This window comes from Shimia thalassica (assembly GCF_001458215.1).
Lineage (GTDB): Bacteria > Pseudomonadota > Alphaproteobacteria > Rhodobacterales > Rhodobacteraceae > Shimia > Shimia thalassica.
The window spans coordinates 164,777-220,436 of record NZ_CYTW01000003.1; the positions used below are offsets into that span (position 1 = coordinate 164,777).

A 55,660-nucleotide genomic window follows, 5' to 3' on the forward strand; every position below is an offset into this window, starting at 1 on the left:
AGATGCGCAGATTGGTTATATGCCTGCGCGGGTTTGGGGATCTCCTACAACGCAGATGTGGGTGTACCGGCTGGGCATGGAAAAGGCCAAACGGATGTTGCTGACAGGTGACAAGATTTCGGGCCGCGAAGCCGCCGACATGGGCCTCGTTCTCAAGGCTGTTCCCGCCGAAACTCTGGAAGATGAGGTCGAAGCGTTGGCCGCTCGGATGGCATCGGTTCCTGTGAATCAGCTTGCGATGCAAAAGATGGTCGTCAATCAGGCCATCGAGGCGATGGGCCTCAATGAAACCCAGCGGTTGGCAACGGTATTCGACGGAATCACCCGCCATTCCCCAGAGGGCATGAACTTCAAAGCGCGCTCTGAAGCCGTCGGATGGAAACAGGCCGTGCGTGAACGCGATGAAGGGACATTTGATTGGACAAGAAACATAGAAATTCCCAAGCCCAACCGCTAGGGTTGTCTGAACATGAAGGAGGACGCCCGAAATGCATATGAGTGACCAGCGCGAGATCGCCGCAACAGTAACCGAAGTTTGGGATGCTCTTTTGAGCGCCGAAACGCTGATTCAATGTGTGCCCGGCGCCAAAGAGCTTACCGGTAATGCCGATGATGGATTCGATGCAACGGTTGTTCAAAAGGTTGGCCCCGTTAAAGCGACCTTCAAGGGACATGTGACCCTGTCCGATCTGGTGGAACATAAGAGCCTGACCTTGACCGGAGAAGGCAAGGGAGGCGCTGCCGGTTTTGCCAAAGGCGGCGCAGACGTCAAATTGACGGAAACCGAAAACGGCACTTTGCTCGAATATGAAGTCGACGCCAAGGTTGGTGGCAAACTCGCACAGCTTGGCAGCCGGTTGATTGACGGCTTTGCCAAAAAGATGGCCGACCAGTTCTTTCAGAATTTGCAAAATGCGCTGGAAGGTCCGGGAGAAGGCGACGCCGATGCGTCCGCAGAAGACGGTGACGAACCCAAGAAAAAAGGCTGGGTCAAACGCTTGACGGGCGGGTAATTCAGGCGCGAAATACGCCAGAACGCGATCGGGTTTGGCGCGCGCAACGATCATTGCGCGCGCAATCGGGCGAGCCCTGCAGAACTGCACACCAAGACCTATTGAAATCGCGGTTTGAACTTTTGGCGGCAATGGTATGTTGTCCATCGAACAGGAGGGGCAGCATGGCAGCCATCGTAGAAATCGAAAACCTGCGCAAAGTTTATGACGGCGGGTTCGAAGCGCTGAAAGGCGTGACACTTTCGATAGAAGAAGGTGAGATTTTGGCGCTGCTTGGCCCCAACGGCGCAGGCAAGACGACGCTCATTTCTACGATTTGTGGCATTACCAACCCCGGATCAGGCGCGGTGCGCGTGGCCGGCCATGATGTTGTGGCTGATTATCGCCAAGCCCGCCGTATGATCGGATTGGTCCCGCAGGAAATCAATCTGGAGCCCTTTACCAAGGTGATCGATACGGTTCGGTTTTCGCGCGGGCTGTTTGGCAAACCGCGCAATGACGCCTTTCTAAAAGATCTTTTAACCCGCTTGTCACTTTGGGACAAAAAGGACAGCCGCACGCGAGAGCTCTCTGGTGGGATGAAGCGCCGCGTTCTGATCGCAAAAGCACTGGCACATGAACCACGGGTTCTGTTTCTCGACGAACCCACGGCTGGCGTTGATGTCGAGTTGCGCAAAGACATGTGGGATATCGTGGCAGACCTCAAGGCGCAGGGCGTGACCATCATTCTAACCACACACTATATCGAAGAAGCCGAGGCCATCGCCGACCGCGTTGGGGTGATCAGCAAGGGAGAGCTGTTGTTGATCGAGGAAAAAGCCTCGTTGATGCAGCGGTTTGGGCAAAAGCACCTGCAGATCGATTTGCAAGAACCGGTTTCGGACATTCCCGAAACACTCGCGAGTTATGGGCTCATCCTTCAAGAAGGAGGGGCGTCTGTTCAGTACAGTTATGACACACGTGGCGAACGCACCGGTATCACGGCCTTGCTAAACGACATCGCCGCTGCAGGTCTGGTTCTGAAGGACATAAAAACCGAAGAAAGCAGCCTTGAAGAAATCTTTGTATCACTGGTCAGCGAGGGCGCAGCATGAACTGGGCAGCAATTTGGGCCATCTACAAGGTTGAAATGATGCGGTTTTTCCGCACATTGGCGCAAAGCTTTATCTCACCTGTGTTGTCGACCTCGCTTTACTTTGTGGTCTTTGGTGCCGCCATCGGAAGCCGTATCGATCAGGTGGACGGGGTAAGTTACGGCGCCTTTATCGTGCCCGGTTTGGTGATGCTTTCTGTTATCACACAGTCAATCTCGAACGCGTCATTCGGGATCTACTTCCCGAAATTCATTGGCACGATCTATGAGCTGTTATCTGCACCAATCAATTTCCTCGAGGTTGTTCTGGGGTTTGTGGGGGCCGCTGCAACCAAGGCGCTTTTCATCGGATTGGTGATCCTTGGAACGTCATCGTTCTTTGTCGATCTCGAAATTCAACACCCCGTTGCGATGATAAGCTTTCTTGTGCTGACATGTTTAAGCTTTGCCCTGTTTGGATTTATCATCGGGATTTGGGCGCAGAACTTTGAACAGTTGCAATTGGTGCCTTTGCTGGTTGTGACCCCGTTGGTGTTTTTGGGCGGATCGTTCTATTCGATTTCAATGTTGCCTGCCGTCTGGCAAAAGATCACCCTTTTCAATCCGGTGGTGTATCTTATTTCCGGATTTCGGTGGTCGTTCTTTGGAACGGCGGACGTGCCTATCGGCCTGAGCCTGTTGGCGATTGCCACGTTTACCTGCCTTTGTCTGGCGGCGATTTGGTGGATTTTCCGGACCGGTTGGCGCATTCGAAACTGACGCGAAAAAAGTCGGGCATTTCTGCCACGCCTACGTGCTTAAATATCGCAAACCTTGTTTGTCCGGCGGCGCGGTTCTAAATCCAAATTCATGAAACGCTGGATACCTTTTACCAAGACCCCGCCAATGGTTGCTGTTGTCCGTCTTTCGGGCATGATCGGTGCAGGCAATCGCGGGGCATTGAATGACCGCGCGCTCGCGCCTCTTTTGGAAAAAGCTTTCAAAAAGGGCAAACCTGCCGCGATCGCTTTGGAAATCAGTTCACCAGGCGGAAGCCCGGTACAATCTTCGTTGATCGGTGCACGTATTCGACGGCTGGCCGAAGAAAAAGAAGTACCGGTTTTCGCCTTTGTCGAAGATGTTGCGGCGTCTGGTGGGTATTGGCTCGCGGCAGCAGCTGACGAGATTTATGCCGATGAAAGTTCGGTTGTCGGATCAATCGGCGTCATTTCGGCCGGTTTCGGGGCGCATGTTTTCCTGTCGAGGCAGGGGCTGGAGCGCCGTGTTCATACCGCCGGAAAATCAAAATCCATGCTGGACCCGTTTCAGCCGGAAAATCCTGCTGACGTAAAACGTCTGAAAGGGATGCTGGAACAAATCCATGCCAACTTTATCAACCACGTCAAAACACGCCGTGGTGACAAGCTGGAGAACCTACCGGATTTGTTCACCGGCGAGGTTTGGGTCGGCAAAGGCGCACAAGAGATGGGACTGATCGACGGGATCGCGCATCTTGTTCCGTTCATGAAAGAAAAGTTCGGCAAGGAAGTGACCTTCCGACGATACGGGATGCGTCGTCCGATGTGGCAACGATTTGGCGCAACTTTTGCGCAAGATGCCGTTGCGGGTATAGAGGAACGCGCCGAATACGCGCGGTTTGGCCTCTAGGTGATATTCAAGATCGTCACACTGTTTTTGGTCGCGATGGGTGTCTTGGCCATGTTTGGCAAGTTGACCTATCCGGGGAAAAAGCGTTTGGACGCGGCCAAGTGTTCCAAGTGTGGCCGTTACAGGATCGGCAAGGGGCCTTGTCCCTGCCAAAAGAAGGGATAAGCGATGGAATGGGCCTTTGCCTGTTTGGGGTTAGGCATTCTGCTTCTGGCAGGTGACTCGCTTGTGCGTGGTGCTGTGAACCTGGCCCTGCGTCTGGGAATTCCCGCCTTGATCGTCAGCTTGACGATTGTGGCATTTGGAACCTCTGCGCCTGAACTGCTGATTTCGATCCAGGCGGTTTTCAAGGGTGTCCCCGGGATCGCCATGGGGAACGTGATTGGCTCGAATACGGCCAATATCCTCCTGGTACTGGGCTTCCCGGCCATTCTGGCGGTCTTGCACACCAGCGGGTGCGAAACCCGAAAATCCTACGTTCAGATGATTGTGGCCACGCTCGCCTTTATTGCGCTGGCCTTCCGTGGGACGTTTGATCTGATCAGCGGCGTCATTTTACTGTCCATGCTTGTCTATATGCTGGTCGATGCGGTCAGAGATGCGCGCGCCCACCGCAAGGAAGGTCGCGATTCCGAGTTGGAAGAACCGGAAGGTGCCGACCCCGACATGCCGTGGTGGAAGATTTGTGTTTTTCTTGTGCTGGGTCTGATTGGTTTGCCACTTGGTGCCGATCTTCTGATCGACGCGGCAGAAGTGATCGCGCGTGATTTCGGGGTCAGTGAAACCGCGATTGGTTTGACACTTGTGGCTTTGGGTACGTCTTTGCCGGAACTTGCGACAACCACAATGGCGGCCCTGCGCCGTCAGGCTGATGTGGCACTTGGCAACGTTATCGGGTCGAACATGTTCAACTTGTTGGCCATCATTGGTGTGACGTCGATTTTGCACCCGATCCCCGTCGCGACCGAGTTCCTTACAATGGACCTCTGGGTCATGTTGGGGGCGTCTTTGCTTCTGGTTCCGTTTGTCTTTTTCAAGCAGGATATCAACCGGGTTTGGGGCGCAGCCTTGACCTTGCTCTATGTGCTCTATGTAGTTGGTGTATTCATCTTCTAGGGGGCATTGGTAATGCGGGCTTTGGTGACAGGTGCTGGCAAACGACTGGGACGCGCAATGGCGCTCTATCTTGCGCAGCGCGGCTATGATGTGGCCGTGCACTATGCGAGTTCCGCAGATGCGGCAGACCAAACCGTAAGCGACATTCAGGCCCTTGGGCGCAACGCCGTCGCGCTTCAGGCGGATTTGCTGGTCGAAGAGGAAACACAGGCATTGTTGCCGGCCGCTGCGCAGGCGCTGGGTGGCCCAATCACCTGTTTGATCAACAATGCATCGATCTTTGAATATGATCGCGTCGAGACCGCGACGCGAACCAGTTGGGACCGTCACATCGAAAGCAATCTGCGGGCTCCTTTTGTGCTGATCCAGAATATGGCCGCGCAGGGGCTGACCGCCACACAAGACGAGAACAACGAACCGCGATCAGTTGGGGTGGTGATTAACATGTTGGACCAGCGTGTTCGCAAACTTACACCCGAGTTCTCAACCTATACCATCGCCAAGATGGGATTGTGGGCGCTGACGCAAACAGCGGCGCAGGGATTGGCACCGCACCTTCGGGTCAATGCGATTGGGCCAGGCCCCACATTGATCGGCGAACGTCAAAGCGAAGCGCATTTTACTGCACAGCGGGCCAATACCGTTCTGAACCGCGGCTCAAATGCTGACGAAATTGTTGCGGCCTTGGGGTACTTTCTGGATGCGCCCGGAGTGACCGGACAACTGCTTTGTGTGGATGGCGGGCAGCACCTTGGATGGCAGACTCCGGACGTGCGTGGCGTCGAATAATCGACCCTGGTCGCGAAAGTTGTGCACCTTTCATGGTTCGGTTACAAAAGCGTTACAAATTTCCTAATGTTATCAATAATTTGGCGGGCGTAAAAAAATTTTCCATTTAAAATCAATACATTAGATAAGCGCCTAAAAATTAGGCAAATTGCCGAAAGGGGCTAGAAACAAGGGGAATTTCCCGATCTGGGAAAGATATCTCCAGACTTATCCACAGAAACGGTGGACATGTTTTGTCTTGCACAGAGGGGGGGAAGATTGCAGCGGCGGCCAAAGAATCATATTCCCTAAAGGGATGACAGATTCTGTAGATACCCCCTCCGACCCCTTGACGGGCTATGCCTGTATTCAGGCCTATCTAAAAACATTGGACGGCTCGCCCGGCGTCTACAGAATGCTGGACGCGCAGGCCCGAGTTTTATACGTCGGCAAGGCGCGCAATCTGCGGGCACGCGTGTCCAACTATGCGCGACCTTCGGGGCATTCCGGGCGGATTGTCCGAATGATTTCGGAAACCGCGTCGATGATGTTTCTCACGACCCAGACCGAAACCGAAGCGTTGCTGCTTGAGCAAAACCTGATCAAACAGCTGAAGCCCAAGTATAACGTTCTGCTGCGTGACGATAAGAGCTTTCCAAATATCCTTGTCAGCCATACCCATGATTTTCCGCAGATCAAAAAGCATCGGGGCAGCAAGAAAGAGAAGGGAAACTACTACGGCCCTTTTGCCAGTGCGGGCGCCGTTAACAGAACGTTGAGCCAGTTACAGCGCGTTTTCTTGCTTCGAAATTGCTCGGACTCTCAGTTCGAGAGCCGCACACGACCCTGCCTTCTTTATCAAATCAAACGGTGTTCTGGCCCCTGTGTCGGCAAGATCAGCGGTGAGGATTACGCCCAAAGCGTCAAGGATGCCGAAAAGTTTCTGTCGGGACGTTCCACCCAGATACAGGAAACACTGGCGGAACAGATGATGGCGGCGTCTGAAGCCATGGAGTTTGAACGGGCCGCAGCCCTCAGAGACCGCATTCGCGCGCTGACACAGGTTCAGACCGCGCAAGGCATCAACCCGCGCGGTGTCGCCGATGCAGATGTGATTGCCCTGCATCTGGAGAATGGGCAGGCCTGTGTGCAGGTCTTCTTTATTCGCGCCAATCAGAACTGGGGGAACAAGGATTTCTATCCAAGGGTAGGGGCAGAGATCGACGAAGCCGAAGTTCTTGAAGCCTTCATGGGGCAGTTTTACGATACAAAGGACCCGCCAAGGCAATTGATCCTGTCCCACGAGATTGAAAACACGGACCTCATGGAAGAGGCCCTGTCGCAAAAGCTGGGTCGAAAAGTTGAAATCCTCGTACCGCAACGAGGAGAGAAAGCCGAACTGGTGGCTGGAGCGTCTCGAAATGCACGCGAGAGTCTTGCGCGCAAGATGAGCGAAACGGCAACGCAAGCCAAGCTGCTCAAAGGCGTTGCCGAAGCGTTTGATCTGGAAGCTCCCCCGCAGCGCATCGAGGTCTACGACAACTCGCACATTCAAGGCACAAACGCTGTGGGTGCCATGATCGTGTCCGGCCCCGAAGGGTTCATGAAAAACAGCTATCGCAAGTTCAACATCAAAGGTGATGACCTCACCCCCGGGGATGACTTTGGTATGATGAAAGAGGTGCTGACGCGTCGCTTCAAACGATTGCTGAAAGAAGATCCAGAGCGCGCACAAGGCATGTGGCCGGATCTGTTGCTGATCGATGGGGGCGCTGGCCAGGTCTCGGCAGTTGCCGAGATCATGCGCGAATACGGTGTTCAGGATATCCCGATGGTAGGGGTGGCCAAAGGTGTGGACCGTGACCACGGCAAGGAAGAGTTCCACCGCATCGGCGAACGCCCTTTTGCGTTACGGCGCAATGATCCGGTTTTGTATTTTGTGCAGCGGATGCGGGATGAGGCGCACCGCTTTGCCATTGGCACTCACCGTGCAAAACGGGCCAAGGCCGTGGGGGCCACACCGCTTGATGATGTACCGGGTGTTGGCGCAACTCGGAAACGCGCTCTGTTGGCGCATTTCGGCTCTGCAAAAGCCGTCGGGCGTGCAAACCTTGCTGACCTGAAAGCGGTTGATGGCATTTCGGGCGCATTGGCCGAAACGATTTACGACTATTTCCATGAAAAAGGGTAGGGACCTGCGCCCCTACCCCTAGTGTTGGTTTGAAACCATCAATGCGCGCAACCTGTTAAGGTTTGCGCCGCTTGGGCGCGCCACCGCCACCCTTGGCTGCGTTCGCGGCGCGTGCCTTGTTTTTCTTGCTGTTGGCCTTGCCTTTGGGGGGGGGCGGGCCTTTGGGCTTGGAGCCGGATTTGTTACGCGGCTTCGCGGCGCTCACGACGCCATCGGGGCGCGTGGTTTCTGGTTTGTGTGAACGCTTCTCACGTGGCCCGTCCGACGATCCGGAGTTGGACGACTTGCGATGCGGGGGCTTGTCGCGCGACCCTGTGAACTGGCGCGGTTTCGGCCTGCCACCACCACGGGGACCACGGTCATCCGGAAGGTCAGGCGCCTTGTCGAGGCGCGTCAGTTTGGCGTTATTCTCAACCGTCATGCCCGGGCCGACCTGGGCCAGAAAACCATCAACGCTGGTTTTCAAAATCTGAACATAGCTCAGATCCTGACGCACGCGAATGGCGCCAATGTCGTCTTTAGAAAGGCCGCCAGCCTTACACAACATCGGTAAAATGCGACGGGGTTCAGCACCGGCATCACGTCCACCTTCGATTGAGAACCAAACGCTTTCGCCAAATTCGGCTTTGGGGCGTGGTTTGTTGCGTTCCTGATTGGCAGGAGACAACTCCTCAGGTGCAGAGTGACGTGTTTTGTAAAACCGCAGATAGGCCGCAGCGATTTGTTCCGGTGCAAAGCTTTCCAGCAGACGAGCCACTGTGGCGGATTCACCTTCGGTGATTGCATCACTCCAGACGCTATCGGCCATCATGCGCTCTTCATCGCGCTGGTTGACGGCATCTGCAGAAGGCGCCTCACACCATTCCGGTGTCAGTTTGGCACTCTTCAACAGGCGCTCGGCCTTGCGGGTGAACTTTGGTGGCACGATCAGGGCACTGACACCCTTGCGTCCGGCACGACCCGTCCGGCCCGAACGGTGCAGCAGCGTTTCATGGCTGTTTGGCAATTCGGCGTGGATCACAAGATCAAGATTTGGCAAGTCGATGCCGCGCGCAGCAACATCTGTGGCCACGCAAACGCGCGCACGACCATCCCGCATCGCCTGAAGCGCATGGGTGCGTTCGGCTTGGGACAGTTCGCCGGACAGGGCAACCACGGGGAAGCCGCGGTTGGAAAGACGTGTTGTCAGGCGGTTGACCATCGCACGGGTGTTGGCAAATACGATGGCATTGGGGGCCTCGTAGTACCGCAGAACGTTGATGATCGCGTTCTCACCGTCACGCGGGGACACTTGCATGGCACGATAGGAAATATCGGCGTGTTGTGTCGTCGTTGACGTCGTCTGGATGCGCAGGGCATCGCGCTGATAGCTTTTGGCAAGCGTGGCAATGTCTTTGGGAACGGTCGCCGAAAACAGCAGTGTTTGGCGATCATCAGGTGCTTCGCCCAGAATAAACTCGAGATCTTCGCGGAAACCGAGATCAAGCATTTCATCAGCTTCATCAAGGACAACGGCGCGAATGGCACTCAGATCGATCGAGCCGCGCATGATGTGGTCACGCAAACGGCCGGGCGTTGCCACGACAAAATGGGCACCACGTTCAAGGGCGCGGCGCTCATCGCGCATGTCCATACCACCGACGCAGGATGCGACGACAGATCCGGCACGGGCATAAAGCCAAGCAAATTCACGTTTGACCTGAAGGGCAAGTTCGCGGGTTGGGGCGATGATCAGGGCAAGAGGGGCAGAGGCGCGTTCAAGCTGGTCAGCGTCGCCAAGTACGGTCGGAGCAATGGCGAGGCCGAAGCCTACTGTTTTACCCGAACCGGTTTGGGCGGAGACAAGCAGATCGCGACCTGCGAGTTCTGGGTCGGAGACGGCTTCCTGAACCGGAGTTAGGGCGTCATATCCACGATGCGCGAGGGCATCGGCAAGAGGTTGTTTCACGGAGGCGGCTTTCGTTTCTAAGAGATCGAGGGCAGATGCGGTTCACCAGCACCAAGTGCCCCAAGCTTCTTAGGCGGGGCCAAGGCATCCGTCTAACCTCTTTACCCTTGAATGTATAGGGGTTGGCGCAGATGGATACTTCCCCCTGCGGGACAGACAGGTTAGGTAGACATCATGACCTGGACGATACCGAATATTCTTTCGCTGCTTCGCCTGATCGCAGCCCCTATGGTGGCCGTGATGTTCCTGTATTTCACACGGCCTTATGCGGACTGGTTCGCATTGTGTTTATTCGTCGTTGCCTCCGTAACGGATTGGTTTGACGGATATCTTGCGCGCTCTTGGGGGCAGGAAACCAAAATGGGCGCGATGATAGATCCTATCGCGGACAAGGCGATGGTCTTGATTGCCCTGATGGTGATTGTGGGCTTTTCAAACGAGCACTGGACACCGTGGCTTGTTTTGCCTGCGACAGTGATTTTGTTCCGCGAAGTGTTCGTATCCGGTTTGCGCGAATTTCTGGGCGATGTGGCCGGAACCCTCAAGGTGACCAAGCTTGCCAAGTGGAAAACCGCGACCCAGATGGTGGCGATTGCATTCCTCTTTGGGCAGGGCGTGTTCGAGCATTACCTCGGCATGTCATCGTGGGGCATGGATCAGGCGCTGGTTGACCAGATCATGCTCGGCGAAGTCGAGGACACACAAGGTCTTTTGTGGAAATTCAACGGTATGATCTGGACGGGCTGGATTGGTATCGTGCTGTTGTGGATCGCCGCAATCCTGACCGGTGTCACCGGAGTGGATTATTATCTCAAAGCGCGACGACACCTGAAGGATTAAGACCGTGACGATAACTGTTCTTTATTTTGCATGGGTGCGGGAACGCATTGGTCTTCCGAAAGAAACGGTCGAGACCACCGCCGCAACCGTTATGGATCTGGTTGAGGAATTGCGCGCACGCGAAGAGCGTTATGCGATGGCCTTTTCAGATCTCTCGGCCTTGCGCGTCGCTGTGGATCAGGACCTGACCGAGTTTGACGCAACTCTCGACGGGGTGCGTGAGGTTGCCTTCTTCCCGCCCATGACCGGAGGCTAAGGCGGATGCGTATCGTTGTTCAATCTGCTCCGTTTGATTTTGGTGCGGAGGCTCAAGGCTTTGCCAGCGGCCATAAAGACATGGGCGCGATCGTAACATTCACGGGCGTTGTGCGGGATCTGGAAGGCGATACACTGGACCGGATGGTGATCGAGCACTATCCGGGCATGACGGAAAAGGCTTTGGAAAAAATCGCGACCGAAGCCATGTCGCGCTGGGGACTGGGCGATGCCTTGGTAATCCATCGCTTTGGAGAGCTTCGCCCCGGTGACATGATCATGATGGTTGCGACGGCCGCACCGCATCGCGTTGATGCTTTTGATGCCGCAGAATACCTGATGGACTATCTCAAATCCCGCGCGCCTTTCTGGAAGCAGGAATTTACCTCCGATGGCGGGGCTTGGGTGGCTGCCAAGGACGAAGACGAAGACGCGCTCAAACGCTGGTAAACGACGGCGAACGCTATCTGGCCCCATCCTACAGCGTTCAGATCAGAATATCCCGAACGTGCTCAGGAACTCATAAGCAAGCTGTTTGCGCAGTTTCGCGTCCGAGCGGGAATGTATGTCGATGTTAAGCGCGAACACGTAGAATTCGTCCGACCGTTCGACCCACCCGACGTACCAACCCAAATCCGGTGAAGGCGTGTTGGTCCAGCCCGACTTGGCATAGAGTGTCGACCGGCCTGAGTGGTCCGTTCTGAGAATATCCCGCACAGCCTTTTGTGTTTTGGACGAGATGGGCAAGGTTTCCTGCGCCAAAGAGGTAAGGAAACGGACCTGTTCAAGTGCGCTGATCTCGAGCGGACCTTTGAGCCAGAAATGCTCGACATCCGTGCCGGTCTGTTGGTTACCGTATGCGAGAACCTCCAGATACCTTTGGTACTGGCCAAGACCAACGCGGCGCGCCACTTCTTGAAATACTGGAACATTGGACACGCGGATTGCCTCGCGCAGAGACATATCTTTCTCCCACGCCTTAAAGGGCTGGGGTTTGCCGCCGTAAGGCACGACTTCGTTCTCATCCGCCACAACCCCGAGATCAAGCGCGATCAGGCTGTTGGCGACTTTGAAGGTGGATGCGGGGATGAAACGGGTGCTGGCCCGGTTTGCACCCACAACTGTCAGGGTGTCTGCGGACACATCATAAAGAACAAAGGTGCCATCCGTGGTGTGGTTGCGAAAAACCTCTTCGAGATCGTCGCGATAAATCGTGTCCTCCGCAAAAAGCGGAAAGGACCACATCCAGAAAAGAACAAACAAACCGGCCAGCTGAAGCCGTTCAATAATAACGTTCATGGCTGGAAAAGTAGCAGAGGGCACCCGCACGGGCCAGATCAGCCCGCACAAACAGAGAAATCAGTTCTCGATTTGGCTGCGCAACTCTTCGGCTTCATGGCGCGCGTCGCGCAGGCCTTCCATTGCGGCGGCCAGTTCTGCCTCTGTCTGTGCCAACTGATTGGTCAACTCTGCTTCGCGCTGTTGAAGATAGGTGATCGCCTGATCCCGTGTTTCTTCGGCTTCGTGCAATTCCTGTCCCATCTGCTCAAGCTGATCTACATCCGCCTGCGACACGCGCGTAAAGCGATGGATGAGCCAGTTCGCGAACCAACCCAGGCAAAAGGCCACGAACAAGATGGCTGCGGTCACAAAGATAAAGTTAATTCGCGTCATCTTGAGGGGTCTCCTGCTGCGTCTCGCCGGCAGATTGCGTGCTTGAAGCTTCGTTTTGTGGATCTGCCGCACCGGAACGGGCGTCCACTTGAGGGTCGGCACTGGTCGTATCGCCAGTTTCGGCAGGGGGTTCTGGCGACGCCTCTGTCTCTGGCGATGCCTCCTGCGTTTCCGGAGTCGCCGCATTTTCCGCAGCAGCAGCGGCGGCCGCCGCGGCCTCTTGCGCTTCAAGAGTTGTCGGCTCTTCCTCGACCGGCTTTGGGCGGATCAGGACAAATTCAATACGACGGTTTGCTTCACGACCTTCTTCGGTGTCGTTGTCGTCAATAGGCTGGCTTTCACCATACCCTTTTGCCGTGAAGGTCGAGGTCAGCAAACGCCGTTCGGCCAATGCGTTCAGAACCGATTGTGCCCGTGTTTGCGACAGGGCCTGATTCATTTCTTCGCGACCTTGGCTGTCGGTGTGTCCCTGAATCTCGAGCCGGATTTGAGAACAGTCTTTCAAAACGGTCGCGATCTTGTCGATCACCGGAGCAGCACTGGCATCTAGTGTGCCGGAACCGGGTTCAAATACGATCTTGTCGGACTGAAGGATCGTTTTGATCATGCTTTCGCATTCATCCGGTGTTGGCAGCTGAGCCACAGGATCGAGCGCTTCGACATATTTCACGTCAATGCTGAAATGATCCGTTTGGGACAGCTTTTCCGCAAGGGCGCGAGCAATATCTGCATTTGCGTCGGGTTCACCTGTTGTACCGCTCACCGCGACAGAGTCGGGCGTTACACGCAAGACCCCGTTATGGAGATGCGACAGGGCGTCCAGACCCGCCATGACGCGCACGGACCAAGTCATTGGCAGCGTTTCATCAAGGCGTGCTGCCATATGAACGGTGCCACTGCCAAATCGTGCGTGGGCATAGCTTTCAGCAGTGTTGCGGGCGATCTCGTTTTGCAAACGGCCTCGCAACTGGAGCAGCCCTTCGGGGCTTAACGTTGCTGTAAATTCAGGTGTCGTATCGTCGGCTTCGACAATCACCGGCAAGGTAGAATGCAGTGCAAAAACGTCAGGCAAAGAGGTTTCCATCTCGCCGACCACACGATCAAACAATCCTTGCTCTGTGCCAGTGCGCGCTACAAGAGTGACGTCGGCATCTGAAAAGGTAACCGATCCACCACCAAGGGTTTTGAGGCCCCCAATCGCGATCTCGGCTGCCTGAGACCAAGTTGGTGTCGGCACGCCCAGACCGATGGTACAGGTCGCCGGACCTTCGAGGCCGGCATCGGCTGCCGCCTTGAGAATACGCTGGCGTGATTCTTCGCTTTCGGCAGAACAGGCGTCAAATCGCGTGCCTTCATCATCAATCAAAAACCGCAGCGTAAAGGGCGTGATAACCGGACGCGGCGCCGAGATGTTCAGGACGATATCAATGGATGCCGGGGCACGGCGGCGCAGGTCGTTTTCAAGTTCCTGACGCTGTGCGGCGCTGTCGCTTGTGGCTGTCACAGCGACGCGGCCAGCTTCGACCGAAATCTTGGCGCGGGGAAGCAATTCCAAAGCCGAAAGTGCAAACCCGACAGCCGCATTCCAGCCTTCGGGTGACGAATAATCCGCAGCCTCAAGAAAGTCGGTCACTTTGGGAGTGCCCGACAAGCCTGCCAGCTGATCACGAATACGCGTGCGATTTGCGTTCTCGGGGATCAATCCGATCAGCTGGATTCCAGCGTCATTTCGAAGGATCTCAACGGAAAAGCGTGGCGGCCCGATATCGATGCTGGCCTCGACCTGCATGTTGTCGATCACACGGGCGGTGTCCACGATCTGACCAGCTGCCGAGATGGCCTTGAAACGATCAGCTTCGGTTGGTGCGACGCCGGTGATAAACACGCGCAGGCCTTCGGTGTGCACTTTCGACCACGTCATACCCTGCTGGTGCAGGTTATGCATGACTGATCTCCGCGAGCTTTCTTCGATCATGTCGGCCGAGAAACTGGCGGCAACAAGACTCAGAATAGCAGCGGAAGAAAAAGTCGTACCTATGATAAGTAGTGAGGACAGGCGCATTCTTCGCGGTCTTTTATTGGGCGTTTCTTGGCTTGATACGACGCTGTGACCGGGACTGCAATCAAAGGAAGCAAGCAGCGGCGAAAAACAGCAAAGGGATAAAACCGGTGTCCCGGTTGGCGCGGAACAGCATCATCAGAAGGTGATTGTCCTCAGTATCCAGTTTGCGCATCTGCCATTGCATGTGCCATCCCATCGCCCAAGGCCCCGCCAAGGCGACCACCAAAGACAACGGGCTGCGGTCTAGGCAGGCCAGCACAACGGCAAGCGCCATCAGGGAAACGGTGGCGATCAAAAAGCCCTGCAACCATTGCGGGGTTTTCTCTGCAAACAGGCGGGCGGTTGATTTGACGCCGATCAAAGCATCATCTTCGGTGTCCTGATGGGCATAGATCGTGTCGTAAAATAACGTCCATGCAATCCCCGCGAGATACAGCACAACAGCGGGCCATCCAAGGCTGCCCGTGTGGGCGGTCCATGCCAGCAGAGCCCCCCAATTAAAGGCGATGCCGAGAAACACCTGTGGCCACCAGGTAAAGCGCTTTGCAAACGGGTAAACCGCGACGGGAACAAGTGACAGCACGCCAAGCAAGATGGCAGATGTGTTGAAGGTCAAAAGAACGCAGAGACCAATCAGGGCCTGCACCACCAGCCAGACGGCGGCCTGTTTCGCGCTCACCTGACCTGACGGTATCGGACGAGAGCGGGTGCGTTCGACCTGAGCGTCAAAATCGCGGTCTGTGATATCGTTCCATGTGCACCCTGCACCCCGCATCACGAAGGCTCCGATGGCGCATCCCACGGCGATCCACAGATCAAACCAGCTGTACTGCCCGTCTGACAACATTGCCAACAACAGCGCCATCCAGCAGGGCAACAGCAGCAGCCATGTTCCAATGGGACGGTCCGCACGGGACAGACGCAGATAGGGGCGCGTCGCCGCCGGAGCGAGATGATCAACCCAGTTCCCGCGAACTGCGTCGGAAACTTGGCCTGCGGGCTCTGGCGTTGTGGGTGTGTCGACCATATGTAGGTGTCCATGAAACAGGCAAAAGTCAGATTGTATGTAGAACAACCGTTGGCCAAAGGGCAATCGGTTCCTCTTGATCGTGATCAGGCGCACTATCTCTTTGGGGTGATGCGCATGGGGCCGGGTGATCCGGTTCTTCTGTTTAACGGTCAGGATGGCGAGTGGCGATGTATCGTCGCCAAAGCAGGCAAACGCGCGGGCGAGCTGGTGTGCGAAGAGCAAACCAAGCCGCTGCAGATGCCGCCGGATTTGTGGCTGGTTTTCGCACCGATCAAAAAGGCGCGCACCGATTTCATCGTCGAGAAGGCCGCAGAGATGGGGGCCGCACGCATCATGCCGGTCCAAACCGCGTTCACAAACTCGGAACGTATCCGGCAGGACCGTTTGCAGGCGCATGCCGTCGAAGCCGCAGAACAATGTGGTGGCACCTATGTGCCCGAGGTGACCGACCTTCAAAAACTGGATCGTCTGCTTTCAGACTGGCCCGAAGACCGCCAATTGATGTTTTGCGACGAAGCCGAAGTGGGCAGCGCAAAAAGGCTTGGCAGTGCAAGCGGCGACAAATGGGCGATCCTGATCGGTCCCGAAGGCGGTTTTTCGGATGCCGAGCGTGCGCGTTTACATGCGCATCCCAATGCACATGTCGTTGCCCTTGGCCCTCGTATCTTGCGGGCCGACACGGCGGCGGTGGCGGCCATGGCCCTCTGGCAGCAGGCATTGGGAGACTGGAAATGATCCGCAAGGCGGACCCCGAGGATATTCCCGCGATTGTCGCCTTTCTGGAGCGCCACATCGAAACCTCGATGTTTCTTTTGGGGAACCTTGAGACCTACGGGTTGGACAACCGCGAACACCCTTATGGCACAGCCTTTTTCCTGCGCGAGACCGGTGATGGTATCACTGGTGTTTTCGGGGCATCGAATGGCGGATTGTTGATGTGCCAACTTCCCGGCATCGGTCGCACAGAGGCGCAAACCTATGCGCATCTGCTAAAGGGCTATACGTTGCGCGGTATGACGGGCGCCCATGATCAGGTTGCAACCATTCTGGATGCGTTGCCTATCAAGGAAAATGCGTGGAAGGCCAATACTGTTCAGCCTCTCTATGCGCTGTCTCTTGATGCGCTTCCTGAAGTAAATGTCGAAACCCGTGCGCCGGAAGAGGCGGATCGTGGCATGCTGGAAGCGTGGTTCGCGGCCTATTCTGCGGACAATGCGATTGCCGCCAGCTTTGCACCCGAAACCTTGGCCGAGACGGCGATCAAAGGGGGGCGCGTGCGCCTCATGCTGGAAGACGGGGTGCCGGTTGCGATGACAGCTATCAATGCCCATGCAGGGGCCGCAGTGCAGGTCGGGGGTGTTTTTGTCCCATCGGATCTGCGCGGGCAGGGGCGCGCTGGTCGCGTGGTTGCTGCCCATCTGGCAGACCTGCACGGCGAAGGCGTTTCGCGGGCGATTTTGTTTGCGGCGTCGGCGGATGCAGCAAAGGCTTATGAAAAGATCGGCTTCGAATGGGTCGGTGATTACCGTGTTGCGCTTTTGGCCGAGCCTCAGACCTTGGGAGACCCCACATGAACTTTGTCCGTCCCGAGGCCCAGAAAGTGGTGCGGCAATGGCGCGAGGTCCTGATTGGTGCTGCAGTCCTGATTCTGGGGCTGTATTGGGCCAGCGGGTTTGGCCTTCTGAAATGGATTGGCGCGGTTGTGGCGATTGCAGGCGGGGCCATGATCGTGGCTGGCATCCAAAGGGCAAGGTTTCGAGGCAAACTCGGTGGGCCGGGGCTGGTGCAGGTGGATGAACGCGAGATCACCTATTACGGGCCGCTGGACGGCGGTGCGGTTGCGATTGACGAAATGACCGGCTTGTCTCTGGATGCGCGAAGCGATCCTCCGGTGTGGGTGTTGCGTCAGCCATCGGTTCCCCCGTTGCATATCCCCGTGAATGCCGAAGGCACAGATGCCTTGTTCGACGCCTTCGCTGCGTTGCCGGGCATTCGCACCGAGCATATGCTGGCTCAACTCAAGGCAAAACCGGATCACCCTGTCGTGATCTGGTCAAAACAGGCCGCACGGCTGCATTGACACCACTCGCATTTCGCATCACCACTGACCAGACATGCGCATCCAACAGGATCGGAGACTAAGCGATGTCCATCCCTCAATCCGGCGGCGGCCCGATCGAGCACTATTCCCAGTTGACCGAGTACCTCGAGTCCGGTTGCAAGCCGCGTGACGATTGGCGGATCGGGACCGAGCACGAGAAATTCGGCTATTGCAAAGACACGCTCAAGCCGTTGCCCTATGAGGGCAAACGCTCGATCGAAGCGGTGTTGGAAGGGTTGCGGGACCGGCATGGATGGAATCCTGTTCTGGAAGCGGGCAAGCTTATCGGGCTTGAAAAGGATGGCGCCAACGTGTCTCTGGAACCCGGCGGCGCGCTGGAATTGTCAGGGGCACCTCTCGAGACCATCCACGAGACCTGTGACGAGGTGAACGTTCACCTGCGCGAAGTCAAAGATATCGCGGATGAAATTGGCGTTGGATTTGTCGGTCTTGGGGCCGCGCCCATCTGGACGCACGAAGAAATGCCGCTGATGCCCAAGGGGCGTTATCGCCTGATGAACGACTATATGGAAAAAGTCGGAACCATGGGCCGCGCCATGATGCGCCGCACCTGTACCGTACAGGTTAATATCGATTTCGGATCCGAGGCCGATATGGTCAAAAAGCTGCGGGTTGCCTTGGCACTACAGCCCGTTGCGACCGCTCTTTTTGCGAACTCTCCGTTTTTTGAGGGGAAACTGAACAACCACAAAAGCTGGCGCAGCCGCATCTGGCGTTCTCTGGATGACGCGCGCACCGGCATGTTGCCTTTTGTCTTTGAAGACGGGTTCGGCTTCGAGCGCTATGTCGAGTACGCGCTCGATGTGCCGATGTATTTTGTCTATCGCGACGGCCAGTATATCAATGCGCTGGGCATGTCGTTCCGTGATTTCATGCAAGGTAAACTGCCTGCCTTGCCGGGCGAGACACCCACGCTAAGCGATTGGGCGGATCACCTGACAACGGCCTTCCCAGAGGCGCGAATCAAGAAATATATGGAAATGCGTGGCGCCGATGGCGGTCCGTGGCGCCGTTTGTGTGCCTTGCCTGCTTTCTGGGTTGGGTTGACCTATGATCAATCTGCGCTGGATGCGGCATGGGACCTTGTCAAAGGTTGGGATGCAGAAACCCGTGAAGCCCTGCGTGTTACAGCTTCTGAAAGCGGACTGCAGGCTCAGGTCGGTGACATCAAAATGCATGACCTCGCCCGCGAGGTTCTGGAAATCTCTCATGCGGGATTGGCATCACGCGCCCGGCCCGGTGCCGGTGGCCTGGTGCCGGATGAAACCCACTTCCTGAATGCGCTGAAAGAGAGCATCGACACTGGCAAGGTGCCAGCAGACGAGCTTTTGGATCGCTACCATGGGGATTGGGACGGGGATCTCACCCGGATATACAAAGAGTTCAGCTATTAACTCTTAAACAAACGGCGGTGTCATCACACCGCCGTTTTTGTTTGCAGACCTCACGTGAGAGTTTCAACAACGCTACGCTTTGGATGGGTTTTGCAAAACACGCGAACGGTAATAGTCGCGCACCTCTTGTTTGCGGGCGGCAATCATTTCTTCGCTTGGCTCTTCTTTGAGACGGTCAAGGATCGCGTAGCCTTGCATTGGATCTGCTCGGCCTGCGCCTTTGGCATTGCCGGACCGGCCTCCTGTTCTGCGGAATGGGGGGCCATAGATATTGTCGTCCCGTTCCGAGGGCAGGCACATCAGGAACAAAAACCAGAAGGGTCCTATAATCGGAACGGCCGAGATGAGGGTCCAAAAACCGGAACGCCCGCTGTCATGAAGTCTGCGAACGGTCACCGCAAAATTCGGGATTACACACAAAATTGCAAAAACAATTGCGCTATATCCAACCTCTGGCTGATCTGTAGGGGCGCCGCTGATGACGTCAGAAAAGTCTAACCATGCCAACCCGCCAAGGATCACGGCATAAACCAATCCCCACCACCAATACTCGGAGCGAGGCGCGCGACCACTAAAATTAAACGCTTTGAATACAACCGATTCTGCGGCTGCAATTGGTCCCATCATGGCAAATCTCCTGAACTCGAAATACGAGCAAGAGTTTGCCAAGGAAAACGGGCAACACTGTGGCCTAATCTGCCCCAATCGTGGGCAAATAGTTAACGGTTATGATGTCTCAGGACTTCTGTCCGATCTTAGGCTCGGTGCCCGCCCGGATGCGCATGATGTTCTCGCGGTGCCGCCAAAACACCAGAACGGTGATGGCAATGCCCATGATGAAGGACGACCCATAGCCAAGGATCAGCATCCAGAAGGTGGCGCTGCTGGCGGCGACCAGTGCAGACAGGGATGAAATACGCGAAATCGCTGCGGTCACCAGCCATGTCAGGCAGCAGGCAATGCCCACAGGCCACGCCAAGGCCAGTATCAGACCAAGGAACGTTGCGACGCCCTTGCCACCTTTGAAGCCAAGCCAGACCGGATAGCAATGACCCAGAAAGGCCATGAAACCAGCGATTTGGGCGGCATCTTCCCCTGCGACGGCACGAGCGATCAAAACCGCAACAGCGCCTTTGCCCCCATCAAGGATAAGCGTTGCAGCGGCTGCGGGTTTGCTGCCCGTGCGCAAAACGTTGGTTGCCCCGATATTGCCCGACCCGATGTCGCGCAAATTGCCAAGGCCCAGAATTTTGGTGATGACCATGCCAAAGGGGATCGACCCCAACAGGTATCCAAGGGCGGCCCAAATCAAAAGGATCGGCAACGTATGGGTGATTTCGGGCATCAGGTTCTCCGATAAACAGCGTTGCCGGCCACGTAAGTTGCCAGCACCTTACCTTGCATCCGTTGACCGTCAAACGGTGTGTTCTTGGATTTCGAGCGCAGGGCAAACCGGTCGAGTACAAAGGGGGCATCCGGATCAAACATCACCAGATCCGCCGGTGCCCCTTCTTCAAGGCGTCCACCGGGCAAGCCAAGACGTTTCGCCGGGTTTAGCGACATGGCGCGGAACAGTTCGGGCAAGGTGAGGTATTCGTTGTGATAGAGCTGCATCGCGGCGGGCAACAGCGTTTCAAGGGCAACGGCCCCGCTTGCGGCCTCTTCAAAAGGAAGGCGCTTGGATTCCTCGTCCTGCGGCGTGTGCATCGACGAAATGATGTCAATCAGGCCGGTTTTGACGGCCTCGATGATGGCCAGCCGGTCTTCTTCGGCGCGCAGGGGGGGCTTGATTTTAAAGAACGTCCGGTAATCCGCGATGTCCAGTTCATTCAGGGTCAAGTGGTGGATGGACGTGCCCGCAGTCACGTCAAAGCCGTTGTTTTTGGCGCGCTCAAGCGCAGGCAGCGCCCGCGCACAAGTGATTTGATCCGCGTGGTATTTCACGCCCGTTGTTTCGACCATCGCAATATCACGGTCCAGGCCCATACGCTCGGCCATGGGCGAAACCGCAGGCAAACCACGCAAGGCCGCAAATTTGCCACTTGTGGCAGCGGCCCCTTTGGACAGGATCGGTTCTTGGGGATGCGCAACGACAAGTGCACCAAGACTGCGGGCATAGGTCATGGCGCGCGACAGAACTTTGGTATCTGCAACAACATGATCGCAATCGGTAAAGGCCACTGCGCCAGCGTCCATGAGAAACCCGATTTCGGTCATCTCGCGGCCTTCGCGTCCTTTGGTCAGGGCGGCCATGGGCACAACGTTCACCGGTGCGGCCTCGTTCGCACGACGGGTGGCAAATTCCAGCGTTTCCGGATTGTCGATGGTGGGCACAGTGTCCGGTCGTGTCACCATGGTGGTCACGCCACCAGCCGCCGCAGCCAGACCTGCGGTCTTATAGGATTCTTTATGCCGCTCGCCCGGTTCGCAGACCTTTACGCCGATATCTACGATACCAGGTGCCAGACATTTTCCACCACAATCGATGATCTCTGCAGTCTCGGGCACTGCGATTTCAGCCCCGATTGCTGCAATCTTTCCTTCGCTCACAAGAAGGCACCCCAAGGTGTCCTTGCCAGTGGCTGGGTTAATCAGGCGAGCATTTGTGAAAAGTATGGTCATGCGATTTGCCTTTCGATTGCGCAGCGGAATGCGGGTGCGTTGTGCATATCTCTTATTGTGAGCCTGTCGGCAAGCTTCTGTCCGCTCAAAGTGGGTATGCGGCCGCCGGCCGTCACGGTCGAAGTGTGCGCCACCTTCTTTGAAACGCCCCGTGGGGAGAATGGCACGCCGTTTATTCCATCATGCATCAGACTGTCCTTTCTGGACATCGCGGATCATCCGGTAAACCGCGCGCCCATCCGGGATACGTTCGAACCCGATTGGTCCAATGCGCTTTTTAAAGCCACGATACCGGCGGCCTTTGGCGAAATGGATCGTGGAAAGGCCGGCCTCTTCAAAGGTGATCGTTGTGTTGTCATTGATCGGATAGCTGTCGAGCGACTTTCCCTTAACCGGTAGATCGATGGCCACGAACGCGCGCTTGTCGGTCAATGTGTACCACGTCCGTCGCCGGATGAAGGCACCGCCAAATATGGGCCCCAGCGCGATAGACAGACCAACACCGAAGTGCAGCAATCCGAACATCCAGAAAAAACCACCACCCTGAGCGGCCATGACCATCCAGAACAGTGCGAACCCCGCAAAGAAAAGCCCAAATGCGCCGCTGACGATGTTTGCGGCCCCTAAAACAAGGCCCGCATCAGGTCGCCCCTGCCACAGAATAACCTCGCCTTCATCAAGGATGCCGTCCCAGCCGTCGGTCATATGGTGCCGCCAACCTTTGCCGATTGAATCTTGCGAATGGTTTCGGGGGCGTCGCCCTGGTATTTCACCAGATGTTTGTCACCCGTTGCCGTAACAACCTGCACGACGTTGCCGAGTTTGTTCAGCTGTTTGATTTCACCCAGACGAATGGCGCGCCCCATCGGACCCAGCAACCGCTGGTTGGTCAAATCCCAGCGCACCGAGAGTTCTTCACTCATCATGTAAAAGGCACGCACCGCCACGGCCGCCAGACCACCGATCGCCCCTGTCCAGACGTAAGGGTTTCCCAGAAAGTACAAAACAGCCATGCCGCCCGCCATCGCAAAGACCGCCATCCATGTGTTTGTACGAATGTAGGTCATGCGATCCGCTTGGAAGGAAACCAGAACCTTTTCTCCATCGGCGAGCGGGGTATCCGGGGTCATTTTCTGGGTCATGTTTGTCTCCGGTTACTTGGGGAAATGGGGGGCAATGTTGTCACGCGCGGCGCGAATGCTCTGTTGTACCAGTTTGCCGTTGGGCACGTATTTCAGCGTCGTTGTCATGCCATTGTCCAGCTTCACATTGACCGCCCACCACATGAAACGGCGCACGCGCGTAATTTGTGCCAGATGCACATATGCAGGGCTGTTGTCGTCATCTGGGTTGGCAAAGATCAACCGTTGATCGGTAAGAATCCAGACATCATCGCGGCGGCGGAACCACTCAAGATGATCATCAAACAAAAAGACATAAAGCAACATAGAGGCGACGGCACTGCCCAGCCATGCAAGCAGATTATACGTCACGAAAAGTGGTCCGAGCACCGCCAAAGTCAGAACGGCAACAAGCGCCAGTTTACTCAGAAACAAAGGGAGAGCAGGGCGCCAATCCGCCAGAAGCTTTTCATCCCTTTTGTACGCGATGGGGCCTGATTTTCGCCGGGGCGTTTCGGAAGAGATCATTTGAACAATAAGAATCCTATAATTCCGACAAATATGAGCAAGATCGGGAGCGCCAGAACCGCCCACAGCACATTGAGATGCGGATTGGGCTGGTGGGGATGGGGGACCTCTTCAACCACGCCGGCGCTGCCAGAGGATGGCAAGGGTTCATAATGCACGGGGGCCTTTTCCTCGCGATAGGTTCCGACCCAACGAAGTGGCGACTTTGGTGACAATTCTTGGGCATGTCCGCCAAAGGCCTTGGACAGGACGACCAAAACTGTCCCCGATAGTGCGTCGAGCCGCAGGGCATCTTGCGTCACATCGGCTTCGGCGATGCCTAACCCTTGCACCATGTACCCACGCAGCCCGACCTCTTCGAGGTCCGCCACCGCAAACAGTTCGCCATAGTCCGGATCAAGATGCGTGGCACCCAGCGCGGATTGAACAAGGTTCAGGCAGTCTTCCGAATTCAGGTCGTGATCAAAAAGCGCACTTCCGGACTCTGGCTCATCAACGGAAAAAATGCGGATCAAGCCGAATTCCGTTTCCGAGACCTGCATGCCGTCTACCCCGCAATCCAGATGACAAGACCAACCATGGCAAACATCACCAGAAGGGCGATCATGGCAACGCGGCCGCTCATTTTAGGATCTTTGGGATCTTCGGGTTCGCTCATCTCTTCAGACCTCGCTTGCTTGTTTCGCTGCGCGGTCGGACCGCAGGTTGCGCGCGAGAAGGTCCATCGCGGCCATGCGCACTGCTACACCCATTTCGACTTGTTCCTGAATGACGGAGCGGTTGATGTCATCGGCAATCTCGCCGTCGATTTCAACGCCGCGGTTCATCGGGCCGGGGTGCATGACAATGGCGTCGGGCTTGGCATTGGCAAGCTTTTCGGCGTCCAGACCGTAACGGTGATAATATTCCCGCTCGGACGGGATGAAACCGCCATCCATGCGTTCCTTTTGAAGGCGCAACATCATGACAACGTCGACATCTTTCAGACCTTCGTTCATGTCTTCATATATCTCGGCCCCGAGCTCGGCAAACTGGCTGGGCACCAGAGTGGGCGGGCCAACAAGACGGATACGGTTTTCCATCTTCCCAAGCAAAATCAGATTAGAGCGCGCAACGCGGCTGTGGGCAACATCCCCGCAGATCGCGATATTGAGGCGATGCAAACGGCCTTTGGCGCGACGTATGGTCAAAGCATCCAGCAAGGCCTGCGTGGGATGCTCATGTCTTCCGTCGCCCGCATTCAAAACGGCGCAATTCACTTTCTGGGACAATAGATCCACTGCGCCGGAATGGGGATGGCGCACGACCAGCAGATCGGGGTGCATGGCGTTCAGCGTCATCGCCGTGTCGATCAGAGTTTCGCCCTTTTTGATCGAACTGGCCTGCATCGCCATGTTCATCACGTCCGCCCCAAGCCGTTTGCCCGCCAGCTCGAAACTGGCTTGCGTGCGGGTCGAGTTCTCGAAGAACATGTTGATCTGGGTCAGGCCACTCAACGCGTCGGCATGTTTTACGTCGCGCCGGTTGAGATCAACATACTGGTCCGCCAGATCAAGGATCGCAGTGATCTCGTCGGGTCGCAGATGTTCGATCCCCAACAGGTGCTTTTGACTGAACCCCATGGTCCGCTCCTTATCCGGCTGATTGCCTGCTTATAGAAAGCACACCCACCGTGAGCAAGCGTTCCTCCAAGCTTCTTCTGGCTAAAAATATCCATGCGCACCCATGTAAATACACGACACACTCGGATGTGACTTGCTGCGCCCCTTTTTGCCACCTGACCAACACGCTAGAGTGCAGCTATGGAATCGGCAATCGACTATCACACGGCGCGCGCTTTGCTGGAATGGCAAGTGGAACTCGGGGCAACCGAGGCGATGTTGGACGCGCCGTTAAACCGGTATGAAGTGCCCGAAAAACATGCCACGCCCAAACCAGTAGCAGAGGCGCAGGAAGCCCCCGTTCAACCCACTGTGGATCCTGTGGTTGTTGCGCAAAAATGTGCGGCGTCCTGTAAGGATCTGGAGGCGCTGAAAAGGGAAATGGCTGCGTTCGAGCATTGTGAATTGAAACGTGGTGCCAGAAACCTCGTGTTTTCGGACGGAAACCCCGCGGCACGCGTCATGATCATCGGAGAAGCACCGGGCCGAGACGAGGACCGGATCGGCAAGCCCTTTGTCGGGCGCGCGGGTCAGTTGCTTGACCGGATGTTCGAAGCCATCGACATGGGCCGCGACAATGCCTTGTCGGCGCAGTCGATTTATATCACCAATGTGTTGCCTTGGAGACCCCCCCAGAACCGGGATCCCAAGACAGAAGAAATCGAGATGCTGAAACCCTTTTTGCAACGCCATGTGGAAATTGTGGCGCCGGATGCGATTGTCCTGATGGGCAACATTTCGTGTCAGGCCGTGTTGGGGCGCAAGGGGATCACCCGTTTACGTGGCGCATGGCAGGAAGCGTTTGGAAAACCTGTCCTGCCGATGTTTCATCCGGCCTATCTTTTGCGCCAGCCACATGCAAAGCGCGAAACATGGGCTGATCTTCTCAGCCTCCAAGCCAAACTTCGGCAACTTGGATGAGGATTCTGGCGTTCTCGGATTTGCATCTCAATGCAGCGGCCGCCGCCAATCTGGTGGCGCAAAGCAATGATGTCGATCTGGTGTTGGCTGCCGGTGATTTCTGTAACGCGCGGCATGGTCTGCGCGAGGCTCTCGGGTTGCTTGACCAGATGACATGTCGTGTGGTTGCCGTGCCCGGAAACTGCGAGAGCGAGGCGGAATTGGCATCGCTTGTGCCACCAAACTGGACAGTTCTGCATGGTGCCAGCACCCAGATTGACGGTCTGACGATTTGTGGCTTGGGGTATGGCGTGCCCGAAACCCCGTTCGGAAGCTGGTCTTGTGATCTGTCCGAAGACGAGGCGGATCAGATGCTGTCGCCTGTTGCCCATGCAGATATCGTTGTCACCCATTCCCCGCCGAAAGGGATCGCTGACCGCACTTCCACAGGTCTGTCTGTCGGGTCGCACGCCATTCGTGATGCACTGGCGCGCCTTCAGCCCAAACTGGCGGTCTGCGGTCACGTCCATGATTGTTGGGGCGAAGAAGGGATGATCGGAAACACACCCGTTTACAATTTGGGACCGTCTGGTCGTATCTTCGAGGTGGTGCTGTGATCGACCTGCCCGTTTTGATGGCGTTTGTTCCGGCTGCGCTGGCGCTTAATCTCACACCCGGTGCGGATATGATGTTTTGTGTCGGTCAGGGATTGCGAGCGGGGCCAAAGGCGGCACTTGCCGCGGATTTGGGTATCGCCGTCGGAGGCATGGTGCATGTCCTGCTCGCTGGGGTAGGTTTGGGCGCACTTGTTGCCGCCCATCCCGAGGTGTTTCATCTGATCCGCTGGGTCGGTGTGTTCTATCTGCTTTATCTTGCGATACAGGCGGTGCGCGGGTCCTCGATCATTGAACAACGGCCGCCGGACGGGGCAGGCAAGGCTTTTCAAGGGGCATTGCTCGTCAACCTGACCAATCCAAAGGTGATCTTGTTTGTTTTGGCGTTTTTGCCGCAATTCGTCGATCCATCGCGTGCAGTTTGGCCACAGTTTCTTATCCTTGGCGGGGTGTTGGCTTTAGGTGGGTTGCTGGTCAACGGCGCGGCCGGGGTCTTTGCGGGCGGCTTGGGTCAAAAACTCTTGGGGTCCCCCCGATTCAATCGCGGTCTTGGCTTTGCCTCAGCCGCTATCTTTACTGCGCTGGCGCTACGGCTGGCCTTACTGGAGCAAAAATGATGCCGCGTTTTGATGAAACAAAAGAGTTTGTTCCTGTCCGCATTGCAGTGATGACCGTCAGCGACACACGGGCGCTGGATCAGGATAAATCGGGTGACACCCTCGTGGGGCGCATTGAAAAAGCGGGGCACATTGTGGCGGATCGTCTGATCCTGCGGGACGAGCGGGACCAGATCGCAGAGCAGCTGCGGACATGGTGCGCCAATCCGGACATTGACGTGATCATCACGACGGGTGGCACCGGACTCACGGGGCGGGACGTCACCGTCGAGGCGCACAGGGATGTCTACGAAAAAGAGATCGAAGCCTTCTCAACCGTGTTTACAATCGTCTCTATGAACAAGATCGGAACGTCAGCCGTTCAAAGCCGTGCAACAGGAGGAGTCGCGCAAGGCACCTATCTGTTTGCGTTGCCAGGATCACCGGGCGCGTGCAAGGACGCCTGGGACGAAATCCTTGCCTATCAATTGGACTATCGGCACCTCCCGTGCAATTTTGTCGAGATTTTTCCGCGTTTGGACGAACATTTGCGACGGAAATAGAGATTTCTCCCGTATGACCTAGGCGGAATTGGCAATTTTCGTGTGAAGGACCAATATAATCTTATGTGCGTGCCAGTAGGGAAGAACCAGAAATGCGTTTCTTGAGAAAAAGTCTGACAGGGCTGTTTTTGCTCTCAGTGACGATTGGTCTGTTGTTGTTTGCCGGTATGATGGTTTCCAACGCCTATCAGGAAAAAGTGGCACAAGAGAACCGTGCTCCGCAGGGGCGAGAACGCGTGTATGCGGTGAATGTTGTCAAGGTTGAACCGGGTGAGGTAACCCCCGAGTTGATCGCATTCGGTCAGGTGAAAAGCCGACGCAGCCTTGAAGTGCGGGCCAAAGCCTCGGGTACGATTGTGCAGATTTCCGACGATTTCATCGAAGGCGGGCGTGTCGAAGAGGGGCAATTCCTGCTGCAGGTTGATCCGACCAACGCAGAATATGCCATTGACCGCCTGACCAATGATTTACGCGACGCCGAAGTTGAAAAACGTGACGCTCTGCGTTCGCTCGATCTGGCGGGTGACGAGCTTGAAGCGGCGATGGCACAGGCCGATTTGCGCCAACGCGCCCTCACACGCCAAAATGATCTGCAAACGCGCGGGGTCGGGACCTCAGCCGCTGCTGAAGCTGCGGAATTGGCATTGGCCGCCGCCAATCAGGCCACGCTGTCTCGACGGCAAGCGGTTGCACAGGCCGAAGGGCGCAGGGAACAGGCCGAAACGCGGCTCGAGCGGACCCGCATCGCCTTGGACGAAGCGCAACGTGATCTTGCCGAAACAACCTTGGTCGCGGACTTTACCGGTACGCTGAGCGAGGTGAACGTTGTGAAGGGGCGGCTTGTCTCGGCCAATGAAAAGCTCGCGACGCTGGTTGATTCCGATGCCCTTGAAGTGAGCTTTCGGGTCTCGACATCCCAGTACGTTCGCCTTTTGGACGAAAACGGTGATTTGCGGTCATCCGAGGTCAAGGTGGACCTTGATGTGTTGGGGCAGGATTTGAACAGCAACGGCGTTGTAACACGCGAAGGGGCTGTTGTTGGCGAAGGGCAGACCGGACGCCAGATTTTTGCGCAACTGGATACCGCCGGAGGGTTCAAACCGGGTGATTTCGTGACCGTGCATGTGCGTGAAAACGCCTTGACCGAAGTTGTTGAATTGCCTGCAACGGCTCTGGATGCCACCGGCCAGATCTTGGTGGTCGATGACCGCGAGCGGCTCGAGCTGGTTCCGGTGACACTTTTGCGCCGTCAGGCAGACACGGTGATTGTGCGGGGAGATGCCTTGCAGGACCGTCTGGTCGTGACACGCCGCACGCCATTGCTGGGGCAGGGCATTCAGGTGAAACCGCTGATTGCGGGGCAACCCACGCAACCCGAAGCCCCCGAAATGATCGAACTGACCGATGATCAGCGGGTCGCGATGATCGCCTTTGTCCGAGACAACAAAAAGATGCCGGACACGATGCGGGATCGCATCCTTGGAGCACTGGAAAAGGACAAAGTGCCTTCCAAACTGGTCAAGCGTCTTCAGGATCGGATGGGAGGGTAACCAGCCATGCGCGGTCTTTCCACACCGACAAAGGATATCTTGTCTTACTTCACACGCCACGGAACCGCGGCAAATTTGCTTCTGGTGATCCTGATCGTTGCCGGTCTGGCCTCGATCCCGCGCATGAGAGCGCAGTTTTTCCCTGATGTGATTGTCGACAACGTCACGGTCAACGTCGAATGGGAAGGCGCGGGCGCCTCTGATGTTGATGCCGCGATTGTTCAGGTTCTCGAACCGACCTTGCTTGCCGTCGAAGGGGTTGAAAGCTCTGAGGCGCGCTCGGTCGAAGGCAGCGGACGCATAGCGCTTGAGTTTGAACCGGGCTGGGATATGGCGCGGGCTGCGGATGATGTGCAGTCGGCCGTGGATACGGTGACCACCCTTCCGGAAGAGGCCGAGGACCCCCGCGTGCGACGGGGCGCATGGCGTGACCGTGTGACCGATGTTGTAATTGCCGGACCTGTGGATGCCGCGCAACTGGGGCTCTACGCGGATGAATTCAGCGTGCGTCTGTTTGGTGAAGGTGTCACGCGGGTAACCATTCGAGGTGTGGCGGCACCGGAAACCGTAGTCGAGGTCGCGACGGTCGATCTGATGAAGCATGACATCACCATTTCGGAAATCGCGAGCTTGATCGCGGAAGAGGTGGATGCCGATCCTGCCGGGGATGTCGACGGTGCAAACGCACGCGTGCGCACCGGTGTTGAAAAACGGGCCCCTGACCAGATCGAAGCAATTGTCCTGCGATCAAATTCAGACGGCAGCAAACTGACCATCGGAGATGTCGCAACCGTGCGCGTCGAAGGCACGACCCGGAACATGGCCTATTATGTGGGTACGGATCCGGCCATCTCGATGCGGGTTGACCGCAGCGAAAGCGGTGATGCAATCGGAATCCAGCGACGTGTAGAAGATGTTGCAGCCGAAATGATGACCACCTTGCCCGAAGGCGTGTCGATCAATTTGGTCAGCACCCGCGCCCAGGCGATCACCAGCCGCCTTAATCTGTTGGTGGATAATGGCCTCATGGGGCTGGCGCTGGTTGTCGGGTTGTTGTTCCTGTTTCTGAATGCCCGCACCGCGCTTTGGGTTGCCGCAGGCATTCCCGTTGCGATGCTGGCCAGTATCGCGCTGATGTATGCGTTTGGCCTGACCATCAACATGATCTCGTTGTTCGGCCTGATCATTACTTTGGGCATCGTTGTGGATGATGCGATTGTGGTGGGCGAGCATGCGGATTTTCGGGCGCGCCGATTGAATGAACCACCTTTGGTTGCCGCAGAAAACGCGGCACGGCGTATGGCGATGCCTGTGTTTGCGGCAACCCTGACCACTGTGATTGCCTTCTTTGGATTGACGATGGTGGGGGGGCGATTTGGTGATCTGATCATTGATATCCCCTTTACGGTTATTGTGGTGTTGATCGCGTCACTGGTCGAATGCTTCCTGATCTTGCCGCACCACATGGCGCACGCTTTGCGCCACACCGCCAAAGAGCATTGGTATGACGTGCCCAGCCGCATTGTGAACCGCGGGTTCCGGTGGTTCCGCGATGTCATTTTCCGACGCTTCATGGCTTTCATCGTTTGGGCCAGATATCCGGTGTTGGCGATGGCTGTGGTCGTGCTTGCGTCACAGCTTACCCTGTTCATTCAGGGCGACGTGAAGTGGCGCTTTTTCAATGCGCCCGAACGCGGCACGGTGACGGGTAACTTTGCCATGTTGCCGAATGCATCCCGCGATGACGCAATTGCCATGATGCATGAAATGCAGCGCGCCACCGAGGAACTGGGGGAAGAATACAAAGAGCGTTACGGCGAGAACCCGCTTGATTTTGTCATTTCGGCGGTGGGCGGAAACATCGGTCGCAGCCTCGCCGGATCTGATACCTTGGACCCCGATCTTCTGGGTGGGCTGTCGATCGAGTTGATTGATGCCGACCTGAGGCCCTATTCGAGTTTTGCCTTTGTCGGTGAATTGCAGGACCGCGTGAACCGGCATCCTCTTGTTGAAACGCTGAGTTTCCGGGGATGGCGGTCTGGTCCGGGCGGAGATTCTCTTTCTGTTCAGTTTTACGGCGCTGATGCGGAAACTCTCAAATTCGCGTCTGAGGATCTGAAATCTGCTGTGGCTGTGTTTCCGGAAGTTTCAGGTGTCGAAGACAACCTTGCCTACGACAAGGAAGAGCTGATTCTTGACCTGACACCACAGGGGCGCGCGCTGGGCTTTACGATTGACGGGTTGGGGCGGGTCCTGCGGCACAGGCTGAACGGGCTTGAGGCGGCGACCTATCCGGTTGGCCCTCGCAGCGCGTCTATTCGTGTAGAGCTTCCCAAGGGCGAGCTTAACGCTGCTTTCCTCGAAGGCAGCCAGATGCGCACGCCTGCGGGTGAATATGTGCCATTGGCCGACCTCGTGACCGTCGAACGGCGCACGGGGTTTTCGACTGTGCGTCGGGAAAATGGCGTGCGTGTCGTCAGTGTTTCGGGGGATATTTCCGAGGATGATCCCGCGCGCGCCGAAGAAATTGAACTGCTGCTCGCCAACGAAATCCTGCCGGAGATCGCCAGCCGCCACCAGATCGAATTCCAGATGTCCGGCCTGTCCGAACAGGAAAACGATTTCCTTGCCGATGCACGAATGGGTCTAATTCTGTGCCTGACGGGGATTTACCTTGTTCTGTCGTGGGTTTTTGCGAGTTGGTCGCGGCCTTTGGTGGTGATGGCAATTGTTCCATTTGGATTGGTTGGCACGATTTATGGCCACTATGCGCACAATGTGCCCCTGTCGATGTTTACGGTTGTGGGGCTGTTGGGAATGACTGGGATCATCATCAACGACTCGATTGTCCTTGTGACCACCATCGATGACTATGCCAAGGAACGTGGACTTGTGCCCTCGATCATTGATGGCACGGCAGATCGTTTGCGTCCTGTTATGTTGACGACGGCGACCACTGTGATGGGGTTGGCCCCACTGTTGACCGAAAAGTCGCAGCAGGCCCAGTTCCTGAAACCTACGGTGATCACGCTGGTCTATGGTTTGGGTTTTGGAATGCTGTTGGTCTTGCTGGTGGTGCCCGCGTTGATCGCGGTTCAGGCAGATATCGCAAGGCAGTTCGGGGCCACCCGAATGGCGCTTCGGGCGCGATCGCTCCAATTCGGCTTGGGACTGACCAGTTTGGCGTTGGCTGCTTGGGGGGCTGCGACCGCAGGTGCTTTTGTGGTGACCGGTGCGGTTTGGGCGCCATTGTCTGATCTGTTGCCATCACTGGACGGCGCACCATCCCTGCAGGTTTTCATGTGGTTTGTCTTGGGCGCTGGCGCGATTACGGCCACTGCCTATGTCACGGGATTGGTGGCGGTTCTGGCTGGGCGCAGAAAGGCCTCAGCCTGAGGTGCAGCCTTGGATATCAACGGCCTGTTTGGCGCCAAGAATTGTAAACCGGATGCCGGATCTGTCGATCATGAATGGCTGGCCGTTGACATGCATCATCTCGGTCGATGCCAGCAAGGTGTTGCCTTGACGCGAGGTGTTGGCCTCGGCGACCCAGACTTCTGGATTGTCGGTTTCGATCACAGCAATTTCTGCGCCGCCCGTGCTGGGCATCTGGATACGCGCCTCGATCTTGAGCCCGTCCTGCGTGGGTGACAGGCGGCAGGTTGCTTTTGAAACCCGGCCTTCTTTTTCAGACAAAGGACGTTCGGCGAGGGCCGCTGCGATACGTGGATCGCGCTTGGAGGTGTCTTCGGGAAGGCGTGCGGAAACCTTGATCTGTTGAGGAACGCAAATGTCGCGACACACGCCAATGTCCAGCGTGGCGCGGAACTTGACGTCCTTGCCATTGCGGCGGGGTGCGATCTCAACCGGCAGGATCAGTTCCTGTTCGTATCCAATCGAACGCATACCGTTCTGGTCAAACACCTTTGGCACCGGCCATGTGATCTCAAGATCCTCGAGATTGCTCGAACCGGCCCAGTCAAAGCGGGGCGGAATGCCCGCATCACCAGGAGCGCGCCAATAAGTCTTCCATCCGGGATTGAGCGTGATGCGCAGCGCAGCCATATGATGGCCGTTCTCCATCCGCCATCCGGGCAAAACCTCGGCCTGCACAACACGATCATAGGACTGTGCCGCTGCGGGTAAGGCAGTGGTCAGGGCAAGGCAGAATGCGGCAAAGGTTTTCGATTTCATGCTCTTTACATGCCCCTATCGGTCATAAATGCCAATTCACATTCGAGCGAGAAAATATGAGCGCCTTGTAACATCGTGATCGTTTGCCTGAATTCTTTGCGGTGATTTCGCCTCTGGGGCTTGCACGAAGTCAATCCGACGCTCATCTTGAAGGTATGAGAGGAGCCTTGCATCGTGACCGACGCCACATCCCAAGAGCTGAACCTGACTGGTAAAATACTGATCGCCATGCCCGGCATGGGGGATACCAGATTTGCCAATTCTGTTGTTTTACTTTGTGATCACTCGGCCAAGGGGGCGATGGGTCTTATTGTGAACAAGCCGATTGATGGCATGAGCCTGTCTGATCTGATGAAGCAGGTTTCGTTGGACGGAACGGATGAAACAGACGCTGCGGGTCTTTACTTTGGCGGGCCGGTCGAGCCCGGCCGCGGTTTTATGCTGCATACGCCCGACTATCATTCAGAGCTGTCGACCTTGCGTGTTGACGGGCGGTTTTCCATGACGGCGACGCTGGATATTCTCGAGGAGATCGCTGCCGGCGAAGGGCCAAGTTCCGCCCTGATGGCGCTGGGGTATAGCGGATGGGGACCGGGGCAACTCGAAAACGAAATCGGTCAGAACGGTTGGTTGACGGCCGAGCCGTCCCAAGCGCTGGTTTTCGGTGTCGGAGACGGCGATGTTTGGCCCGAAGCGATACGGTCGCTCGGGATTGATCCCTTGTCTTTGTCGGCAACGGCGGGACACGCATAGCGCCATCTCAAGGTCGCGCTGTGTTACCACGGCTGTTCATGGATATTTTTGGCCAGAAGAAGCTTTGGTGGTGGGAATTACGGTCTGGGCGCTGCTGCGCGCAGCAGGCGGTCATTGATGGCGCGGCCAAGTCCATGATCCGGAATCGGGGAAATTGCGATCACTTCGGCGCCGAGCGAATCCATCATGTGTAGGTGGTGGAAGAGATTCGACGCCGCTTCGACCAAATCCCCCGACGGTGACAGGTTCATTGTGGCCTCGACCTGACCGAAGCCCAATAGCATTTCGTTGTCGCGCAGGTCGGTTGCATTCAAACGAACCGGGGCACCGGGGGCGTAATGCGATGTCATCTGGCCGGGGGCAGACAGAGGGTCCCCCGATTTGAACACATCCAGCGTGGTTCCAAGTGCCGCTTCGATGGCTTCCGTGGGCAGGCCGCCGGGGCGCAGCAATGTGGGCTGCCCGTCAAGTCCGACAATCGTGGATTCAAGCCCGACGCCACAATCTCCGCCATCAAGAATCGCGTCTATCCTGCCAGACAGACCACGCTCGACATGACTGGCCTTGGTGGGGCTGATTTTGCCCGAGGGATTTGCCGAAGGCGCGGCAACAGGGCCGCCAAACTCGGCCAAAAGTGCATTGGCAACAGGATGTTCCGGAACGCGCACGGCCAATGTCGGAAGATCGGCGGTGACCAGAGCCGACAGGCCTGTGTTGGGTTTCAGGGGCAAAACCAGTGTCAAAGGGCCGGGCCAGAAGATTGACGCCAGCCTGTCAGCGGTATCGCTCCACTCGACATAAAGCTGGGCGGTTTCGACAGAATCCACATGCACGATCAGCGGATTGAACCGTGGACGCCCTTTGGCTTCGAAAATACGCGCCACGGACATGTCGTTTCGGGCATCACCCCCGAGGCCATAAACGGTCTCGGTCGGGAAGGCGACGAGCCCCCCATCGTGGAGTATCGTGCTTGCGCGAGCATAGCCTGCCTGGTCTGCTAGAAGGTTTTCGGTTTCCAAAACACTCTTTCCCGTGACGCTGCGTTCTCTTTGATAGGACAAATCGCGCCCTATACCCTGCAGTGCAAACCTGCATACAAGCGCTTCATTCTAAAGCCAAGTCGCAACATCTGGAGAGTGTCATGCCATTTCGCGCCCCCGTTTCTGACTATCAGTTCCTGTTCGAGCACGTAGTCGATCTGCAAAAGGTCATCGAAACCGATCGTTTTGCAGAAGCCGACAAGGACGTGATCGATGCGATCCTGACCGAAGCCGGCAAGATGTGTGAAGAGGTCATGTACCCTGTTCAGCGCAATGGCGATCTGCAAGGGGCAGAGCTTGAAAACGGTGTGGTGCGCACCTCACCCGGTTATGCCGAGGCGTATGGCAAGGTTGCAGAAGGTGGATGGATTTCGACCAGCGCCGATCCGGAATATGGCGGCATGGGGTTGCCTCATACGATCACCACAGCGGTGAACGAAATGATGAGCGCGTCCTGTTTGTCGCTTCAGTTGAACCCGTTGATGACACAGGGCCAGATCGAGGCGCTTGAACATCATGCAAGTGATGACATCAAAGCCGTCTATCTGCCGAAGCTGATCACAGGCGAATGGTCCGGGACCATGAACCTTACCGAGCCGCAGGCGGGATCCGATGTTGGTGCGTTGCGCTCGAAGGCGGAACCCAACGGGGACGGGTCCTTTGCTGTGACGGGTCAGAAAATCTATATCAGCTGGGGTGACAATGATTTTACCGGCAACGTGTGCCACCTTGTTCTGGCGCGCTTGCCCGATGGTGTGCCCGGCACAAAAGGCATCAGCCTGTTTATCGTACCAAAGTTTATCCCGGATGAAAACGGCGAGCCCGGTGTCGCGAACACCCTGAAGGTTGTCAGCCTTGAAGAGAAACTGGGTCTGCACGGATCCCCGACAGCGGTGATGCAGTTTGACGGCGCGACCGGCTGGCTCGTGGGAGAAGCCCATGACGGTATGCGGGCCATGTTTACGATGATGAACAACGCCCGTCTCGGGGTTGGATGTCAGGGGATTGGCGTTGCCGAGGGCGCGTACCAACACGCCTTGGCCTATGCGCAGGATCGTACGCAAGGACGTTCTCCAATCGCGGGTGGCACCGGAACGATTATCGACCACGCCGATGTGCGTCGCATGTTAACGACGATGAAGGCCGACACGTTTGCTGCGCGATCCATTGCGATGGCCTGTGCCGTGGCGATCGACATGACCACGGCAACCGGTGACAAGGAATGCAAGGCTCGCGCGGCCTTTTTGACCCCCATCGCCAAGGCGTTTGGCACCGATACCGGCATTGCCGTCTCGGAAATGGGTGTTCAGGTGCATGGCGGCATGGGCTTTATCGAAGAAACCGGCGCGGCACAGTATGCGCGCGATGTGCGGGTCACCGCCATCTACGAAGGCACAAACGGCATTCAGGCGATGGACCTTGTTGGTCGCAAGCTGATGGATGGTGGCGAAGCGGCCTATCGCCTGCTGGACGAGATCGAAGCCAACGCGGAAGAGGCACGCGACACCTTCCCCGAATTGGCGGAACCTGTTTGGGAAGCCACCGAGACTTTGCGTGAGACAACGGAATGGCTTGTCTCACAGACAGACATGAACGACCGCTTTGCAGGCTCGGTTCCCTTCCTTAAAGGGTTCGCGCGGGTTCTGGGGGCGCATTTCCATCTACGTGCCGCGATGGGTGAGGGCGAATACGGGGCTCGTACCAAATTGGCCCGTTTCTATATCACGCGTCTTTTGCCGGAACATGGCGGACTTTTGGCCCATGCGGTGCGCGGTGCTGAGGACCTTTATGCGTTGAGCCCGGAAGATCTGGTCGCGTGAGCGGGGCAGAGACAACCGGCATTCGTTACCCTTGGGATGCGGCCCCCGAACCGGGGAAAGCAATCGAGGTTGCCGAGGGCGTTTTGTGGATGCGTCTTCCTTTGCCAATGGCACTGGATCACGTGAACGTTTACGCGCTGGATGACGGGGACGGCTGGACCATTATCGACACCGGCTTTTCTTCAAAGAAGTCAAAGGCGATCTGGCAGACTTTGCTTGAGGGGCCTTTGGGCGGCAAACCCGTGATGCGGGTGATTGTCACGCACCATCATCCGGATCATGTCGGGCTTGCCGGCTGGTTTCAGTCGGAACACGGTGCGTCTCTTTGGACATCACGCACGGCCTGGCTGTTTTCGCGGATGCTGCAACTGGATGAACAGGCGGTTCCGACACAGGAGACCATGGCGTTCTATCGGGCCTGTGGCATGAACGAAGAGGTCTATGCCCAACGTGCAAGCGAGCGGCCTTTCAATTTTTCGGATGTCGTTGATCCGATGCCGGTTGGCTATAAACGCGTCAAACAGGATGACATCGTGCGAATCGGTGGACGTGACTGGGACGTGCACATTGGCAACGGCCACGCGCCAGAGCACCTGACATTCTGGAGCCGCGATGACAATCTCGTGATTTCCGGCGACCAGATTTTGCCGTCAATCAGTTCCAATATCGGCGTCTATGCGACCGAGCCCGACGCCGATCCCGTGGGCGACTGGATGGAAGCCTGTGAGAGATTGGCCAAGCTGGGCCGTCCGGATCATCTGGTGCTCGGAGGGCATAAATTGCCCTTTACGGGGCTGCCGACACGGATGCGCCAGTTGATCGACAACCATCACGGTGCACTGGACCGTCTGCTCAACCATCTGGACACACCCAAGACCGGCGGAGAGTGTTTCTTGCCGATCTTCAAACGCAACATCGAAGGGTCGGCCTATGGGCTGGCGCTTGTTGAAGCGGTTGCTCACCTCAATCATCTCTATCATGTTGGTAAGATCAGCCGGACCCGCCGCGAGGATGGTGCCTGGCTGTGGCAACGGGTGGAATGAGGACAACACACAATGGGTGACCAAATCAAAACTTCGGCCGAAGCTGTCGAGGCCGATGCGATACCGCGCCGGCACGAAGTGCACGCTGATCCGAATGTCGAAGCCTGCAAAGAGGTGCCGGAATCCGTTTCCCAGAAACCGGTTGGTCAGAAAAGTCCTGCGGAATGGGCCTATGAGCGGCTGATCCTCTATATCCAGAACTTTGAGCAGCAGCTTGATAATGAACACGAGGTTGCAATGGGGTTCGCTGGTGGTGAAGCCGGTGTTCTGCGGATCGAAGGCATGGGATTTTTCGATCCCGACATGATCACTTTTTATGGCTCTGACAGCATGGGCGTTAAGACGCAACTGGTGCAGCACGTGAGCCAACTGTCGGTTATGTTGCGCGCCTTGCCAAAACCCTCGGAAGAAGTGGCGCCCACCCGTATCGGGTTCCGTCTTGCTGCGGACCTTGGACAGTCGTCAAGCTAGACCGGTCTCCCACGCTACGGGCATGTCTAGCGGCCCACGAAAGGCCCAGCCCCCTATGCGGGGTGTTCCGTTAAGGCGCAGTCCATGGAGACGTTCAAAAATCATGGGCATTGCGACGTCAGCAATCAGACACCGCGACGCCCATGCGCCGGCACAGAAATGAGGTCCGGCACCAAAGGCTATTGAGGGGCCTGCGTCCTGAGACACGTCGAACTGATCGGGATTGGCAAAGACAGTTTCATCCCGATTGCCCGACCCGAACATCAAAAACACGCGATCCTCGGGCAGCAGGTCAATTCCGTGCACTGTAAAAGGTTTCGCCACACGTCGCGGCGACATACCAACCGGTGACATCCAGCGCGCGTATTCATCAAAGGCCTGCATCCACGAAACATCACCGCGCCGGACCTTTTCCATTTGGACCGGATGGGTCAAAAGTGCCCATGTGAGCCCTGCAATCACGTCGCGGGGTTCATTTTGCCCGCCCGAAATCGCCAGTTTCACATTGGCGCGATATTGATCGGGGGACAGACCTGCCTGCAATTGCACAGACAACAGCGAAAAGTCCGGTTTTTCCCGCAGAACAGGCACCATCTCGTCGATGCAGCGGTCGATTTGAGCGGTTGAGGCATTGCAGCGGGTTGTAACCTCGGGGTCGCCAGAATAATTCGCGCAGCCATCGATCATGCCCTGACTGACCGCGTCGAGTTCCTGCCACGTCATATTGGTCAGGCCGGTGATAATCTGCAGGGCTTCGCCGGAAATGCGCATGGCAATGTCTTTGACCATATCGGCCTGTCCTTGCGGGCGGATATCGGCCAGAATGTCGTTGGTGAATGTCTCGAACGCGTTCTTCCAGACGGCTTTTACGGTCCGCGGAGACACGGCAGGAAAAATCGCCTTGCGTTCAATCATGTGGGGCTCGCCATCTTTGCGCATCAGGTTCTGCCCCATGAGCTGGGTCATCAGCCCGTCAGGTTGATCGGACGAGAATATGTCGACCTTCTTTTCGTTCTCGAAAATGTCGTCGCGGCGGGTCATCAAAAACGCGTTCAGCTGCGGCACATACACGATGGGTGCCTGCTTCCGCATCGAACGTAGATCGGGGTACGGGTCGACCCAGAAGGCGTGAGGATCGATATTGTATTCAGATGCCCGCGTCATGTGAGGTTTCCAATACGTGTTGTCATGTCAACACAACTAGATCACGTCATGTGTTGTCATGTCAACTCGTGCTGTATAACCTGTCCAAAACGGACCGCCATATGACCGACAACCCTGTGCTTCCCGATGATCTGTTCCTTGTGAATGTCGAGGAAAGCGAGGCGCAAACCCTCAGCTTTTCACGCTCGACAACGGTCCTGCTGACTTTCGCGGCCAACAGGTTCACACGCAGCGCGGCGCGGCTTTATCAGGATGAATTCGGGATCGGCGCAATGGACTGGCGCATGCTGGTCATGCTGACACGTGAACCGGGGTGCAATGTCGCCAAAGCCAGCAAAACCATGGGGATCGACAAGGCCGCAGTAAGCCGGAGCCTCGCGCGTCTGGAAAAAAGCGGTTTGGCATGTGCCGAAAGCACCGCATCAGACGAGCGCCGCAAGGCGTGGTCTTTGACAGGGCACGGACGGGACTTGCATGATCGCATTCTGGATGTGGCGCTGGATCGCCAGCGGCAGATGTTGCAAGGGTTCACGCCAGACGAGGTTGAACAGTTCAACGGTTTTTTGTCCCGATTCCTGACGAATCTGGATGCCGTTCAGGATGAGGACGCGTCGGGTCAGAACAGAAGGTGACGGATTTTTACCGCAACCGGGTGAGACGACACCCCTGCGCGACATTGACGTGGTGACAGCGCTTTTCGAATCCGTTATCCATCTTGCAAAGATTGCACGAGGAAACGCGACTATGTCTGACTATAAACACGGATCGATGAACATCGACGTTCAGGAAAAAACATTTGCAGGCTTCATCAAGGCATCGACCTATGTTGCTGCTGCGTCTATCGGCGCCCTGATTTTTATCGCTCTGGTCAACGGCTGATCTGTCAAATCGGGGAAGCCCACCCATGAAAAACCTGTTTCGCATCGGGGCGGCCCTTATGGTCGCTGCATTGGTTTCGGCCTGCGCTGTTAACAAAGATGTACACACCGATGCACAGGTGGCTCAGGCGGCCTATGTTCATGATGGACCGCCTCGGCTGACTCTTTTCACGATGGTCAGCAACGAGACAGGCGCAGGCGCGCACACGTCTTTGATGGTGAATGCCTCGCAACGTGTGGCCTTTGATCCTGCGGGCAATTTTCGCGCCGATCAGATCGTGACAAAAGGCGACGTCGTATACGGCATGACGCCATCGCGGACCGATTTCTATACGCGGTATCACGCACGCAAGTCGTTTCACGTGATTGTGCAGGAACTCGACGTGTCACCCGAAGTGGCCGAACTGGCCCTGCGCAAGGTGATGACCAACGGTGCCGTGCCACAGGCAAACTGCGCACGCAGCACATCCACCATTTTGCATTCGTTGCCGGGTTTCGAAGATATCCCCGTGACCTACTATCCAGTGAAGCTTGCCGAAGCTTTCGCCCTCAAGGGGGCAACGTCTTCCGCACTTTACGAGTATGACGATGACGACAAGTCCAAGGTGCTCAAGGAATACAACGCCGAACTGGTCGCCAAACAGCCGAACGGCTGAGGATTACCCCAGAAACAGCAGGCCGAAAGCCAACGTTGCGGCGCCGCCACAGATGGCGACGATCACGTTCTTGGTGAAGTACCCCAATCCCAGAGTGACAATCGCCGCAATCAGGCGCGGTAAATCGGTTTGGCCGTTTGTCGCTGCAGGCCACATGACCAACGGCGCGACCAGCCCCGGCAAAACCGCAACGGCGGTATAGCGCAAGTGGCGCAGCACCCACGGCGGCAGATTGCGGTCACCGATAAAGCCGGTGAACATGAAGCGTAGGCCGAAGCTGCCTAATCCCATGCCAACGATGACGATCCAAAGTTCGACCCGATCGATCATTTTGCATCCTCCTGCGTGGCCTTACGCTCGGTCCAAAGTTCGACCTGCGCACCGGCCATCATGCCTCCTATGCCGGCGATCATCAGACCAAGGTTATAGGGCACCCATGCAAACAAAAGTGCGAGCGTAACCGAAACCATTGCCGCCGCGACATGCGCCCCTGTGCGCAGCATTGGTCCTATCATCGCCAGAAAGGTAATGGGAACAGCGAAATCCAACGCCATTTCCTGTGGAATCGACTGCCCGACAAGGGCGCCGATCAACGTGAACAGGTACCAGTTGGGACAAATCGGCGTCACGACTCCAAAGAAATAGGCCATGCGTTCCGGCAGGGTCAGTTTCGGGTGTGTTTCGTATTCGATGATCGACAGGGCATATGCCTGATCCACCGTAAAATAGGCCGCCCAGGCACGCTGCCACATGGGGGCACCCCCGATGTAAGGGGTAAGGGACGCCGAATACATGGCCATGCGCAGATTTACAGCCAGAGCCGAGGCCAACACCACAAGGGTTGGCGCGTTTTCATTCATAAGCTGAAGCGCTGTAAATTGGGCCGCACCTGCGATCACCACGATCGAAAACGCCATGGTCTCGAAAACGTTCAATCCGGCCTCTGTTGCGACCACCCCGAACAGCAGGGCGAAGGGGCTCACAACCAGAATAAAGGGCGCGCCATTGCGGACACCTTTCCAATAGGCGGATTTGACACTGGAGGACGCCATGATCTTTCCCTAGATTGCTCTCAGACTCCGGCCTAGCGCCCAATCAAAGGATATGCAATTGGCCTCGAACGATGAACTGACGGAATACCTGATTGCCCCCAACCCTGCGGCTGTGGGGCTGACCCGTGCTGTTGATGGTGTGGATCACACCGGGGCAGAGACAACCATCTCTGTTGTAGAAGAGCGCCCGCTTACGATCTTTTTGAATTCTCAGGAAATCGTGACCGCAATGACGATCGGGGACTACCCCGAATACCTCGCTTTGGGCTTTCTGCGGAACCAGCACATGTTGTCTGACGACGACACGGTGACGGGGGTGGACTTTGACGAAGAGCTTGAAACCGTCGTGGTGCGCACGGAAGTCGAAACCAGCCATGAAGAAAAGCTCAAGAAAAAGACCCGCACGTCCGGTTGCGCGGTGGGAACCGTTTTTGGAGACATGATGGAGGGGCTTGAGGATGTCAGGCTTCCCGCGACCGAAGTGAAAACATCAGACCTTTATGCGCTGGCGCATAAGATCAATCGCACGCCCTCTCTTTATCTCGAGGCTGGCGCCATCCATGGGACCATATTGTGCAAGGGCGCGCGCCCTCTGGTCTATATGGAAGACGTAGGAAGACATAACGCGGTTGATAAAGTGGCGGGCTGGATGTTTGACACCAAAACTGCAGCCGATGACAAAATCCTCTACACAACGGGGCGTCTGACCTCTGAAATGGTGATCAAAACCGCGATGATGGGCATTCCCGTGCTGGCGTCCCGATCGGGGTTCACCGCATGGGGTGTCGAGATCGCGCGCGAAGTCGGGTTGACCCTGATCGGTCGTATGCGTGGACAGCGGTTTGTTTGCTTGTCTGGCAATGATCGGCTTATTCGGGACGTGGACCCGTCGTCCGTGCCCGAAGAAAGCAAAAAGAGCCGTCGGAAATCCGCGGGTTGAGCGGCCAAACATCACTTTGCGAAGTTTACCTTCGCGATTTTTACCAACGAATAAGGTCACCTCAATGAAACAACCCCTTGGCGTAATCCTTGCTGGCGGTCGGTCAACGCGTATGGGCGGCGGAGACAAAGGGCTTCTGGATCTGGAAGGGCGCTCAATTCTGACGCATGTGATTGAGCGTCTTGCACCGCAGGTTGCAGATGTCGCCTTGAATGCCAATGGCGATCCCGCACGGTTTTCCGAGACGAAATTGCCGGTTTTGCCAGACAGTGTTGCAGGGCATCCCGGCCCGCTTGCTGGCGTTCTGGCCGGATTGGATTGGGCGGCAGAGCAAGGGGCGGATACAATTGTAACCGCCGCCGCCGACACCCCGTTTTTCCCATGCGATCTGGTGCCGCAATTTCTGTTGGCGGCCGAGGGGATGGAACATCCGCTGGCCCTTGCGGCCAGTCGCGACGCCGAAAGCGGAAAGCTGTGGCGACAACCCACCTTCGGGCTTTGGCCGGTTGCCCTGCGCGATGATCTTCGCGCGGCCCTGAACGACGGGTTGCGCAAAGTGGTGCTCTGGACGGATCAGCACGGTGCAGTCACAGCAGAATTTCCGGTTATGGGGATCGATCCGTTTTTCAACGTGAATACGCCTCAGGAACTAGACGTGGCGCGGTCCATCGCCAAGAAAGGCCAGTGATGCAAGTGTACGGAGTGACCGGTTGGAAGAACGCCGGCAAAACCGGATTGATGGAACGTCTTGTGGCCGAGTTCACAAGCCGTGGATTGCGGGTATCGACGCTGAAACATGCCCATCACAAGGTGGACGTAGACCAGCCCGGCCGCGACAGCTATCGCCACCGCGAGGCGGGGGCTCATCAGGTTTTGTTGGCATCCGAAAACCGTTGGGCGCTGATGACCGAGTTGCGAGGCGGGCAGGAGCCATCGTTGAGCGACCTGTTGGCGCAACTGGAGCCGGTCGACCTTGTCCTGATCGAAGGGTACAAGCGCGAACCCCATCCCAAGATCGAAGCATGGCGCAGTGATGCGGACAATCCGTTGATTGCACCAGATGACCCCACCATTCGTGCGGTTGCCACCGATACGCCGCTTGATCTGGACCGACCGCAATTTGATCTGGATGACACGGTGGCGATTGCGGACTTTATCACGAAGGAGACCGGACTGTGACACTGACCCCGCCGCCTCTGAAGGATGACTGCTTTGCATTACCGTCTGGCACGCAGTGGACGCCGGTTGACGAGGCTCTGTCTGAACTGAAAAAACGGCTTTCGGTGGTCACCACAGCCGAAAGCGTGGGATTGGCAGGGGCTTTGGACCGCATTCTGGCCGAAGACGTTCTGGCGTCCCGTGCAAACCCGCCGCGCCCCAACAGTGCGGTGGACGGATACGGGTTCGCGCATGCCGACACAAAAGAGGGCCCTCAAGCATTGCCCTTGATGGAGGGGCGTTCCGCAGCGGGGCAACCGTTTGACAGGTCACTTGCGGCGGGTCACGCAATCCGGATTTTAACAGGTGCGACGCTGCCGGAAGGCGTGGACACGGTTATCCTTCAGGAAGACGTGTCGACCGACGGACAGGCGATTGCCTTTCATGGACCTGTGCGCAAGGGCGCCAATACCCGGCGGGCTGGTGAAGATGTAGATGCGGGTGAAACCATTCTGACAGCCGGTCGCAAGTTGACCCCTGCGGATCTGGCCTTAATGGCGGCGACAGGCGTATCCGAAGTTCTGGTGCGCCGTAAGCTGCGCGTTGCCGTGGTGTCGACCGGAGACGAGCTTGCCGAACCTGGCGAGACGGCCCGTGCGGATCAGATCTTTGATGCCAACAGGCCGATGTTGTTGTCGATGATCCGCCGCTTTGGTTTTGAGCCGATTGATATGGGGCGCGCGCCGGATGTTCGCGACGAGTTGCGCGGGTTTCTGGATCGGGCTGCGGACCAAGCGGATGTGATCCTGACGTCTGGTGGTGCCTCTGCAGGTGATGAAGATCACATGTCCGCTTTGCTGAATGAAAGCGGGTCAATGACCCTGTGGCGTATCGCAATCAAACCGGGGCGTCCTTTGGCATTGGGTGTCTGGAAGGGCACGCCGGTTTTTGGACTGCCCGGAAATCCCGTGGCGGCGATGGTCTGCACGCTTGTGTTTGCCAAACCAGCAATGAGCCTTTTGGCCGGAGCGGGATGGGAAAGCCCGTTGCGTTTAACCGTGCCGGCGGCGTTTGCAAAATCAAAGAAGCCCGGTCGGCGCGAATACCTGCGCGCGCGTCTGCGCGACGGTAAGGCCGAGGTTTTTGCTTCGGAAGGGTCCGGACGGATAAGCGGGCTGTCTTGGGCTGAAGGGCTTGTTGAACTGCCGGACGAGGCCTGTGACGTGGATCACGAAACTCCGGTGATCTTTATGCCCTATGCGGGCTTCGGTCTGTAGTCGAGCCGGCAGGTCATGATGTCGACGAAAGAAAAAGCCCGCCCCATGAAAGGGTGGGCTTTGTCGTTTTCGGGGTTAGTCGAAAATTCCAGCAACACGGCCCAAAAGCATAAACGCACGGGCCGTTCGGGTATCGGACAGGGCAGCGATGTCCGAATCCGATGCGGTCTCTTCGAAATCCACAAACATGCGATCGAAACGGCGCAGGAAATGGTGCGCGGCATCGCGGAAGATTGGATCCTGCTTCATGCGACCGGCCGTCAGGGCCAGTGACGAGCGATCCCGAATTCCCCCCAGCTGGGCAATCACTTTCCCGCGTTCACCGGCTGCGAAGCGACGCCATATATCGGGGCGGGCCAGATCGGGGCGCAGATCATCCATGTAAATGCCATCTTGCGACAAGAGGGTGAGAACATCCTGCGCCGCCTGGATCAACTGTGATGCCTGCCTGTCTTTCAAAGCCTTGCGCAAGGCAGAGAACCCTTCTTTGTCCTCTGCATTTTCAGGAAAGTTCAGCGCGTTGATAAAGATTTCTCGCTGCAAGGGCGGGGAAAGGTCCTCGGCAGGCGTTCCCAACGCAAGCAGCCCCTGATCTTCGTGAGGCACGGCTTGCTCTTCAGGCGTGGCAACCTTGCGAATGCTCCGATCCCGCGTTGTCGAGAACGTCGCCAGCGCCGATTCCGTTTTCTTTTGGGCAGCGGCAATCTCGTCCAGCTTTCGCGCGACCGAAGGTTCCGCCGCAATCTTGCTGGCCGTACCTTGGGATTGGGCCACATAGGTGCGGCGCATCGCGTCAATAGCGGCCTGAAGGCGGGTGCTTTCTTCGCGCATGATTCGACTGGACCGGGCTGCGGTGGCTGCGACCCAAATCATGGCAACCGGCAGAAAGATCGCCAGCATCGTCATGATAAAGCGCAAACCGTCCACACCGGCGGCGCCAGACGTTGTTCCCGGCCCCAGCACAAGAAAAAACATCGCAGTTCCGGCAAGCCAGAGAAGGCTGAGCACCACTGCAATGACCTCGATGCCCGTCACCCGCGGGGGTGTCGGTTGGTCATACAATCCCGGTGGTGTCGAGTTGCTTCCGCTTTCCTCAGTCATGCCTGTACCTGCGATGCCGTTACTTTAAACATACGAGATTGCGAGCACCTCGTAGCTTTTCTTGCCGCCCGGAGTGCGCACTTCTACGCTGTCGCCTTCTTCTTTGCCAATCAATGCTCGCGCAATAGGCGATTTGATGTTCAGAAGGCCTTTTTCGACATTGGCTTCGTGTTCACCCACGATTTGCCATGTTTTTTCTTCATCGGTGTCTTCATCGACAAGTGTTACTGTCGCGCCGAATTTGATCGATCCTGTAAAACCTGTTGGGTCAATAACATCCGCAAGGCCGATAACGCTTTCGAGTTCCTTGATTCGACCCTCGATGAAGCCCTGCTTTTCGCGTGCCGAATGGTACTCTGCGTTTTCTTTCAGATCACCCAATTCGCGTGCTTCTGCAATCGCGTGAATGATTGCAGGACGTTCTACAGACTTTAGTTTCTTTAGTTCTGCTTCCAGCGCCGTGAAACCGGCGCGGGTCATAGGTATTTTTTCCATTGGGTCAGTCCCGATCGTCAAGGGCTTCTCAAAAGCGAAGCCCGTTCTTGTTTTTGTCTATTCTTGTCTCAGAGTGCCCCGAGCGGTGTTTCAAAAGCAAGTGGGCGCGCTCAATGCAAGCGCAAATAGGTGATATCGCAGCGGCATGAGGCGTTTTGGGGCAATTTGTCGTCGGGTTCCCGTTGACGTTTTGTTTAAAGCTAGGATAGCAACTGCGAAACATTATTTCCGCAAGCCACTCGGGAAGGAACAGCCAAATGGCAGAGATCGAACGCGAAGCAATGGAATATGACGTCGTGATCGTTGGTGCAGGCCCTGCAGGTCTGTCTGCTGCGATCCGTCTGAAACAATTGAATGCCGACCTTGATGTTGTCGTTCTTGAGAAGGGCTCCGAAGTCGGAGCGCACATTCTCTCGGGTGCCGTTCTGGACCCATGTGGCTTGGACAAGCTGATCCCGGACTGGAAAGAAAAGGGCGCGCCTCTGAACGTAGAAGTCAAAGAAGACAACTTCTATATGCTGGGTGAAGCGGGCGAAATCCGCATCCCGAATTTCCCGATGCCGCCGCTGATGAACAACCACGGCAACTATATCGTGTCGATGGCCAACGTGTGCCGCTGGATGGCCGAGCAAGCCGAAGAGCTGGGCGTTGAAATCTTCCCCGGCATGGCATGTTCAGAACTGGTTTACGGCGAAGCCGGCACAATCAAAGGTGTTGTCGCAGGTGTCTTTGGTCTTGAAGAAGACGGCTCGTACGGTCCGAACACCGAGCCAGGCATGGAACTGCACGGCAAGTATGTCTTCCTGAGCGAAGGCGTGCGCGGCAGCCTCGCCAAAGAAGTGATCGAACGCTATGGCCTCTCGGACGGCAAAGAGCCCCAGAAATTTGGCCTTGGCATGAAAGAGATCTGGGAGATCGATCCGGCCAAACACAAAGAAGGCACCGTGACCCACACGATGGGCTGGCCTTTGGGCGGAAACGCCGGTGGTGGGTCTTTCATCTATCACCTGGAAAACAACCAAGTGTATGTCGGCTTTGTTGTTCACCTGAACTACAAAAACCCCCACCTGTTCCCATACATGGAATTCCAGCGCTTCAAGCACCACCCGATGGTTGCCGAGCTGCTCGAAGGTGGCAAGCGCGTCGCATATGGCGCACGGGCGATTTCCGAAGGTGGCTATCAGTCGATGCCACAGATGGTTGCACCAGGCGTGGCGCTGCTGGGCTGTTCGGTCGGGATGGTCAACGTTCCTCGGATCAAGGGCAACCACAATGCCATGCTGTCGGGGATTGCTGCTGCGGAAGCCGCACACAACGCTCTGGAAGAAGGCCGGTCGTCGGACGAACTGCATGAGTATGAGCAGGAAGTGCGCAAGGGTGACATCGGCAAGGACCTCAAGAAAGTCCGCAATGTCAAACCCATGTGGTCCAAGTGGGGCATGCTGCCGTCGCTGGCGCTTGGTGGTCTCGACATGTGGAGCAACACCTTGTTTGGGGTCTCGCCGTTTGGAACACTCAAGCACGGTAAAAATGATGCGGCTTCGACCGAGCTTGCTGCTTCGCACAAGCCGATCGATTATCCCAAGCCGGATGGCAAGCTGAGCTTCGACCGACTGACCAACGTGAGTTTTGCAATGACAAACCACGAGGAAAGCCAGCCGTGTCACTTGCAGCTGAAAGACGTGAACATTCCGATCATGACCAACCTGCCAATGTATGCAGAACCCGCACAGCGGTATTGCCCGGCAGGGGTTTACGAAGTTGTCGAAGAAGAAGGCAAAGATCCGCGCTTTGTCGTGAACTTCCAAAACTGTGTTCACTGTAAAACCTGCGATATCAAAGACCCCAGCCAGAACATCAACTGGGTCACACCGCAAGGTGGCGATGGTCCGAACTATCCGAACATGTAATGCGTTGCGTATTTCAAGAATTGAGGCGGTCCATTGGGTCGCCTCTTTTTTGTGCATAGACATGTGCAATCTTGTTGCAACAGGCCAAAACCTCGTTCAAAAACCCTTGAACGCAAGTTTTTGCTAAATATTTCAAGGTGGTTTTCCAGTGACGACTTATACGTTTTCGGTTCCCGTTCTGACAATTTCCAACACCCAGATCACTGCGGCGCGCGCAGGAGAGCTTCAGGTTGTTGTTCCCGACCATGTAACGGGCTTTAGCTACCGGGCACTGAACACGAGCGGTTTCCTTGATATTATCAGGCTTGAAACTGACGACGTGTATACGGTCTATGCGGATGGTGAAAACGTCATGGGGGCGTTTGATACGGGGTCGGAAGAGTTCGGACAATTGGTTTGGGCGAATGGGTCGCGACAGACCTATGTCTATTCCGCGTCGTTACAATCCGGCACAGCGTTCAATACCTATTTCCTCGAGGTTGGTGGTGACCCGCTGCCCAATATGACAACCCTTTCGGGAGCCAGAAACTTTTTCAGCCGTTTGACGTGGGCCGATGGGGCGGCACGTGGTTCGGGTTTTGGTCCGGGTGACAATATTGATCTGGCGTCAATTCCGGGCGCGCGCGTGAGCGAAGACGACACCATCCATTTCTCGATGCAATTTGGTCAGGCCGAGATTTACGGGGGCGCCGGGGATGACGTGCTGCTGCCGGAAGACATTAATTCGATGTTTGTGGATGGCGGCGAAGGGGCAGACATCCTGCGATTTGAAGGCTATTCGGCGAATGCTTTCAATATCCACTGGTCCGGAGCCGAGTTGCGCTTTGAAGATGCTGCGATGCCGTTTGACGAAGGCGGCGATCAGATGCAGGTGCGCAATGTCGAACAGTTTGAGTTTGCCCGCGTTGGTGGGGGAATTGACACTTTCACCCGGGGCGAATTGCGTGCCCTTGCCGATCGCGCCGATGCTGTCGATCTGGTCGGCACGGATGTGAGTGAACTTTTGCGTGGAAACAACAATCACGACCGTCTTGTGGGACGGGCGGGTAATGATACGCTTTTGGGTGGTGACGGCGCAGACACGTTGAACGGTGGCGATGGCAATGACAGCATTGTTGGCGGCGACGACATCTTTGATGAACGCGATATCATCTATGCCGGTGCCGGAAATGATTTCGCCGATAGCGGCTATGGCAACGATCTGCTCTATGGCGGAGACGGTCGCGACACTTTGAGTGGCGGCTTTGGCGCGGATGAAATTCTTGGGCAACAAGGACAAGACACCCTTAATGGGGGCGCCTTTTCGGATCAACTGTTTGGTGGTGACGGCAACGATTACTTGAATGGGGGATTTGGCTTTGACCGCGTAAATGGCGGGGCAGGGGCGGATCGTTTCTTCCATCTTGGTGTCGCGGATCACGGGTCTGACTGGATTCAGGACTACGATGCCGATGAAGGCGATGTTCTGCACTTTGGCAATGCGACGGTTGCGGCAGGTGATTTTCAGGTCAACTTTACGCAAACGGAAAGTGCAGGCGCTTCGGATGTGACCGAAGCCTTTGTGATCTATCGCCCATCGGGGCAGATTCTCTGGGCCTTGATCGATGGTGGGGGCGAAGACGCGATCAATCTTCAGATTGGCGCACAGGTTTATGATCTCTTAGGTTAAACAAAGGCAGAACAGCACCAAAGCACCCGCAAAACTTGGAGAACTCCCTTGTATTGCGGGTTTGGTGTGGGTTTTCTTTGTGAGCGCAGCGCAAAGTGTCCAGCAGACGCGGCGCTGGCGGTCTCCTTAGTTTCTTCACTTTGTGTCCATAATTGTGGCCGAAGATTGTTGTATCAAAGAAGACGAGAAGCCACCTGTTTCAAATTTAACGCAGCCATAAATTCCTGTGTTGAGTTTAAAGAATCGGGTGGATAAGCTAATTTTTGCAAAGCTGTGAAGTGCATTTCGGCTTGTGTTGAGGGGCAGACAACGTGACGACATATACATTTTCGGTACCGGTATTCCGCAATCTGGATGGCGAATTGCAAAGCGCAGAACTGGGTGAAATCCAATTTGTGCTCGCCAGTGACCTCACCACGTTTACTTATTCCTCAATGCGGTCAAATCCGGTGTCGGGAATGCTCGACATCGTCCAGATTGACCGCTCAGAGCTGTACTCAGTTGATGCCGACGGTGCCGACCTTATGGCGCCGGGTATCACATTCGGCGTCGAAGAGTTTGGCAGAGTGTTCTGGGACAGCCTGTCGACCGAAACCTACGTCTACACAATCTCTCGTCCGGTTGGCGATGCATACGACAGCTATTTCTTGCGGCTGAGCGGAACCGAGCTTCCGGAAATCACAACAACACGCCAGGCCCAACAGTTTCTGGATCGCGTGGTTGCCACCGACAGTGCTGTGGACGGATCCGGCTTTTTTGCAGGTGATCCGATTTCATTGGCAACGATTGCTGGTGTCGAGATTACCGAAAATGATGTCTTCACAACGCATCAGGCGCTTGTCGAGACCGGTTCAGGTCGTGATGTCGTAAGCGTTTTGAGCGGAAGTTCTCATGAAATTGACGGTGGAAGCGGGATTGATACCGTCCGTTTCATAGACGGATCTTACAGCACCGCCAGCGTTGCCTTGACCGGCGGAAACCTAGTGATCTCTCACGGTGCAAACGACGTTTCGGCGCGGTTTGTAGAATTGTTCGATTTCGAAGGTGATGACAGCTTTGTCAGCATGGAAGCTTTGCGGCTGGGCGCGACACGGGATGCCGCAGTGGATCTTGTGGGTGGAAATTTTGCAGATCAGTACGTTGGCGGCAGTAACCATGACCGTCTCGTCGGCAATGGTGGCAGTGATACCCTGACCGGCGGCGATGGCCGCGACACGCTTAACGGGGGGGACGGGGCTGACGTTCTGAATGGTGGCGGCGGCGGTTATGACGAGCGTGACGTGATCTATGGCGGTGCAGGGAATGACACAGCTGACGGCGGATATGGCAACGACCTGATCTATGGCGGCGACGGCGACGATATGATCACCGGTGGTTTCGGCTCGGACGAGGTGCTGGGGCAGGCGGGCAATGACACGTTGAATGGCAGTGCCCTTGCCGACTTTATGTTTGGTGGCGATGGCGACGACTTCGTGAATGGCGGGTTTGGCCATGACCTTTTGAACGGGGGTGCTGGCGCGGATGAGTTCTTTCACCTCGGCATAAGCGATCACGGCTCGGACTGGATTCAGGACTATAGCGCCGCAGATGGTGATGTTCTGGTGTTTGGAGACAGCACCGCGTCTGCTTCGGATTTCCGGGTTCAACTGGCCAACACAGAAAATGCGGGCTCTGATGCCGCGGCAGAGGCGTTCGTGGTGCACAGACCAACAGGTCAGGTTCTTTGGGCTCTGGTGGATGGTGCGGACGAGGCGAGTATCAACCTGCGCATTGTCGGGCTGGACTATGACCTGCAGTTTGTCGGCCCCGTGTTCGATCTGCTCGTCTGATCTGGCCGCTTTCCTCTACACAACGTTCTTTTACCGGCTTCTGGCGTCTACAAATTGGCGTGAAGCCGGCTTAGCGCATCCTTGACCCATTGCGTGTTCGTGATCGGAGCACTACCTTTCTCGGAGACATCCAATCAAGGAGCCTGTCTTGGCCGCTTCATTCCTGCGCATCGCAACCGCGTCGCTTTTGATTTCCACCGTTTCATTGCCGGTATCGGCGCAAGGTTTTTCCGGGGCGTATCTCGCCGGACGACAAGCGGCTTTTGACAGCGATTATCAGGCGGCATCGCAATATTACACGCAGGCACTGGCGCGTGATCCCTCAAATCCACGCTTGTTGGAAAATGCTGTGCTCGCCTTTTTGTCCTTGGGACAGGTGGATCGGGCGATGCCTGTGGCGCGCAAGATGCGCGCAGACGGGTTGCAAAGCCAATTGGCCAATATGGTGATCACCGCTGATCTTGTGAAAGATGGTAAATTCGAAACCCTGTTGGAAGAAATCGACGGAACCCTTGAGATAAACGAGCTGGTCGACAGTTTGGTTTCTGCATGGGCGCAAATCGGCAAAGGCTCGATGTCCGAGGCGCTGAAGGCCTTCGACGAGGCGGCCAAACAACAAGGCGCGGCCGGTTTTTCTGCATATCACAAAGCACTTGCTTTGGCGTCTGTAGGTGATTTTAGCGGTGCCGAGGCCGTGTATTCGGCAGAAACGGATGCGCCCGTTCAAATGACCCGCCGCAGCGTGATCGCATTGGTTCAGATCCTGAGCCAGCTGGAGCGTAACGAAGAAGCACTCAACGTCATGAAAGAGATGTTCGGGACGGCTCTCGACCCGCGTCTTCAGGACATGTACGACACGCTCGAAGCGGGCGGAGAGCTGGAGTTTTCTGTAGTGAACGGCGCTTCGGATGGTATCGCCGAAGTCTTCTATACATTGGCGGACGTTCTCGCGCCGGATGCGGCCCCTGATTACACGCTGATGTATGCACGTGTTGCGGAATACCTGCGCCCGGATCACGTAGAGGCGCTGTTGTTGTCTGCCGGATTGCTGGACCAGATGGGACGGTACGAGCTTGCCACCGAAGCCTACAAACGTGTGCCTGCAGACCACCCATCGTTCCATGCGGCCGAGATGGGCCGGGCGGATGCCCTGCGGATGGCAGGGAAAAACGATGCTGCGATTGAGGTTCTGGAACAACTGACCCGCACCCATGGCGAGCTGTCTTCGGTGCATTCGGCGCTTGGTGACGTGCTGCGCCAGCAAAAAGATTTTGAAGGCGCCGTTGCTGCTTATGACAAAGCGATCGAATTGGATAACACTTTGGATCGGGCTTTGTGGTTTGTGTATTATGCCCGTGGCATTTGTCACGAGCGTCTGGACAAATGGGATATGGCCGAGGCTGATTTCCGCAAGGCGCTTGAGTTGAATCCGGAACAGCCACAGGTTTTGAACTATCTCGGCTATTCCATGGTTGAAAAGCAGATCAAGCTGGACGAGGCGCTCAACATGATCGAGCGCGCTGTCGCTGCACGTCCGGGAAGCGGATATATCGTGGACAGTCTGGGGTGGGTTCTCTTTCGACTTGGACGCTATGACGAGGCCGTCGGGCATATGGAACGCGCAACCGAGTTGATGCCGATTGATCCCGTGGTCAATGACCATCTGGGGGATGTGTATTGGGCCGTCGGACGTAATCTTGAGGCCGAATTCCAGTGGAAACGCGCTTTGTCTTTTGTGAGCGACGACACCGCCGAAGAAGCCAACCCATACCGGATTCGGCGCAAACTCGAGGTGGGTCTGGATCAGGTTCTCGAAGAAGAAGGGGCCGACCCGTTGAAGGTGGCCAATGAAGGTTGAGGCCTTTGCGCCCGCCAAAATAAACCTGACACTTCACGTGACCGGACAGCGAGAGGATGGATATCATCTTCTGGATTCTCTGGTGGTGTTTGTTGATGTGGGCGATGTCATATCTGCGGAAATAGCGGACACATTGCGTTTGCGCGTTACAGGTCCGAAATCCGAAGGCGTGCCAGAGAACAATAGCAATCTGGTTCTAAAAGCGGCTGCGCTGTTTGACGGCTCTAAAGGCGCGTTCATCACCCTCGAGAAACATTTGCCAGCCGCATCCGGTATTGGCGGGGGCAGCAGTGATGCCGCTGCCTGTCTGCGGGCGCTGAGCGGACTGTGGGACGTGCAATTGCCAGATCAGGACCGTCTGCTGGCTCTTGGGGCGGATGTGCCTGTTTGCATGACCCTCACATCTCAACGTATGGCAGGCATTGGAGAGGATCTCTCTGATGTCGACGGTTTGCCAGAGTTCGACATCCTGCTGGTCAATCCCGGAGTGGAAGTGGCAACGCCAGCCATTTTCAATGCACTGCAAAGCCGACATAATCCACCAATGCCCACACCATTGCCCCGGTTTGAAGATGCCGCAGCTTTGGCAGTTTGGCTAAAAACACAGCGAAACGATCTGCAACCTGCCGCAATCACTTTGGAGCCATCGATTTCAGATGTGATCGATGCAGTGACAGAGGCGGGTAGCCTGTACGCAGGGATGTCTGGGTCGGGGGCAACGTGCTTTGGCGTTTTCCCGCCTGATGGTGTTAGCGCAAAGCTGGCCTTGGAACAGATCAGAGCGGCACACCCGAATTGGTGGAGCGCCGCAGGGAAACGCCTGTAAAATCTGCGATTGTGGCCGGCGTCCGGACCTTAAATGCAGGCTGGTTTAGTTCACGCGTGCGACGACGTAATCTGCAAGATCCGTCAGCAACGTGCGAATTTCGTGTTCGGGTAGATGTGCAATTGCCGACTTGGCTTTCGCGGCCCATTCAAGGGCATCCTGACGGGTGGCTTCAAGCGTGCCGTGCTTGTTCAACAGCGTCAGGGCATGTTCGAGGT

General features: G+C 56.4%; 59 protein-coding genes (2 of these 59 cut by a window edge). 38 read left to right on the forward strand and 21 right to left on the reverse strand.

Translation table 11 applies throughout. The features are described from left to right. The 8 genes from PH7735_RS14070 to uvrC all read left to right on the forward strand — a co-directional run. Positions 1–457 carry the 3' portion of a crotonase/enoyl-CoA hydratase family protein gene (locus PH7735_RS14070; protein WP_058312032.1) on the forward strand. Its footprint begins 404 nt before the window's first position, so only the last 457 of its 861 coding nucleotides appear in the window; its start codon lies beyond the left edge, outside the window; the stop codon is at positions 455–457. Between the two features lie 31 nt (positions 458–488). Beyond that, a complete protein-coding gene (locus tag PH7735_RS14075) occupies positions 489–1,013 on the forward strand; it encodes an SRPBCC family protein (protein ID WP_058312033.1) in 525 nt (174 codons plus the stop codon). 164 nt (positions 1,014–1,177) lie between these two features. Next, on the forward strand, positions 1,178–2,107 hold the full coding sequence (locus PH7735_RS14080; RefSeq protein ID WP_058312034.1) for an ABC transporter ATP-binding protein: 930 nt from the start codon (positions 1,178–1,180) through the stop codon (positions 2,105–2,107). Beyond that, positions 2,104–2,865: an ABC transporter permease gene (locus PH7735_RS14085; RefSeq protein WP_058312035.1), complete on the forward strand. Its 762-nt coding sequence runs from the start codon at positions 2,104–2,106 to the stop codon at positions 2,863–2,865. Before PH7735_RS14080 ends, PH7735_RS14085 begins: the two co-directional genes overlap by 4 nt. A 90-nt stretch (positions 2,866–2,955) precedes the next feature. Next, positions 2,956–3,753 (forward strand): S49 family peptidase, encoded by a 798-nt coding sequence (locus PH7735_RS14090; protein WP_058312036.1) that lies wholly within the window; start codon positions 2,956–2,958, stop codon positions 3,751–3,753. A 168-nt stretch (positions 3,754–3,921) separates the two neighbouring features. Continuing rightward, positions 3,922–4,869, forward strand: a complete 948-nt coding sequence (locus PH7735_RS14100) for a calcium/sodium antiporter (RefSeq protein ID WP_058312037.1) — start codon at positions 3,922–3,924, stop codon at positions 4,867–4,869. 12 nt (positions 4,870–4,881) lie between these two features. Beyond that, positions 4,882–5,658, forward strand: a complete 777-nt coding sequence (locus PH7735_RS14105; RefSeq protein ID WP_058312038.1) for an SDR family oxidoreductase — start codon at positions 4,882–4,884, stop codon at positions 5,656–5,658. Positions 5,659–5,953: 295 nt separating this feature from the next. Beyond that, complete coding sequence (uvrC, locus tag PH7735_RS14110) at positions 5,954–7,828, forward strand: excinuclease ABC subunit UvrC (RefSeq protein WP_058312039.1); 1,875 nt, start codon at positions 5,954–5,956, stop codon at positions 7,826–7,828. 55 nt (positions 7,829–7,883) lie between these two features. Here uvrC and PH7735_RS14115 read toward each other — a convergent pair whose 3' ends face one another. Next, positions 7,884–9,776 (reverse strand): DEAD/DEAH box helicase, encoded by a 1,893-nt coding sequence (locus PH7735_RS14115; RefSeq protein WP_058312040.1) that lies wholly within the window; start codon positions 9,774–9,776, stop codon positions 7,884–7,886. Between the two features lie 174 nt (positions 9,777–9,950). Between PH7735_RS14115 and pgsA the strand changes: the two genes are divergently transcribed. Genes pgsA through PH7735_RS14130 form a run of 3 tightly spaced genes read left to right on the forward strand, consistent with a single transcriptional unit; the run spans position 9,951 to position 11,321 of the window. After that, positions 9,951–10,616: a CDP-diacylglycerol--glycerol-3-phosphate 3-phosphatidyltransferase gene (gene pgsA, locus PH7735_RS14120; protein WP_058312041.1), complete on the forward strand. Its 666-nt coding sequence runs from the start codon at positions 9,951–9,953 to the stop codon at positions 10,614–10,616. Positions 10,617–10,626: 10 nt separating this feature from the next. Continuing rightward, the gene (gene moaD / locus PH7735_RS14125) at positions 10,627–10,872 is read left to right on the forward strand and encodes a molybdopterin converting factor subunit 1 (RefSeq protein WP_058312265.1); all 246 of its coding nucleotides are present in this window, start codon (positions 10,627–10,629) and stop codon (positions 10,870–10,872) included. Positions 10,873–10,877: 5 nt separating this feature from the next. Next, complete coding sequence (locus PH7735_RS14130; RefSeq protein WP_058312042.1) at positions 10,878–11,321, forward strand: molybdenum cofactor biosynthesis protein MoaE; 444 nt, start codon at positions 10,878–10,880, stop codon at positions 11,319–11,321. Positions 11,322–11,363: 42 nt separating this feature from the next. Here the strand turns inward: PH7735_RS14130 and blaOXA are convergent, their stop codons facing one another. Genes blaOXA through PH7735_RS14145 form a run of 3 tightly spaced genes read right to left on the reverse strand, consistent with a single transcriptional unit; the run spans position 11,364 to position 14,490 of the window. After that, the gene (gene blaOXA / locus PH7735_RS14135; protein WP_058312043.1) at positions 11,364–12,170 is read right to left on the reverse strand and encodes a class D beta-lactamase; all 807 of its coding nucleotides are present in this window, start codon (positions 12,168–12,170) and stop codon (positions 11,364–11,366) included. Positions 12,171–12,230: 60 nt separating this feature from the next. Continuing rightward, positions 12,231–12,545 (reverse strand): hypothetical protein, encoded by a 315-nt coding sequence (locus tag PH7735_RS14140; protein ID WP_058312044.1) that lies wholly within the window; start codon positions 12,543–12,545, stop codon positions 12,231–12,233. Continuing rightward, positions 12,532–14,490: an OmpA family protein gene (locus tag PH7735_RS14145; protein ID WP_233488320.1), complete on the reverse strand. Its 1,959-nt coding sequence runs from the start codon at positions 14,488–14,490 to the stop codon at positions 12,532–12,534. Before PH7735_RS14145 ends, PH7735_RS14140 begins: the two co-directional genes overlap by 14 nt. On the opposite strand from PH7735_RS14145, the gene PH7735_RS21040 reads away from it, so the two are divergent. Continuing rightward, positions 14,489–14,656, forward strand: a complete 168-nt coding sequence (locus tag PH7735_RS21040; RefSeq protein WP_233488321.1) for a hypothetical protein — start codon at positions 14,489–14,491, stop codon at positions 14,654–14,656. The genes PH7735_RS14145 and PH7735_RS21040 overlap by 2 nt on opposite strands. A 12-nt stretch (positions 14,657–14,668) precedes the next feature. Here PH7735_RS21040 and ubiA read toward each other — a convergent pair whose 3' ends face one another. Further along, positions 14,669–15,634 carry a 4-hydroxybenzoate octaprenyltransferase gene (ubiA, locus tag PH7735_RS14150; protein WP_058312045.1) on the reverse strand — a complete coding sequence of 322 codons (966 nt, stop codon included), beginning with the start codon at positions 15,632–15,634 and terminating at the stop codon, positions 14,669–14,671. A 12-nt stretch (positions 15,635–15,646) separates the two neighbouring features. Between ubiA and PH7735_RS21045 the strand changes: the two genes are divergently transcribed. The 4 genes from PH7735_RS21045 to PH7735_RS14170 all read left to right on the forward strand — a co-directional run bounded on the left by PH7735_RS21045 (position 15,647) and on the right by PH7735_RS14170 (position 19,153). Further along, entirely contained in the window at positions 15,647–16,372 is a 726-nt protein-coding gene (locus PH7735_RS21045; protein WP_058312046.1) for a 16S rRNA (uracil(1498)-N(3))-methyltransferase, read from the forward strand. After that, entirely contained in the window at positions 16,369–17,211 is an 843-nt protein-coding gene (locus tag PH7735_RS14160; protein WP_058312047.1) for a GNAT family N-acetyltransferase, read from the forward strand. The genes PH7735_RS21045 and PH7735_RS14160 overlap by 4 nt, the downstream gene beginning before the upstream one ends. After that, positions 17,208–17,717 (forward strand): hypothetical protein, encoded by a 510-nt coding sequence (locus tag PH7735_RS14165; protein WP_058312048.1) that lies wholly within the window; start codon positions 17,208–17,210, stop codon positions 17,715–17,717. Before PH7735_RS14160 ends, PH7735_RS14165 begins: the two co-directional genes overlap by 4 nt. Positions 17,718–17,782: 65 nt before the next feature. Continuing rightward, positions 17,783–19,153 (forward strand): glutamate--cysteine ligase, encoded by a 1,371-nt coding sequence (locus PH7735_RS14170; RefSeq protein ID WP_058312049.1) that lies wholly within the window; start codon positions 17,783–17,785, stop codon positions 19,151–19,153. A gap of 72 nt (positions 19,154–19,225) precedes the next feature. Here PH7735_RS14170 and PH7735_RS14175 read toward each other — a convergent pair whose 3' ends face one another. From PH7735_RS14175 to PH7735_RS14215, 8 genes are all read right to left on the reverse strand, one after another. Further along, the gene (locus PH7735_RS14175; RefSeq protein ID WP_058312050.1) at positions 19,226–19,780 is read right to left on the reverse strand and encodes a DUF805 domain-containing protein; all 555 of its coding nucleotides are present in this window, start codon (positions 19,778–19,780) and stop codon (positions 19,226–19,228) included. Between the two features lie 109 nt (positions 19,781–19,889). Then, a complete protein-coding gene (gene plsY, locus PH7735_RS14180) occupies positions 19,890–20,498 on the reverse strand; it encodes a glycerol-3-phosphate 1-O-acyltransferase PlsY (protein ID WP_058312051.1) in 609 nt (202 codons plus the stop codon). Next, positions 20,498–21,775 carry a dihydroorotase gene (pyrC, locus tag PH7735_RS14185; RefSeq protein WP_058312052.1) on the reverse strand — a complete coding sequence of 426 codons (1,278 nt, stop codon included), beginning with the start codon at positions 21,773–21,775 and terminating at the stop codon, positions 20,498–20,500. Before pyrC ends, plsY begins: the two co-directional genes overlap by 1 nt. Positions 21,776–21,955: 180 nt before the next feature. Then, complete coding sequence (locus PH7735_RS14195; RefSeq protein ID WP_058312054.1) at positions 21,956–22,480, reverse strand: hypothetical protein; 525 nt, start codon at positions 22,478–22,480, stop codon at positions 21,956–21,958. After that, positions 22,477–22,917 (reverse strand): hypothetical protein, encoded by a 441-nt coding sequence (locus tag PH7735_RS14200; RefSeq protein WP_233488322.1) that lies wholly within the window; start codon positions 22,915–22,917, stop codon positions 22,477–22,479. The genes PH7735_RS14195 and PH7735_RS14200 overlap by 4 nt, the downstream gene beginning before the upstream one ends. 12 nt (positions 22,918–22,929) lie before the next feature. Continuing rightward, positions 22,930–23,268, reverse strand: a complete 339-nt coding sequence (locus tag PH7735_RS14205) for a hypothetical protein (protein ID WP_145865340.1) — start codon at positions 23,266–23,268, stop codon at positions 22,930–22,932. Positions 23,269–23,420: 152 nt separating this feature from the next. Further along, positions 23,421–23,966, reverse strand: a complete 546-nt coding sequence (locus tag PH7735_RS14210) for a hypothetical protein (RefSeq protein WP_058312056.1) — start codon at positions 23,964–23,966, stop codon at positions 23,421–23,423. 120 nt (positions 23,967–24,086) lie between these two features. Further along, complete coding sequence (locus tag PH7735_RS14215) at positions 24,087–25,046, reverse strand: aspartate carbamoyltransferase catalytic subunit (RefSeq protein ID WP_058312057.1); 960 nt, start codon at positions 25,044–25,046, stop codon at positions 24,087–24,089. 180 nt (positions 25,047–25,226) lie between these two features. Between PH7735_RS14215 and PH7735_RS14220 the strand changes: the two genes are divergently transcribed. The 6 genes from PH7735_RS14220 (at position 25,227) to PH7735_RS14245 (ending at position 32,704) form a co-directional block, all read left to right on the forward strand. Then, complete coding sequence (locus tag PH7735_RS14220; protein WP_058312058.1) at positions 25,227–26,006, forward strand: uracil-DNA glycosylase; 780 nt, start codon at positions 25,227–25,229, stop codon at positions 26,004–26,006. Further along, positions 26,003–26,602, forward strand: a complete 600-nt coding sequence (locus PH7735_RS14225; RefSeq protein ID WP_058312059.1) for a metallophosphoesterase family protein — start codon at positions 26,003–26,005, stop codon at positions 26,600–26,602. Before PH7735_RS14220 ends, PH7735_RS14225 begins: the two co-directional genes overlap by 4 nt. Continuing rightward, complete coding sequence (locus PH7735_RS14230; protein WP_058312060.1) at positions 26,599–27,216, forward strand: LysE family translocator; 618 nt, start codon at positions 26,599–26,601, stop codon at positions 27,214–27,216. The genes PH7735_RS14225 and PH7735_RS14230 overlap by 4 nt, the downstream gene beginning before the upstream one ends. Beyond that, positions 27,216–27,758, forward strand: a complete 543-nt coding sequence (gene moaB, locus PH7735_RS14235) for a molybdenum cofactor biosynthesis protein B (RefSeq protein WP_058312267.1) — start codon at positions 27,216–27,218, stop codon at positions 27,756–27,758. The genes PH7735_RS14230 and moaB overlap by 1 nt, the downstream gene beginning before the upstream one ends. Positions 27,759–27,850: 92 nt before the next feature. Continuing rightward, positions 27,851–29,308 (forward strand): efflux RND transporter periplasmic adaptor subunit, encoded by a 1,458-nt coding sequence (locus PH7735_RS14240; RefSeq protein ID WP_058312061.1) that lies wholly within the window; start codon positions 27,851–27,853, stop codon positions 29,306–29,308. Between the two features lie 6 nt (positions 29,309–29,314). Continuing rightward, positions 29,315–32,704, forward strand: a complete 3,390-nt coding sequence (locus PH7735_RS14245; RefSeq protein ID WP_058312062.1) for an efflux RND transporter permease subunit — start codon at positions 29,315–29,317, stop codon at positions 32,702–32,704. Here PH7735_RS14245 and PH7735_RS14250 read toward each other — a convergent pair. Beyond that, a complete protein-coding gene (locus PH7735_RS14250; protein ID WP_058312063.1) occupies positions 32,696–33,502 on the reverse strand; it encodes a protein-disulfide reductase DsbD domain-containing protein in 807 nt (268 codons plus the stop codon). The two genes, PH7735_RS14245 and PH7735_RS14250, sit on opposite strands and share 9 nt — an antisense overlap. 198 nt (positions 33,503–33,700) lie before the next feature. Here PH7735_RS14250 and PH7735_RS14255 point away from each other — a divergent pair, with 198 nt between their 5' ends. Beyond that, on the forward strand, positions 33,701–34,255 hold the full coding sequence (locus PH7735_RS14255) for a YqgE/AlgH family protein (protein WP_058312268.1): 555 nt from the start codon (positions 33,701–33,703) through the stop codon (positions 34,253–34,255). A gap of 77 nt (positions 34,256–34,332) precedes the next feature. Here PH7735_RS14255 and PH7735_RS14260 read toward each other — a convergent pair whose 3' ends face one another. After that, positions 34,333–35,274 carry an L-threonylcarbamoyladenylate synthase gene (locus tag PH7735_RS14260; protein WP_058312064.1) on the reverse strand — a complete coding sequence of 314 codons (942 nt, stop codon included), beginning with the start codon at positions 35,272–35,274 and terminating at the stop codon, positions 34,333–34,335. Between the two features lie 122 nt (positions 35,275–35,396). Between PH7735_RS14260 and PH7735_RS14265 the strand changes: the two genes are divergently transcribed. Genes PH7735_RS14265 through PH7735_RS14275 form a run of 3 tightly spaced genes read left to right on the forward strand, consistent with a single transcriptional unit; the run spans position 35,397 to position 38,629 of the window. Then, positions 35,397–37,115: an acyl-CoA dehydrogenase gene (locus PH7735_RS14265; protein ID WP_058312065.1), complete on the forward strand. Its 1,719-nt coding sequence runs from the start codon at positions 35,397–35,399 to the stop codon at positions 37,113–37,115. Further along, positions 37,112–38,158 (forward strand): MBL fold metallo-hydrolase, encoded by a 1,047-nt coding sequence (locus PH7735_RS14270; protein ID WP_058312066.1) that lies wholly within the window; start codon positions 37,112–37,114, stop codon positions 38,156–38,158. Before PH7735_RS14265 ends, PH7735_RS14270 begins: the two co-directional genes overlap by 4 nt. A gap of 12 nt (positions 38,159–38,170) precedes the next feature. Further along, the gene (locus tag PH7735_RS14275) at positions 38,171–38,629 is read left to right on the forward strand and encodes a DUF6173 family protein (protein ID WP_058312067.1); all 459 of its coding nucleotides are present in this window, start codon (positions 38,171–38,173) and stop codon (positions 38,627–38,629) included. On the opposite strand, the gene PH7735_RS14280 is transcribed toward PH7735_RS14275, so the two are convergent. Continuing rightward, positions 38,621–39,793, reverse strand: a complete 1,173-nt coding sequence (locus PH7735_RS14280; protein WP_058312068.1) for a cytochrome P450 — start codon at positions 39,791–39,793, stop codon at positions 38,621–38,623. The two genes, PH7735_RS14275 and PH7735_RS14280, sit on opposite strands and share 9 nt — an antisense overlap. Before the next feature lie 101 nt (positions 39,794–39,894). Between PH7735_RS14280 and PH7735_RS14285 the strand changes: the two genes are divergently transcribed. From PH7735_RS14285 to PH7735_RS14295, 3 genes are all read left to right on the forward strand, one after another. Further along, a complete protein-coding gene (locus PH7735_RS14285; RefSeq protein ID WP_058312069.1) occupies positions 39,895–40,425 on the forward strand; it encodes a MarR family winged helix-turn-helix transcriptional regulator in 531 nt (176 codons plus the stop codon). A 112-nt stretch (positions 40,426–40,537) separates the two neighbouring features. Beyond that, complete coding sequence (locus PH7735_RS14290; protein ID WP_058312070.1) at positions 40,538–40,672, forward strand: aa3-type cytochrome c oxidase subunit IV; 135 nt, start codon at positions 40,538–40,540, stop codon at positions 40,670–40,672. 25 nt (positions 40,673–40,697) lie between these two features. Beyond that, positions 40,698–41,327, forward strand: coding sequence for a hypothetical protein (locus tag PH7735_RS14295; protein ID WP_058312071.1), 630 nt, complete (start codon positions 40,698–40,700; stop codon positions 41,325–41,327). A gap of 3 nt (positions 41,328–41,330) precedes the next feature. Here the strand turns inward: PH7735_RS14295 and PH7735_RS14300 are convergent, their stop codons facing one another. Together PH7735_RS14300 and PH7735_RS14305 are read right to left on the reverse strand one after the other, a co-directional pair. After that, on the reverse strand, positions 41,331–41,657 hold the full coding sequence (locus PH7735_RS14300) for an AzlD domain-containing protein (RefSeq protein WP_058312072.1): 327 nt from the start codon (positions 41,655–41,657) through the stop codon (positions 41,331–41,333). Then, a complete protein-coding gene (locus PH7735_RS14305; protein ID WP_058312073.1) occupies positions 41,654–42,379 on the reverse strand; it encodes an AzlC family ABC transporter permease in 726 nt (241 codons plus the stop codon). Before PH7735_RS14305 ends, PH7735_RS14300 begins: the two co-directional genes overlap by 4 nt. A 52-nt stretch (positions 42,380–42,431) precedes the next feature. Here PH7735_RS14305 and PH7735_RS14310 point away from each other — a divergent pair, with 52 nt between their 5' ends. From PH7735_RS14310 to PH7735_RS14325, 4 genes are all read left to right on the forward strand, one after another. Then, entirely contained in the window at positions 42,432–43,319 is an 888-nt protein-coding gene (locus PH7735_RS14310) for a formate dehydrogenase accessory sulfurtransferase FdhD (RefSeq protein ID WP_058312074.1), read from the forward strand. Between the two features lie 64 nt (positions 43,320–43,383). Next, positions 43,384–44,007, forward strand: coding sequence for a molybdenum cofactor guanylyltransferase MobA (gene mobA / locus PH7735_RS14315; protein ID WP_058312075.1), 624 nt, complete (start codon positions 43,384–43,386; stop codon positions 44,005–44,007). After that, complete coding sequence (gene mobB, locus PH7735_RS14320) at positions 44,007–44,498, forward strand: molybdopterin-guanine dinucleotide biosynthesis protein B (RefSeq protein ID WP_058312076.1); 492 nt, start codon at positions 44,007–44,009, stop codon at positions 44,496–44,498. Before mobA ends, mobB begins: the two co-directional genes overlap by 1 nt. Beyond that, a complete protein-coding gene (locus tag PH7735_RS14325) occupies positions 44,495–45,754 on the forward strand; it encodes a molybdenum cofactor synthesis domain-containing protein (RefSeq protein ID WP_058312077.1) in 1,260 nt (419 codons plus the stop codon). Before mobB ends, PH7735_RS14325 begins: the two co-directional genes overlap by 4 nt. Positions 45,755–45,829: 75 nt before the next feature. Here PH7735_RS14325 and PH7735_RS14330 read toward each other — a convergent pair whose 3' ends face one another. Together PH7735_RS14330 and greA are read right to left on the reverse strand one after the other, a co-directional pair. After that, entirely contained in the window at positions 45,830–46,855 is a 1,026-nt protein-coding gene (locus tag PH7735_RS14330) for a hypothetical protein (protein WP_058312078.1), read from the reverse strand. 24 nt (positions 46,856–46,879) lie between these two features. After that, positions 46,880–47,350: a transcription elongation factor GreA gene (gene greA, locus PH7735_RS14335; protein WP_058312079.1), complete on the reverse strand. Its 471-nt coding sequence runs from the start codon at positions 47,348–47,350 to the stop codon at positions 46,880–46,882. Between the two features lie 257 nt (positions 47,351–47,607). Here greA and PH7735_RS14340 point away from each other — a divergent pair, with 257 nt between their 5' ends. The 5 genes from PH7735_RS14340 to PH7735_RS14360 all read left to right on the forward strand — a co-directional run bounded on the left by PH7735_RS14340 (position 47,608) and on the right by PH7735_RS14360 (position 55,442). Continuing rightward, the gene (locus PH7735_RS14340) at positions 47,608–49,260 is read left to right on the forward strand and encodes an electron transfer flavoprotein-ubiquinone oxidoreductase (RefSeq protein ID WP_058312080.1); all 1,653 of its coding nucleotides are present in this window, start codon (positions 47,608–47,610) and stop codon (positions 49,258–49,260) included. Positions 49,261–49,408: 148 nt separating this feature from the next. Further along, positions 49,409–50,929 (forward strand): calcium-binding protein, encoded by a 1,521-nt coding sequence (locus tag PH7735_RS14345; protein WP_058312081.1) that lies wholly within the window; start codon positions 49,409–49,411, stop codon positions 50,927–50,929. 311 nt (positions 50,930–51,240) lie between these two features. After that, positions 51,241–52,758: a calcium-binding protein gene (locus PH7735_RS20565; protein WP_058312082.1), complete on the forward strand. Its 1,518-nt coding sequence runs from the start codon at positions 51,241–51,243 to the stop codon at positions 52,756–52,758. 148 nt (positions 52,759–52,906) lie between these two features. Continuing rightward, the gene (locus PH7735_RS14355; RefSeq protein ID WP_058312083.1) at positions 52,907–54,616 is read left to right on the forward strand and encodes a tetratricopeptide repeat protein; all 1,710 of its coding nucleotides are present in this window, start codon (positions 52,907–52,909) and stop codon (positions 54,614–54,616) included. Then, positions 54,606–55,442 carry a 4-(cytidine 5'-diphospho)-2-C-methyl-D-erythritol kinase gene (locus PH7735_RS14360; protein WP_058312084.1) on the forward strand — a complete coding sequence of 279 codons (837 nt, stop codon included), beginning with the start codon at positions 54,606–54,608 and terminating at the stop codon, positions 55,440–55,442. Before PH7735_RS14355 ends, PH7735_RS14360 begins: the two co-directional genes overlap by 11 nt. Before the next feature lie 45 nt (positions 55,443–55,487). Here the strand turns inward: PH7735_RS14360 and PH7735_RS14365 are convergent, their stop codons facing one another. Next, positions 55,488–55,660, reverse strand: partial view of a polyprenyl synthetase family protein gene (locus tag PH7735_RS14365; RefSeq protein ID WP_058312085.1) — the 3' portion only. It continues 829 nt past the right edge of the window; the window shows 173 of its 1,002 coding nt (coding positions 830–1,002); its start codon lies beyond the right edge, outside the window; it ends in the stop codon at positions 55,488–55,490.

What these genes read in the sequence shown, in the direction of transcription:
- PH7735_RS14075 (WP_058312033.1), top strand. Translation starts at nt 489, where the DNA reads ATGCATATGAGTGACCAGCGCGAGATCGCCGCAACAGTAACCGAAGTT.
- PH7735_RS14080 (WP_058312034.1), top strand. Translation starts at nt 1,178, where the DNA reads ATGGCAGCCATCGTAGAAATCGAAAACCTGCGCAAAGTTTATGACGGC.
- PH7735_RS14085 (WP_058312035.1), top strand. Translation starts at nt 2,104, where the DNA reads ATGAACTGGGCAGCAATTTGGGCCATCTACAAGGTTGAAATGATGCGG.
- PH7735_RS14090 (WP_058312036.1), top strand. Translation starts at nt 2,956, where the DNA reads ATGAAACGCTGGATACCTTTTACCAAGACCCCGCCAATGGTTGCTGTT.
- PH7735_RS14100 (WP_058312037.1), top strand. Translation starts at nt 3,922, where the DNA reads ATGGAATGGGCCTTTGCCTGTTTGGGGTTAGGCATTCTGCTTCTGGCA.
- PH7735_RS14105 (WP_058312038.1), top strand. Translation starts at nt 4,882, where the DNA reads ATGCGGGCTTTGGTGACAGGTGCTGGCAAACGACTGGGACGCGCAATG.
- uvrC (WP_058312039.1), top strand. Translation starts at nt 5,954, where the DNA reads ATGACAGATTCTGTAGATACCCCCTCCGACCCCTTGACGGGCTATGCC.
- pgsA (WP_058312041.1), top strand. Translation starts at nt 9,951, where the DNA reads ATGACCTGGACGATACCGAATATTCTTTCGCTGCTTCGCCTGATCGCA.
- PH7735_RS14130 (WP_058312042.1), top strand. Translation starts at nt 10,878, where the DNA reads ATGCGTATCGTTGTTCAATCTGCTCCGTTTGATTTTGGTGCGGAGGCT.
- blaOXA (WP_058312043.1), bottom strand. Translation starts at nt 12,170, where the DNA reads ATGAACGTTATTATTGAACGGCTTCAGCTGGCCGGTTTGTTTGTTCTT.
- PH7735_RS14140 (WP_058312044.1), bottom strand. Translation starts at nt 12,545, where the DNA reads ATGACGCGAATTAACTTTATCTTTGTGACCGCAGCCATCTTGTTCGTG.
- PH7735_RS21040 (WP_233488321.1), top strand. Translation starts at nt 14,489, where the DNA reads ATGACTGATCTCCGCGAGCTTTCTTCGATCATGTCGGCCGAGAAACTG.
- PH7735_RS14145 (WP_233488320.1), bottom strand. Translation starts at nt 14,490, where the DNA reads ATGCATAACCTGCACCAGCAGGGTATGACGTGGTCGAAAGTGCACACC.
- ubiA (WP_058312045.1), bottom strand. Translation starts at nt 15,634, where the DNA reads ATGGTCGACACACCCACAACGCCAGAGCCCGCAGGCCAAGTTTCCGAC.
- PH7735_RS21045 (WP_058312046.1), top strand. Translation starts at nt 15,647, where the DNA reads ATGAAACAGGCAAAAGTCAGATTGTATGTAGAACAACCGTTGGCCAAA.
- PH7735_RS14160 (WP_058312047.1), top strand. Translation starts at nt 16,369, where the DNA reads ATGATCCGCAAGGCGGACCCCGAGGATATTCCCGCGATTGTCGCCTTT.
- PH7735_RS14165 (WP_058312048.1), top strand. Translation starts at nt 17,208, where the DNA reads ATGAACTTTGTCCGTCCCGAGGCCCAGAAAGTGGTGCGGCAATGGCGC.
- PH7735_RS14170 (WP_058312049.1), top strand. Translation starts at nt 17,783, where the DNA reads ATGTCCATCCCTCAATCCGGCGGCGGCCCGATCGAGCACTATTCCCAG.
- PH7735_RS14175 (WP_058312050.1), bottom strand. Translation starts at nt 19,780, where the DNA reads ATGATGGGACCAATTGCAGCCGCAGAATCGGTTGTATTCAAAGCGTTT.
- plsY (WP_058312051.1), bottom strand. Translation starts at nt 20,498, where the DNA reads ATGCCCGAAATCACCCATACGTTGCCGATCCTTTTGATTTGGGCCGCC.
- pyrC (WP_058312052.1), bottom strand. Translation starts at nt 21,775, where the DNA reads ATGACCATACTTTTCACAAATGCTCGCCTGATTAACCCAGCCACTGGC.
- PH7735_RS14195 (WP_058312054.1), bottom strand. Translation starts at nt 22,480, where the DNA reads ATGACCGACGGCTGGGACGGCATCCTTGATGAAGGCGAGGTTATTCTG.
- PH7735_RS14200 (WP_233488322.1), bottom strand. Translation starts at nt 22,917, where the DNA reads ATGACCCAGAAAATGACCCCGGATACCCCGCTCGCCGATGGAGAAAAG.
- PH7735_RS14210 (WP_058312056.1), bottom strand. Translation starts at nt 23,966, where the DNA reads ATGCAGGTCTCGGAAACGGAATTCGGCTTGATCCGCATTTTTTCCGTT.
- PH7735_RS14215 (WP_058312057.1), bottom strand. Translation starts at nt 25,046, where the DNA reads ATGGGGTTCAGTCAAAAGCACCTGTTGGGGATCGAACATCTGCGACCC.
- PH7735_RS14220 (WP_058312058.1), top strand. Translation starts at nt 25,227, where the DNA reads ATGGAATCGGCAATCGACTATCACACGGCGCGCGCTTTGCTGGAATGG.
- PH7735_RS14225 (WP_058312059.1), top strand. Translation starts at nt 26,003, where the DNA reads ATGAGGATTCTGGCGTTCTCGGATTTGCATCTCAATGCAGCGGCCGCC.
- moaB (WP_058312267.1), top strand. Translation starts at nt 27,216, where the DNA reads ATGCCGCGTTTTGATGAAACAAAAGAGTTTGTTCCTGTCCGCATTGCA.
- PH7735_RS14240 (WP_058312061.1), top strand. Translation starts at nt 27,851, where the DNA reads ATGCGTTTCTTGAGAAAAAGTCTGACAGGGCTGTTTTTGCTCTCAGTG.
- PH7735_RS14245 (WP_058312062.1), top strand. Translation starts at nt 29,315, where the DNA reads ATGCGCGGTCTTTCCACACCGACAAAGGATATCTTGTCTTACTTCACA.
- PH7735_RS14250 (WP_058312063.1), bottom strand. Translation starts at nt 33,502, where the DNA reads ATGAAATCGAAAACCTTTGCCGCATTCTGCCTTGCCCTGACCACTGCC.
- PH7735_RS14265 (WP_058312065.1), top strand. Translation starts at nt 35,397, where the DNA reads ATGCCATTTCGCGCCCCCGTTTCTGACTATCAGTTCCTGTTCGAGCAC.
- PH7735_RS14275 (WP_058312067.1), top strand. Translation starts at nt 38,171, where the DNA reads ATGGGTGACCAAATCAAAACTTCGGCCGAAGCTGTCGAGGCCGATGCG.
- PH7735_RS14280 (WP_058312068.1), bottom strand. Translation starts at nt 39,793, where the DNA reads ATGACGCGGGCATCTGAATACAATATCGATCCTCACGCCTTCTGGGTC.
- PH7735_RS14285 (WP_058312069.1), top strand. Translation starts at nt 39,895, where the DNA reads ATGACCGACAACCCTGTGCTTCCCGATGATCTGTTCCTTGTGAATGTC.
- PH7735_RS14290 (WP_058312070.1), top strand. Translation starts at nt 40,538, where the DNA reads ATGTCTGACTATAAACACGGATCGATGAACATCGACGTTCAGGAAAAA.
- PH7735_RS14295 (WP_058312071.1), top strand. Translation starts at nt 40,698, where the DNA reads ATGAAAAACCTGTTTCGCATCGGGGCGGCCCTTATGGTCGCTGCATTG.
- PH7735_RS14300 (WP_058312072.1), bottom strand. Translation starts at nt 41,657, where the DNA reads ATGATCGATCGGGTCGAACTTTGGATCGTCATCGTTGGCATGGGATTA.
- PH7735_RS14305 (WP_058312073.1), bottom strand. Translation starts at nt 42,379, where the DNA reads ATGGCGTCCTCCAGTGTCAAATCCGCCTATTGGAAAGGTGTCCGCAAT.
- PH7735_RS14310 (WP_058312074.1), top strand. Translation starts at nt 42,432, where the DNA reads ATGCAATTGGCCTCGAACGATGAACTGACGGAATACCTGATTGCCCCC.
- mobA (WP_058312075.1), top strand. Translation starts at nt 43,384, where the DNA reads ATGAAACAACCCCTTGGCGTAATCCTTGCTGGCGGTCGGTCAACGCGT.
- mobB (WP_058312076.1), top strand. Translation starts at nt 44,007, where the DNA reads ATGCAAGTGTACGGAGTGACCGGTTGGAAGAACGCCGGCAAAACCGGA.
- PH7735_RS14330 (WP_058312078.1), bottom strand. Translation starts at nt 46,855, where the DNA reads ATGACTGAGGAAAGCGGAAGCAACTCGACACCACCGGGATTGTATGAC.
- greA (WP_058312079.1), bottom strand. Translation starts at nt 47,350, where the DNA reads ATGGAAAAAATACCTATGACCCGCGCCGGTTTCACGGCGCTGGAAGCA.
- PH7735_RS14340 (WP_058312080.1), top strand. Translation starts at nt 47,608, where the DNA reads ATGGCAGAGATCGAACGCGAAGCAATGGAATATGACGTCGTGATCGTT.
- PH7735_RS14360 (WP_058312084.1), top strand. Translation starts at nt 54,606, where the DNA reads ATGAAGGTTGAGGCCTTTGCGCCCGCCAAAATAAACCTGACACTTCAC.